The following is a 57,671-nucleotide window of genomic DNA, read 5'->3' as shown; positions in this document are numbered from 1 at the left end:
AAATTTTATATTTTGTGATATAATCATATTCGATATGAATTTAATAGAACAAACAATAAAAACTTATGGAAGAGATTCGGAAAATGTTTTTGTATTTCCTTCCAGAATTGCTTCAAGACTTTGGTTTCAAAAATCGCTGAATCTTACCGGATTGGGAACCGTTCCTTCGGAAAACTATATGTCATGGGACGGCTTTAAGGAGTCTTGCCTTGTTTCAAAAGCCGCATCTTTAACTCCGGTATCAAACACCGTACGCAGAATTTTTGCCCAATATATAAGCCGTCTTAATTCCGAAAAAGCAAAAGAAGGTAATCCTCTTTTTAAATCCCTTATACCGGAAGCCTATGCAGAAACCGGCTCAATATTTTCGGAATGGATTGCAGGGATTTTGCCGCAGCTTGATCATTTTGAAAAACGCTATGCGGATAAGAGTATGGATTTTTCAAATGATGATGAAATGCAGGATTATATTATTTTAAAGAATGAGTATGCCGATTTTTTAAAAAAGAATTCTTTGTTTGAACCGTCTTGGGTTTCTTCGGAATTTTATTCATATCAAAAAAAATATATTATTATTTATCCGGAGCTAATGGAAGATTTTAACGAACATGCAGAATTTTTAAATCAGCAAGATGGAATTATATATATTCCATGTCCTAAATTTAATCAAAAAGAAAATCTAATCGATATTTATAAAAATTCAAGAAGCGAGTTAAAAAATACTGTTTTGCAAATTGAAAAACTTCTCAATGATGGAGTAAGAACCGATGAAATTTCTGTTAGTGTTCCCGATATTGAAAATTATGCAGCTTATATAAAAAGAGAATTTTATCTTAGAGGTATACCTGTAGAATTCCGATCGGGTTTTAAGTTAGGGCTTGAACAAGCCGGTAAACTGTTTTCGCTTATTTATGATTGCGTGCAAAATAGCTTTGCTTTTGAATTTATAAAGCCTATAGTTTTAAATAAACATATTCCTTGGAAAGATATGGAGGGAGCAGCAGCCTTAATAGATTACGGTGTAAAGAATAATTGTGCTGTATCATGGAAAGAAAACAAGGATGATACCGTTTATAAAAATATTTGGATTGAATCTTTTAAAATAAATTATGAAAAAAACGAAATTGAACTGGAGCAAAAGAAAAAGGCAAAAGATTGGTTTTATAGTTTTTATTATGCCGTAAATAAAATCTGCGAATCTAAAACTTTTAATGATTTGCAAAAAAATTATTTTTTGTTTAGAAAAGATTTGATAGATGAAAACGGTTTTTCAGAAAAAGATAATGCAATCTTGGGCCGCTGTATTTCTTGCCTGCAAGAACTGTTATATTTGGAAGATAAGTTTGGATCCTATATGCCTGCCGACAGGTTTAAGTTCTTTATTTCGGAATTGGATAAGGCTATCTATGTTCCGCAAAATACGGGTCTTGCAGTAAGTATCTTTCCTTACAGGGTTGCGGCTGCAACTCCTTTTACATATCATTTTATTTTAAATTGCAGTCAGGAACATACAAACATTGTTTACAATAAACTTTCTTTTTTGCGTAAGGACAAAAGAGAAGCTCTAGGTGTTTTTGAAACCGATGCATCATCTTATTTTTTTGCAGCATATACCGAATCTCCCAATACCGTTTTTAGTTTTAGCCCTCATAATTTTAATTCGCATTTGATTATAAATAATCTTTTTGAAATTTCTGAAGAGGAAGAAATTAAAAATGCTGAAAGGATAAGTAAAAAAATAGAAAATTTAAAACAATATGATTCTTTTTTATTAGATTATCCTTTAGATACAAAAGCCGCCTTAGATGGATCTTTTGGAATATATAAAATTCAAAAAAGTGCATCAGTAAGTTTTTCTGAATTAAAAGAAAAAAAATATTTTTCTTATTTGGAAAATTCGTATGACGGCATCAGTGAAGAGTTAAATTTATATATAAGAGAAAATTTATTTAAAAACGATGCTCTTAAATTAAGCCAAACCGATTTAAAGACTTTTAGCGAATGTCCTGTTTTATGGTTTTTAGAAAAAGTGCTTTCCGTTTTTTCGGAAAACTATGATGCCGGTATTTTTGATGCGAGAAATATAGGTACGCTTTCCCATACGGTATTGGAAATACTATATCGGGAGATATGTTCGACAGATAATTATTTTAATTCGAAAAAATTTGGATAAGTATATCGAGAGAGCCTCTTTAATATTTGATGATGCCGCAGAAAAATACATGGATTTTAGAGGGGCTTTGGCAAAGCCCTTTATTCAATCCTTAAAAAGGAGAGTTTTGGATGCCGTCAACTTTGTTTTAAAAAGCGATGCATCTTTTTTGGACGGCTATTCACCCAAATGGGTAGAAGAGTGGATCGAAACAGAAAAAGAAGGGATTTTATATCGCGGAAAAATCGACAGGGCTTCTTTTCCTCAAGATGAAAGGAGCGGTGTAATTATAGATTATAAAACAAATAATCTGCCTTCCTATAGTGCTTACGGAAAAGAAGGTTTGAATGCGGAAGATATAGAGTTAACCGATTTTCAAATACCTATGTATATTTTTTTGGCGGAATCCAAATTACACCAAACTATAGAACATGCATGGTTTTTAAGTTTTGTGCAGCAAAAAATAAATAAGGTTGTAAACGATAATGAGGTTATACCGAATAAAGGCGGTAAATCTGAAAGAACACGGGAGGATTTTCAATCTTCAATCGATGCACTTATCAGAGAGGCTGAAAGGTTTGCATACTTGGTGAAGAATCAAGATTTTACAAAACCTTCCTCCGTTTCATTTGAAGAATGCAGTGGATGCCGTTTTAAACATATTTGTAGAACAGTTTATTCGGTTAAGTAAATTTTATTGGAGAAAATTAAGATGAATGATTATATAAAAAAAATGCTTGATAGTTTAAATGAGAATCAAAGAAATGCAGTAACTGTTGAAGAAAATTCCGTAATTGCTGCCGGAGCAGGATCGGGAAAAACAAAGGTTTTGGCTGCCCGATATGTTTATTTTGTTGTTGAAAAGGGTGTCAGTGTAGAAAAAATAATCGCCCTAACATTTACCGAAAAAGCTGCCGCCGAGATGCACAAAAGAATTTACAACGAACTAAAAAAAATAGATCATCCTAATGCAAAAAACGCAATCGAAAAATTTCATCTTGCTAAGATTTCGACAATAGATTCTTTTTGTAATTGGATAGCAAAAACAGCATGTAGAAACTTCGGTGTTTCCCCTGATTTTACGATTGATAAGGACGAGTCTGCAAAATTAGCTTACCGTATAGGATTGGATTTCTTTTTAAAAATGCGGGCAGATAGGACTATGCAGTTTTTTTTAGGAGATAACGGGATAGATGATTTTGTTGACGGACTTTTTGCAAAATTATTAAATAATTATGTTTTGATTTCAAAACCCATTGATTTTCAAAAGAGTTTAGAGGCTCAAATAAAATATCATACTGAAGAAGAAAGAAAAACTTTATCAGAGTGTTTTGATGTTTTTGAATTTATAAGAAAAGAAGATTTTTCTAAAAGTTTTACCGAAGAAGCGATGAGTGAGTATTCAACCCTTCCTTATTTTCCAGAGTCGGCAAAAGATGAGTCTTTTCTTAAACTGCTCCCTATTGTCGATAAAATTTCCAAATCAAGAAAAGGAAGTAAAAACGATACCGTAAAAGAAATAAAAGAAAAATTAAAAAAAATATATCAAAAACTTTTATCTATTTATAATTTTGAGTATGCTCGTGAGCGCTTGGTGCCTTTTTTTGCTATGCTTGACGAGCTTCAAGAAGAGTATATATATCAAAAAAAACAAAAAGGCCTTCTAACTTTTTCGGATGTGTCTCAGCTTGCTGTAGATGTTTTAACCAATGATGTAGATTTACGGAACTTTTATAAAAACAATACAGACATTATAATGATAGACGAGTTTCAGGATAACAATAGTCAGCAAAGAGACTTGCTCTTTTTAATTGCAGAAAAACTTGAGCGTTCCGAAAAATCCGTTCCTGCTCCAAGTGAGCTTTGTCCGAATAAATTGTTTTTTGTGGGCGATGAAAAGCAGTCTATTTATGCTTTTAGAGGGGCAGATGTTTCCGTATTCCGAAAACTTGCAGACGATATTTCGGATAAAGAAAGACTTGCCGCTACAAGGCTTTTAATAAATTACCGTACGGAACCTTCTCTTATCAATTTATTTAATACAATATTTTCCAAAGTTTTTTATTCCGAGATAAATAAACCCTTGGAAAAAAACTCATCCGTTCCCGCCTATGAAGCGGAATATGTTCCGACTGAAACGAGGGCTCCCGTAAAAGAAGTTGAATCTAAAATTGAAATAATGTTTTTTGATAAAAAAAGATTTTCTTCATTGGATGAACAAAGCCGGTTCTTGAGTCCTATAGAGACGGAAGCTTTTTATCTTGCAAAACGAATTTTAGAATTGCATAATCAAGGTTTTAAAGTTAGGGATGGAAAAAATGCAAGGCCGTGTTCATGGAGTGACTTTGCCGTTTTGCTTAAAGCCTCGACAAAGCAAAGTGTTTACGAAAGAGTTTTCCGCAACTTAGGCATTCCCTATAGAAGTGTTCAGCAAAGAGGTTTATTTAATGATGCCCCTATAAACGATATTTATGCTATGCTTAAAATTATAGCCTATCCTTCCGATAAAAAAACTTATGCACAAGTTTTACATTCGCCTTTTGTAAATATTGATGATGATGCCTTTGCAGTGTTGCTTTTAAATTTCACAAGGGCCTTTGATATTTCTTTAGCAGAAAAATTAAACGGAAAAAATAAAAACGCATATTTACGAGGCTGCGGTTTATTTGCAAGGTTAAATAAACAGGTTTTAACTATGCCGTGTAGTGAATTGGTTACATATCTTTGGTATGATGAAGCCTACAGATATTTCTTATTGAACAATGAAGAAAATCATCATTACATAGATTTGTATGATTATCTTTTTGAACTTGCATGTCAAGCAGATATAAACGGATTAACTTTTTCTCAGTTTGTAGATTCTCTAGCTTCTCATATTGAAGATAATGAAAGACTTGAAGATATGGAAATTCCTTTAGAGGGAGAAAAGGACTCTGTGAGTTTTTTGACTGTGCATAAGAGCAAGGGCTTGGAGTTTCCAATTGTTATAGTTCCGGATTGCGGAAATGAAGGTAAATCTATACAGCAAAAAGGTTTCTTTTCTTACAATAAAGATATGGGGCCTGTTTTATATACACCGCAAATACCGGGTTTGCCTAAGCAAATGAATTTAATCTTTGACGCTTTACGAGAAGAAGAAAAGTCAAAACAGTTAGCCGAAACAAAAAGACTTTTATATGTTGCAGCAACCAGAGCCGAATCTTATCTTATAATTAGCGGGGTAGCTAATAATGTGGATGAAGATGATGATTCTCAGAACCCCCAAAGCTCATCTAAAAATGAACAGGATATATCGGAATTCTCTAGAACCCTTTCAGATATGAAGCAATTAATAAAGATTTCTCAAGAAAATGGAAAGAAAAGCTTTTTTGAATTACTCTTACCGGCTCTTCCCGATGCGCATGAAGATATTATCTTTAATGAACTTTTACCGATTGAAAGACAGAATTTATTTAACAATTTAAAAAAAGAACGGAGAGAAAAAATAAATTTTGAAAAACTTTTTGCTTCTTCTAAAGTAAAAGAATTCAATCTTGCAGAAAAAAAGATAATAACTGCCACAGGTCTTGCTAATGTGGTAAACAAAAAGCAAGGAGAAGAATCTGTTTATTCTTTTACTTCCGAAAAAGACAAGCTTCCTGAGTCTTCTAAAAATATGAATGAGCAAAAAGAATTTACTGCTGCCGAGCTTGGAACTCTTACCCATGCCCTAATCGAAGCCCGTCTTTTAAATAAGGAATTTGTTTATCCTAAAGGGCACTCCGAAACTGAAAGAAAAAAGATTTATGCTTGGGCCGATAATTTTTTTAATTCGGATATGTATGCTCTTGCAAAAGATGCAGAATACTTAAAAAGCGAATACGGCTTTTTAACAGAGTATGATGGGCAAATTGTAAGCGGCCAGATAGACTTGCTTTTTAAAAAAGATAAAACAGCCTATGTTGTCGATTATAAAACCGATGAACTAGAAAATCCCGAAGCACACTTAACTCAGCTGAAAATTTATAAAAAAGCTGCATATGATCTTACAAAAGCCGAAGTGAAAACTTTTATCTTCTATCTAAAGACGGGGAATTGTGTTGAGCTTGAGACATAAATTCTTCCCTATTGAATTCTTTGCCTTTATCTTGTAAAATCCGAAATATTACCAGACTTAGGAGAATTGCATGGCTGTCATAAATGTTACAAGCGAAATAGGAAAACTAAAAAAGGTGCTCCTGCACCGTCCCGGAAAAGAGCTTTTAAATCTTACACCCGATAAACTTGATGAGCTCTTGTTTGACGATATTCCGTTTTTGAAAATGGCCCAAAAAGAACATGATGCATTTGCCGATATTTTGTCTAAAAACGGAGTTGAGGTAGTATATCTTGAGAACTTAGCCGCCGAGGCTGTTTCTCAAAGTGCAGAAATCCGAGAAAAATTTATACAACAGTATATTAAAGAAGCTGATGTGCATTCTGAATACTATCAAAAAATGATCTACGATTTTCTGAATGCAATCAAGGACCCAAAAGAACTTATCTTAAAAACAATGGAAGGAGTGAACGCAAACGAGATACCGTTTAAGAACACCCATTCGCTTGCCCACTATGTTTTGGATTCCGGTTCCATGCTTATAAACCCCATGCCTAACCTCTACTTTACACGAGACCCCTTTGCATGTATAGGAAACGGAGTGAGCTTAAATAAGATGTACTCCGTAACCCGATGCCGCGAAACTATTTACGGTGAATATATATTTGATCATCATCCGGAATATGCAGGAAAGGTAAAGAAATTTTATAACCGTTATGATGCCCCCAGTATTGAAGGAGGGGACATATTAAATATCGGTAAAGAAGTTTTGGCTATAGGCCTTTCGCAGCGGACATCGGCCAATGCTATAGATTCCATCGCAAACAATATTTTTGATGATGAGTCTTCTCCCATAAAAACTATCCTGGCCTTTCAGATTCCTGCAATTAGGGCCTTTATGCACTTGGATACCGTATTTACTCAGATAGACTTTGATAAGTTTACCATCCATCCCGGAATTTTAGGTCCTTTAAGAGTCTTTGAAATTACCAGAGGAGCAAAAAAGGGTGAACTCAATGTAAAGCAGATTGACTCTACCTTAGAAAATGTTCTTGAAAAATATACCGGTGCCGGGAAAATTGAGCTCATCCAATGTGCAGGCGGGGACAAGATTGCAGCCGAACGTGAACAGTGGAACGACGGATCCAACACTCTTTGCATAAACCCCGGAACAATAGTCGTTTACGAAAGAAACGATGTTACAAACGAAATCTTAAACAAGAAGGGCTTAAAAGTCCTCGAAATGCCCTGCGGCGAACTTTCCCGCGGCCGAGGCGGCCCCCGCTGTATGAGTATGCCCTTATTGAGAGAGGATATACGCTAGCTTTATATAAAGATTAAAACTTATGGTCTATACCGCTTTGCTTCATAATGGCATTAGCGGTATGCCGTGATTTTATTTTTGAGTCAACAGTAAAACGGCAATCGCTTATCGGACTATACCAAATGTCATGGTCACCCTTGCCGTGTCTTACAAAACTGCATCCGTTTTTACGCAAGATTTCTCTCACAATTTTTTCATACTGAGCCATTACGCGTACATCCGTTCGGATTTTTCGGCACAAAAGTGCAATGTGGTTTGATCATGGGGAAGCTGATTATTTTCTTGGAGGAGCTCAGGCACGGCATATCGTACCCTCTCCATGAGGGCATCGATCGAACCGCTTTCAAGCACAAGCCCTCTCACATCATCACTTGTTGCTATCCATACTCCGGCTTCGTTATCCCAGTTTATTTTAATGACATATTCCATAACTATAAGTTTATCATAGGCCGGATATTTTTACAAGTATAAACTATTTTACGGTAAATATTCGGGTAAGATATTTTTTAGGGAATTAAAAAGGTTTATTTTTAATTTGTAGGAGCCGCCGGTCAGCCTGTCAAGTCTTGAGCGGGCTGTTTTTCGGGCGGAGTTTTCTTGAAAATTACAGGTACAGGTGGAGCAGATATAGCCGGTCTGCTCTGCATGGCGGATAATCATGGGGAGGTCTGCAAGGCAGAGTGGCCTTATCATGGTAACCGGATATTTTTCGAATTTTAAGACAGGGGGCATTGTAGATAAAATTCCCTTTTCCAAGGAATTCATCAAAAGGGTTTCCAAAATGTCGTCCAGATGATGGCCCAAGGCTATCTTATTAAAGCCGGCTTCCATGGCAAATTTATTCAGCTCGGTTCGCCTTTGGGTTGAGCACCACCAGCAATTCATCTTTTCGTTGGGTTTTAATCTTCCCAAAACCGAAACGGTTTTTATGGTGAGCGGAATATTCCAGCTTTCAAACATTTTTATAAGCTCAGGAGAAAACGGAGGTGCAACATCGGTTGCAACGTGCATAGCGTGAACTTCAAAATGAGGAGACGGACGCTTTAAGCGCATCGAAAAATATTCGGCCAAGGCCGTAGAGTCCTTTCCTCCTGAAGCAGCAAGCAAAATACGGTCTCCTTCTTCTATCATATTATAATCAAAAACAGCTCTGTCTATTGTTCTAAAAAGTTTGGGATTTGCCATGAAATTGAGAATAATCTTTTTTTAAAAAAAAGACAATGGCTTTTGTTTTACTGTGCTGTCTGCCGATAATTAAAGGGAGGTTTTTTATGGATTTTAATGCGGATATAAAAAATTTGGAAAACATGGGAGAAGATGAATTAAAACTTGAGCTTAAAAAGCTTTTTGATGAGATCTATGGAGTTTCTCCGAAAGAAGGAATTTTAATTGCTTCTCCTGTCAGCTTGACCCTCATGGGCGAAGAGCTGGATTATAACGGCGGAAATGTTTTAAACTTATGTTTAGATAAGCCGATTTATTTTTTTATGAAAAAAAATAATACCGATAAAATTTCTTTAACTGATCTGGTTCTGAACAAAAAATTTGAAGGCCTTATAAGCGGACAAGCTGAAAAAAATCAAAAGCCTGACAGCAGGCAAGAAGAGGGTTCTACAAATTTAATATTCAATATCATTCTTTTGACTGTACAAAAAATTAATAAGCATTTTGAAAATCCTTTGACCGGCTTTGATATCTTAGGTTTAGATAAGGTCCGCTTTAAAACAGGGCAAACCTCATTACCGGCCTTTGAAGCAGGTTTTTGCACAGGACTTTTATCCTTATTTAAGCTTAAAGAAAATTTTAAAACTATAGCCTCTTTGTGTCTGGAAGCGGAACATGAAGTCTTAAACACAAAGAGGGGCCTATCAAATCAGATATCGTCCTTTTCGGCAAAACAAGATACCCTTAATTTGCTTGACTCTAGGGATCTTTCTTTTTTAAGTTTGCCATTAAATTTAGGAGAATATGGAATCGTACTAATCGGTACCCGCTCAAACAGGGATGCTTATAGGGCATCCTCCAATATCCGCTACATAGAGTGTGAAGAGGGTTTGCATATTTTGCAAAAAAAATTGGACTTGGATCACCTTTGCGAAATAACCGAGGCGGATTATACCTACTATCAGCCCAGTTTTTTTGATAAGAGAATATTGCGGAGGGTAAAGCATTGCATTACCGAAAACGCAAGAGTCTCTAAGGCTGTAAAAGCCTTAAAAAACGGCGACATGGATCTTTTAGGGAAACTCCTTTGTGAATCCCATATTTCGATGAGGGATGATTTTGAGCTTATGAGTGCCGAACAGAACATTCTTTTTGAAACCGCTATTATTCAAAGCGGCTGCCGCGGAGCAAAGTTAATCGGAAATACTGAAGGCTGCTTTATTCTTGCCTTGGTAAAAAAAAGACACGATGGACGAATTCTATCTTGAGGTACATAAAAGGTATTTTGAAAAAACCTGCGACAGCCCCGAATTCTTTGAATTTAAAAGTTCCGGCGGAGTCCGCATTTTATAAAATGAAAAGAGGTGTTTACTGAGTCTAAGAGCTCATTAAACACCTCTTTTTTTAAGATTGAGTAAAGCGGATTAAACGCCTCTTTCGCTCATTATAACTTTTATTTCTTCTTCGTTGATGCCGACCATAGCAGAGCCTAAGTTTTCTGAAACTTCTGCTAAGATTGCAGGATTATCGTAATTCTTTACGGCCTTTACAATGGCTGCGGCTCTTTTTGCAGGGTCGCCCGATTTAAAAATTCCGCTTCCGACAAAAACGCCGTCGGCTCCGAGGTGAACCATCAAAGCTGCGTCTGCGGGGGTTGCAACTCCGCCTGCCGAAAAGTTCGGAACGGGGAGCTTGCCGTGCTTATGCACATATTCTACCAAAGCGTATGGAACTTGAAAATTCTTTGCAGCAACATAGAGTTCGTCTTCTCTTAAAGTTGTCAGCTGCCTCATCTCGCTTTGGATTTGGCGCATGTGTTTTACAGCCTGAATAACATCTCCTGTTCCTGCCTCACCCTTTGTGCGGATCATCTTTGCGCCTTCTTGAATCCTTCTTAATGCTTCTCCCAAGTTGCGGGCACCGCAGACAAAGGGTACCTTAAATTTGTTTTTATCTACATGGTAAACTTCATCTGCCGGAGATAGAACTTCGGACTCATCAATAAAATCGATACCGATAGCTTCCAAAATGGATGCTTCTACAAAGTGACCGATTCTCACCTTTGCCATAACAGGAATTTTTACAGCCTTTATGATCTCTTTAATCATCTTAGGATCGCTCATTCTTGAGACCCCTCCTGCCGCCCTTATATCGGCCGGAATTCTTTCGAGGGCCATGACTGCAACGGCTCCTGCATCTTCTGCAATCTTTGCCTGTTCGGGGTTGGTTACGTCCATAATGACGCCTCCCCTTAGCTTATCTAAAATATCCACAAAAACCTCCATAAATGTTTTAGGACGGTGTCAATTATACTGCAAAGCACAGATAAGTTAAAGGGGGCCGTCACCTTCTTCTTAGGTTGACATTTTTCCCCATCTTTTGTATAGTTTTTAAGATAGGTTTATATAGGAGCCGGTTTATGAAAAAAAAATTATCGATGCTTTTTTTTGTACTTATACTAATTTCTTATCTGTCATCTCAAGATTATTATACGGATGAATTTAAGGATTTTACATTTGAAATGCCGGACGGTTGGGAGACTATGACTTATCCTGGCCTGAAATATAAGATAATATACGGAGAATCGGTAAACGGCCAAAATCAAAATATGATTTTTATTTCCGAAGAAGTTTCGGGTTCAATGGATGAAGTTGTGAATGAGTATTTATCCAGCCAAAAAAATCCTGATGATCCGGCTTCCGATTCTACAGTAATAACGCAAGAGAAATTTGAAAATAATTATAATTTGGAATGCCGAAAACTTATAATGGAATTACATGAAGAAAACGATCTTGTAAAACATTATTTTTATTTGTTTAAGCATAACAATATTCTTTATATATGTGCTGCTGCCTTATCTCATGATGTTGAGCCTGAAATTTTGGAAATGCTTGATGCATCTATGAAATCATTTCAAGTTCTCGATAAAAAAGAGGAAGAGTAATTTCGTTTTCTGTACATGGAAAAAAAAGCAAAAAAAGCAAAATACTTTTTTATTCTCTTTATAATTATACTGTGGATAGTTGCAATTGTTAAATTATATCCGATAATCAAAGAATTTAAAGAAGGAAAAACGGCTTTAAATAAAAATGATGTCAAAATAAAGTCAAAACCTAAAAAAGAAAATTCTAAAGAGGAATTATTTTTTAAAAGATATGTTGAAAGTTTGTATTCAACATATTACGATATTCTAAATGTTTCCGTTTACGATTATACACCTGATGATGAAAATTATGATCCGAATGCTCGATTCTATTTTGTTGTAATAGAAAAAAAGTTGAAGTTTAATTCTGTTTATCAGCTGCCCTTTGTTGCCGGAATGAAAACAGCTCTTGAAAATTTTAAAAAAAATAAAAATGCTTTACACCAATTTAATAAAAGAACTACAGAATTAAAAAAGTATATAGGCAAAAAACAAATTGAAAACAATATTTTTAAGATAACATTTACCGAAAAGGATAATTTTGAAAACATAAAAATCGAAATAGCAACCTATCATACAAAAATAGATGCTTTTTCTTTAAAACCTCCCGAGCCGGAGGTAATTATGCAAAACGGTTTTGATTTTATAAAATATCATACTAAAAATAATTCAAAAAAAACGGGTTACAATAATGCGGCTGCCGTGGCTTATGCAAACAGATACACATCTAATCCGTTAAATATGTCGAGCGATATTTCTGTTTGGAATCCCGAATACAAAACATATGACAATGACTGTGCAAATTTTGTTTCTCAATGCATCCATGCAGGAGGTATTCCTACAACAGCTTCTTGGTACCCGGAAAGTTTAATTTGGATCAGAACAGGCAGTCCCAGATATACGAGCAAAGGAATAACGGATTATATGCAGCAAAAAAATATTTTTTATGAAACAAATCACTCTGCTGCAAGTGAGGGCGGTTTTATCTGTCTTACAAAAGAATCCCATGTTGTGTTGATAACATCAAATGACAGTATCACAATATTGTTTAACGGTCATACAAATGACCGTAAACAAGTTTCTTTTCCACACCTGCATGAATCTGAAGCGATTTATTTAACACCAAACAATTAAATTTTGAATTTATTTACTTCCTCGGATAATGCATCAATACGGTATTTGTTTTGCTTTGTTATTTCATTTACTTCTTGTACTGCATTATTGATTTGAACCGAGCCTAGTACCATTTCGTTCATACTGTCTGTGATTATTCTGGTTAGGCTGTCAAGCCTGTTCATTTCTTCTGCAACCTGTTCGCCGCCCGTAAACATATCCTCGGAACTTCCTTTTACGGCTTCGGTTATGTCGTTAATATTTTTTATTGCTGCCAAAACTTCCCTGCTTCCTGCTTCTTGTTCCTGCATCGCAGCCAAAATCATATCTTCTTGCTGTGCAATTTCTTTTACAAGATCATAAACTTGTACAAAAGCTTTTTCCGCTCCGGCACCTGCAACGGTTAAGTTTTCAATAATGCGGGTTGATTCTTTTATAACCTCGCCGATTTGTTTTCCCTGCATATTGGATTCTTCAGCGAGTTTTCGAATCTCATCGGCAACGACGGCAAAACCTTTTCCGCTTTCTCCGGCGTGGGCTGCTTCAATGGCGGCATTCATAGCCAAAAGATTTGTCTGACTTGCTATGTTTTGAATGATTTGACTTGCTTCAAGAAGAGAAGCTGATTGTTCGGCCATCTGTGCTACTACAGCGTTTGCTCCGGCAGCACCTTCTTTGCCTTTTTTTGTTTGCTCGTATACGGTTTTTATCAGGGTATTGTTTTTGCCCAAGGTAGTTGCAACCGAAGCAATATTTGCCGTCATCTCTTCTACTGCTGAAGAAGATTGTGCAATATTTCTTGCCTGATTTTCAATATTTTCATTTAACCTCTGAATCGAGCTGATTATATTATCTATCGTTTCTGCCGTTTTGCTTACACTTGAAGCTTGATTGACGGTTTGCTGTTTTACGCTTTCAATATTGGCACTGATTTCGTTTATCGAGCTTGCAGTTTGGGCCATATTTGTTGCAAGCTCTTCACCGATAGATTGCATTTCTCTTGTGTTGGACGAAACCGATTTAAGCGACAAGGCCAGTTTTTCTATTGTCTGGTTAAAGTAACGGGCTATGTCGCTTATTTCATCCTTTCCGCTGACCGGCAATGAAACTCTTAGATCTCCGTCTCCTTCTGCAATATTGCGTAGGGCTGTAGATGTTTTTTCAAGAGGCTTGCTTATTCGGCTGACAAGAATTGCTGCCGTAACCAGTAGGGTTAAAAGACAAGCACTGAATACCCATAAAGATATGACAAAAACTTTTTGTGTTTCGGCTTCAAATTGTTCTGCAAAAACCTGCTTATCTCTATCTATTGTGTCTATGTAACAGCCTGTGCCTATCCACATATCGGTATTTTTAATTCTCATGGCTGTTCCGAGTTTAGGGAAAACCTGTCCTGCGGGAACATCGGGCTTTGACCAATAAAATTCTAAGAACATCGTATCATTTTTTGCAACCTCATCAAGTTCGCGGATAATGTACTGAGTTTTTTGAGGGTTTTGCAAATCCCACAAGCTGGTACCTTCAAGATTTTTATTTGAACCATGAATTGTACATATACCTGTTCCGTTCTTATAGGCATAGTAATATCCGTCTTCCCCAAACCGTAAATTTCTTACCAGCTCTGCAGAAAGAGCAAGTTTTTCTTCTTCTGTTATATCGGTTCTGGCATAAATTTCCTCTACCAACACGGCAGCGATTTCTGTGGCAGACTTCATTTCCTGTTTAAATTTATCATATAACAGACGGGTTTCGACTTTTTCAAAAAACATATTGTAGGATTTTTTTGAAAGATTCAATATGACTACTATGGTTATAAGCATAAAAAGGGCTATGCTAAACAAGGGTACAAATATCTTAAAAGCAACCTTATTCATGGTTGTCTTTTTTGCTGGAGTATCTTGATTTTTCATATTATGCTGACTGTACTACTTTTAGTAGTCTTTGTCAATTACCGCTAAAAACTCAACTCTTTTTTTCACTGATTGGGAGAATTTTAATATATCTTATCAGGTCATTATCCATTTCATGAATGATAAATTTATATTCTCCAATATCGGCTTCAAGACCAAGATGGGGTGAGCGGCCCTGTTGTTTGAGATAGTTAAAAAGATAGCCGGCAACGGTATTTCCGTATGTTTCATCAAAATCCGAATCCAGCCTGTGGTTTATTTCATGGATACTGGTTCCGCCGTTTACTATATAATCGCATTCATTTCCGGCTCCGTATTCTCCGCCTTCATTAAGGAATTTTTTTACGGCAAATAAGGCAGCAATAGCTACAACACCTAAAAGAGCATCAAGCATACTGCCGTGATCGGCAATAATTTTTCTTGCAATAGTATAAAGCACAACCTCAAGAGCACTGCCTGGTGTATGCTTTATAAGCATGTTTACAAATTCAAGGCCGATTACGAGAGAAAATATTAATGAAAGGAATTCGGAAAACGAAGGAACTTTTCTGCTGTAAATAAAGGCGTAAGCCATTTCTTTTAGGTCAAAAAAGATTTCGATTGAAAGAATAAGAATACCGATAAGCATTGCGAAAGAAAGTACAATCTCGACTCTTCCTGCCAATCGTGCAGCCCGCCGCCTTAGGTTTTGTTGGTGAAAAAAAGTTTTAAATTTTTGCATAATATTCTCCATTTATTAGTTTAAAATTTTTTTGGCAGTATACATAAAAGCATTTTTTTTGTCAATCTTTTGATTTTTTTCTTAATGTAGTTATAAAAAGAAAGCAGCCCGAAAAGGAGGAGAAAGGGCTGCTTGTGAATAGAATAATAGTGTGTATCTTCTGTGTACGAAAATAATATACTTAATTTTAAGATAAATGTCAATACTTATGAATAAAAAAGTGCGATTTTCTTGATATTCTTGCATATTGTACGGTTTTCTAACATATTCTGCTGTGCTTTTATATAATAATTTTTGCCTTGCACTTTAGTTTTAAATAGGTTATACTTATACACTGGAGGTAAGCATGAGTATTCATATAGCTGCAAAACAAGGCGAAATTGCCGATAAAATTCTTTTACCGGGAGATCCCCTAAGGGCCGAATTCGTTGCTAATAATTTTTTGGAAGATCCCCAATGTTATAACAAGGTGAGGGGAATGTTGGGCTTTACCGGCACCTATAAGGGAGTAAGGGTTTCTGTTCAAGGAACAGGAATGGGACAGCCTTCTTTTTCAATATACGCAAATGAACTTTTTAGCGAGTATGGTGTGCAAAAGGCTATCCGCATCGGAACTGCCGGAGCCTTGCAAAAGGATATAGGTTTGAGGGATGTAGTTTTGGCTATGTCTGCCTCTACAGATTCCGGAATTAACACTCACCGGTTTAGGGGCTGCCACTACGCACCCACTGCCGACTGGAAGCTCTTGAAAAATGCCTATGACCATGCCCAAAAGATGGGAGTAAATCCCTTGGTAGGTTCTATTGCAAGCTCAGATGTTTTTTATGATGATCTTGAAACATGGAAGATGTGGGCTGCGTATGGGGTTTTGGCTGTCGAAATGGAAGCTGCCGAGCTTTATACTCTTGCAGCTAAGTACAAAAGACAGGCTCTTGCCGTGCTTACTATTTCGGATAATGTTGTTACGCACGAGCAGACAAGTTCCGAAGAGCGGCAAACTACATTTAAAACCATGATGGAAATTGCCTTAGAGGCAATAATAGCTTAACCGCTCTAAAAGTTTAAACTGCGACTACCTCGGTAACTTCGGGAAACATGTCCTTAAGCTGCTCTTCAACGCCCATCTTGAGCGTGTAGATGGCCATAGGACATGAGCCGCAGGCTCCCTTTAACTTAACATAAACCTTTCCGTTTTCATCAACAGAATGAAGTTCTATATCTCCGCCGTCAGCCTGCAAATAAGGCCTTACCAAGGCTATGCCTTTTTCGACTTCTTCTTTAACCAGCATAATGACCTCCGTTATTTTAATGCTCCACAAAATATACAAAAAATATGAGGAGAAAGCAAGCATAGCTAAAACTCATACCCTATACTGACTTTTATAAAATGATTGTTTTGGTAACAGCCCAATTTACCGTTTTTTTTGCCGCCGAAAAAGCCGATTCCTAGGTCAAAGCCGATTGTGCCTATCAGCCAAGAAAGTTCGGGGTTTATCATAAAATCAGCATCTTCTATTCCTACAAGAGCGTTTAGCTTCCATTCGAGGGAGCCTCGTACCAAGGTTTGAGAAAGGCTTAAAAGAAGGCGTGTGTCTGTGATAGGCCTTCCTTTTTCCGTATCAAGGCTGAGTTTGTCTTGATTTATTCCCGAATTTAAAAGCCGTATAGTTTCGGCTGCTTGAAGTCTCAAATTTATATTTTTAGGAAGAGCGTATACTAGGCCTAAATTCCATGCAAGGTGAGGATTATATATATCGGGATTGTTTCCTTTTAAATCGCTGCTGATATTTGCGGCAAATTCGGCCTGTACCGTAAACTGCCCGAACATGGCCTCGTAGTCGGCCCCAATTTGGTGATAGCGGTTGTATATGAGCGTAGCCTTTTCAAAGACATTTTTAAATTCGGCTTCGGTATAATCTGAAGGCGTATGACTCGATTTAAAATTCGGCTTATGAAAAAAGCCTGTAAAATACTGAAAACCTAGGTCGTGCTTACCGTCAATGTTAAGAGTATAACGCAAACCGCCTTGAGCATAGTCAAGGGTATCAGCTTTTTTAGCATTTAAAAAACGTTCCTTTCTTGCCTGATTCAGACCGGCATTGTCTGAGGAAACAGGCAGCTCTCTTGTAAGGTTGATAAAGGGGGGCTGCTCCCATCGGCCGCCGAGAGCAAATTCATCGGCTTCAAAAACCGGAAGATATACAAATTCTATTTTCATGTCCTTAGGTAAGTAGGCCGAAAGAAAAAACACGGGCGCCGATTTTTTTATCTTTTCGGGATAAAATTCGCAGGGTTTGCTGTAGTCCTTTGGGTTTACCATATCCAAAACGCTTAAAAAATGCGCTCTTCCCCAGTTTACTTTTTTTATGCCTCCGCCGAAAACTACGGGCCCCGCAAGGGCTTGCACATATGCCTCATCAATCCACCTAGGGAAAAGAGGCTTGGGAAAGTATTCTGACTTTCCGCCCATCTCGGCGGCAATGGTCTTGGCGTTTAAGTTTACCGAGGCATAGGCTTCGGCAAGGGGCGACTTAGCTTCCAGATGAAGGCTGCCCCAAAGAGGGAAGGGGAACTGATAGCTTTCTGGCTTTTTAAAGGCATCAAAGAAGACTTCAGTTCCTGTATAAAAGGCTCCGCCGAAATCTATGCTGAATACGCTTGATTCACTGCTGCTTTCTTCATCATCAAAACCGAAATCTCCTAAGTCGGCTTCTTCGCTAAAAATCAATGAACTTATCAAAAGGATAAAAATTAAACTAAAAAAAAACTTTTTCATATTGCAAAGCCCCTTATGATTGAGGCCTTAAAAAATCGAATTTTTTAAGGCCTCGTAAATAATTTATTTTTTACCTGTTTCCAAGTACTTTTGTGTAAAAATGTAATCGGGTATCTTCATGCCGTATTCTATTCTTTTTATAGAAATAACTGTGGAAGTATTTGTTTTGACGGTTGAAAGCTTTGTCTTATGAGCTGTCATTATTCCGTTTACTTCCTTATAATCGTAAAGCTCAAGAATCTTTACAAGCTGTGAACCTTGATAAAATTCGGCCTTAAGTAAGAGATTTTTATCCTTTGTGATCCGCATTAAAGTTTTTGAATACGTGTAGTTCTTATCCTTGGGCGTAGATTCGATAATATAAACAAGTTTGCCTTCATATTCTTCTTCGCCTAAGATCTTAAAATTATCGAGTTTTGTATCCCTTTCCATAAATGAAATATCGTTATTTGAAAAGTCGGAACCCATGAACGGTTCATCGGCACTTCCTTGGGCCGATATTTTTTGCACCTTCTTTGTTTGGGCTAAATACATTCTCTGGTCTGTCGAGCCGTCTGCTTTTTCGATCATTAAAAACCTTGAACCCTTATAAGAGGGAGGGTTTCGTATTTCGACAAACATTCTTTGTAGGCCTTTTTTATCCAAAGAAGAGTATTGTCTAATCTCCAATGTGGAAAGGGTTTTTCCTCCTGCCTGCATATCCAAACTTGATTCCGAGCCAAGTGAAGATGCAGTATTTTTTGTCTTTGTTTTAGCTGCAATTTCTTCTGCACTTTGTGCAAAAATTAAACTGCAAAATCCGATAGCAAAAATTAAACTCAAAGTAAGTTTTTTCATACTCCCTCCGTATCTTTTTCTTCATTAAAAGAATATTCGTTTTTTAATTCCTTTATATCTACAGGTAAAAGTTTTTTTATAAACTTTGGTTTCACTAAATTTAATAAAACTGGAAGAATAGTCAAGCTGCCGAAGGAGCTTGTTATCATTATAAGGGCAATTAAAAAACCAAGCTCTGAAAGCATATTAAATTTTGAAAGCATTAGAACTGCAAAACCTGCACCTACCGAAACCGCATTGAACAATATAGCCTTTCCCGAGCCCAAAAAGGCTAGGTATAAAAATTTCGGATCTCCATTGGTTTTTATAAGGCATTTGTGGTAGGCGGCTAAAAAATGGATGGTGTAGTCAACTCCTATTCCGATTGCAAAACTTGCAACCATTGCTGTTCCTATGTTGAGCTTTATTCCCAAGGCTCCCATTATTCCGAAGTTAATTAAAATTGAGAGTGCTAAAGGAAGAATACCAAAAAGACCTGCAAAGGCTGATCTATAATAGATGGAAAGAATTACAAAAACTATAAATAAGGAAACTCCTACCGAAATAAGCTGGGATTCTACTACGAGTTTGTTTAAGGTTTTTTCGACCAATACGAAGCCGCCTGTTTCAGCGATTATATCTTCAGGAAATTTCAAGCGTACATAATCGTTAATTTCTTCCAGAACCCTGTCGGTATCCTGCTGCCCTACGGTGCGCAGCTGAATGTTTACTTTTAAAGTTTTAGGATCGGTATTGTTATCTAAAAAACCTTCCGTATTTTTTCCTAAAAGAATAAGATAGTTTTGCATTATGGCTGAAAGTTCCTCTTGAGAATTTTTTCCGTATTTTTTAGGATCTGTTGGAATTTCATAGTAGGCAAGTCCCTTATAGTTTAATTTTTTGCCTAATTCGTAAACCAGACTTTCTGCTGGAAGATTGTTTTTTATACGCTCTTTTGAAGCATCGTTAAGCATAGCCATAATTTCTTCTTGGCTGTACTGCTTTTTAGGTTTAGAGCTGCTTTCTGCAGCTCGGCTATCGCTGCCGGCTTCCTCTTCAAAATTTCCAAAATCGCCGAAACTTGCAAAGTCATCAAAGCTGCCGAAATCATCTGAAGATTCCGCCTCATTTATATCGGCTGCCTGTATTCCTTCAGGAGATTCATCGGCATTATAAACCTGATTTAACCGCTTAATCAGAGGTACGATTGAAGTAACCTTTCCTACATCTTCAACTTCTTCTTCCAAGAAAAAGGAAAGATCATCAATTGCTTTCAAAATATCCGGCCGCAAAACATTTGATCCGTCCTTAGCCTTAATTACCATTTCAAGGAGCTTTGATCCGCCGAATTTTTCACGCATAAATACATCGGACTGAATTACCGCAACATCCTTCTCAAAATATTCCATTAAAACATTATCTATAACGAGTTTTTTAAGTCCGAATACTGAAAGAACTACTATAAGACCGGCAAAAAGAATTACCGATCGGGAATGTTCCGAAATAAGAACAAATGTTGTCGCTATACCGCGGTCTAAGCCTCCTGTAGTATCTTTTTTATTGGCCCACCGCATTGAAGGTTTTTTCGGTCCTCGCAATATCAAGATACTAGGGATCAATGTTATGGATATTAAAAAAGCTGCTGCAACGCCGAAGCTCGAAAAAATTCCGAATTCAAAAATGGGAACAACTGAGGTAAAACAAAAGGAAACAAAACCCGCAAATGTTGTGAGGGCAGCCAAAAAAACCGGCCTTATAACCTCGCTTAAGGCCTTAACGACCTGACTTTTATGTTCTTCTTTTGAAATAGAATCATCTTGAACGACCTCATCATAGTAGTGGTTGATAACATGAATTCCATAAGCCGAACCTACGGCAATCAAAATAATCGGTAAAATTGTAGAAAGAATCGATAATGGAACATTAAAAAGAGCCATAGCTCCGAGCGACCAGATTACGGAACATATAACCGTCAATAACGGCAGAAAAACACCGGTAAACCTTCTAAAAGAAAGAAATAGGACACCCAAAACAACAATGATAACAAGAGGTACTAAAAAACTTAAGTCATGGGCCGTTGCCTCGTTGACTATCTCGTTAAAAATAGGAGCTCCGGTTAAATAAATTTTGGAATCGGGAAAATCCCAAGCCTCTGTCAGCTTCATAATTTTACGGCAGGCTGCAATAGTTGCAGGAGAGCCGCTTTCTTCGTTTGTTATATTAAGAAAAACAAGAATTTGGGTTGCCCGTAAATCTTCAGAAACAAGGCTTCTTTCATACATATCCCAACTGCGGAGCTTATTTTTGACAGCCTTAATTTCTTCTTCAGTACCGGAAAAATCAGCAGGAATAATAGGCTCGCTTACAATTCCGTCTTCCCCGTTGTCTATGTGGGTTGTGCTTGTTATCAGCACAGTGTTTTTTACCAAGTCGATTTCTTTCAGCTTTTCATCCAGCTTGCGTACTTCATCTAAAAATTCTTTATTTATAATGGTAGAAAAACGGCGTTCTATTCCTATTAAGATAGGGACATCCTCTCCGAAAATATCGGCAATTTTTTTTGCGCTGATGCGTGATGGATCGTTTTTTGGAATAAAACGGAAGTTGTTATTGTCAAAGTTGAGCCGTATTATTTGGAGTGCAAAAAACAAGGTTATTGCAAGAATAGTTATCAGCATTGTGACGGGATGTTTATAAAAATTGTTTGTTGAAAATATATGCTTTTTTTCTTTTTTCATTAAGATGCTCCTCCGCCGGACTTTTTAATTATATAATCGCACTATCTTTTTGTCAAGCAAGAGTAAATCCCAATATAAATTTGCTTTCCTATCGACTTTTTCTTATTTTTTATGTATTATAGTAAAATATAATGGAGAATGTATGAGTAAAAATAATGACGATAAAAACCAAAACGATCCTTTTAATTTTTTTAATTTCGGGCCGGATTCCGATGGAGACGATAAAAAGTCTCCCAAAAAGCCTTTTTTTTCTTTATGGCTTTTAGCTCCTCTTGTAGTTGTCATTTTTATCTTAATTAATCAGTTAATGGTTCTCAATAGTTCTGCCTTGATTCCGTTTTCGGAGTTTAAGGATAGAGTTACTTCGGGACAGATAAAAAAAGTTATTTTAGGCCCTGTATATTTTACGGGCTATACAAGTATACAGGATGCAGAGCCGTCAAATACTTCCCTTTTTTCGTTTTTATCGGTACAACAAAATACTAATGAATATACGACTGTCGGTATTTACACCTCTGAGTTTTTACAGCTTTTAGACGATCACCATGTCGTTTACCATATAAAGCCAAAGGAAAAAAGTTATCTCGTTGAGCTCCTTTTACAGTGGGTAATTCCCTTCCTTTTGATCTTCCTTGTTTGGCGTGCCATTATGAGGCGGATGACCAAGGGTATGGGCGGCTTGGGCGGAAGTATTTTTTCTCCCGGGCAGGCTCGAAGTGCAGCTATAGATGAAGGCAAGGTCGAAACCCGCTTTAAGGATGTTGCAGGTGTAGACGAGGCCAAAGAAGAATTAATGGAAGTTGTAGACTTCTTAAAGTATCCGCAAAAATATACGGAAATAGGCGGAAAGATTCCGCGGGGCGTTCTTTTGGTAGGTCCTCCCGGAACGGGAAAAACACTTCTTGCAAGGGCGGTCGCAGGGGAAGCCGGAGTTCCCTTCTTTAGGATAAGTGGTTCCGACTTTGTCGAGATGTTTGTCGGTGTAGGAGCTTCCCGTGTGCGCGACCTCTTTAGGCAGGCCCGCGAAAAGGCCCCCTGTATTATCTTTATAGACGAATTGGATGCCATCGGAAAGTCGCGCCATAATTCTTACAGTTCAAACGATGAGCGGGAGCAGACCCTCAATCAGCTCTTAGTCGAAATGGACGGCTTTGACAATAAAACGGGCTTGATTCTTTTAGCCGCTACCAACCGCCCCGATGTTTTGGATCCGGCTCTTTTGCGTCCCGGCCGCTTTGACAGACAGGTTGTAGTTGACCGCCCCGATGTTAAGGGTAGGGAGCAGATTCTTAAACTCCATGCAGAAAATGTAAAGCTGGATGCTTCAGCTGACTTGGCTTCGATAGCCCGCATTACGGCAGGCTGTTCGGGTGCCGACCTTGCAAATATCATCAACGAAGCGGCTCTTTTGGCTGTAAGAGGCAAGAGAAAGACCGTCATAATGACCGACTTGGATGAGGCTGTAGAAAAGGCTATGATAGGCTTACAGAAAAAATCCCGAGTAATCCGCGAAGAAGAGCGGAGGGTAATTGCCTATCATGAAACCGGCCACGCCATTGTGGGCAGCTTTACCGAGGGTGCAGACAAGGTTCATAAGGTTACGATTGTTCCGCGGGGAACTTCCACCTTGGGCTATACCTTCCATATTCCTGAAGACGATAAGCACATTGTTACCGAAAAGCAGCTTTTGGCCGAAATAGATGTTCTTTTAGGCGGACGGGCTGCAGAGCAGGTAAAATTCAATATGGTTTCTACCGGAGCGGCAAACGACCTTTCCCGTGCAACCGACATTGCCCGAAGCATTATAACCGACTACGGTATGAGCTCTAAGTTTAAAAACGTCGCTTTAAGCAAGAGGGGGGCAGGCTACCTTGGAGATAATGAACCTCAGTTAGTCCGAGAATATGCAGAAACAACCCAGCAGTATATTGATGAAGAAATTGCAAAGATAATCAATACCCGCTATGAGATTGTTGTAAAAATGCTGAACGACAAAAAGCATCTTTTAGAGAAGATAGCCACAACTCTTTTAGAAAAAGAAACTATAGAGTACGAAGAATTTGATGCAATAATTGCAGAAGAGAAGACTCCTCAGCTTTTTGACAAGGAAGATGAAGAGTGTGTGGAGGCCTCAAATGATAATTCTCAGCCTCTTGAATCTTCTCAAATATAGAAAGAAATTTTGTAAAACAAATAAAACATATTAGACTTGTAAATATCATAAAAAAATGATAGAATACGGCTATTAATTACGGAGGTTTATATGACTAGATGGGGAGCTTTTGCGATTGGTGTTGCTGCAGGAGGTGCCGCAGTTCTTTTGGCTCGAAATGCTAATTTTAAAAAGGCTTGTGCCAAGGTTGTAGGAGCAGGTTTAAAATTAAAAGAAGATGCAGCTGCCTTTGTTGAAACCGTAAAAGAAGACGCTCAAGATATAATGGCAGAAGCTGCATACAATAAAGAAGCTGCGGAAGCAAAATAATCTAATCTCTTATCTATCAAAATCTTTATGAATTTTTATATAGCTCACCGCCTTCCCGGGCGTTTGCGTTTAAGGTATAAACGAAAAGGTTTAAGCCGCAAACAAGCCGTCCTCGTGGAGACCCTTGTTTCCTTACAGGACGGCATAATTTCAATCAGTGTAAATCCGGTTTCAGGAAGTATTTTAATCGAGTATTCAGGCATAAGCGAAGAAGAAGCTCTTTCTTATATAAGAGCTCTAAATTCTTCCTATCTTGAAAATGAAGAATTATTGGCAAGTATAGATGAGCCTGTTGTAACGCCGAGTTTAGCCGTTTCTTTGGCCGGCCTGCTTGCAGAATTTTTTATCCGTAAGCTTTTACCCTTTCCTGTCAGAAAAATCCTAGCTCTTTCTTCAATTATGCCGCGTGTAAGAATCGGAATAAAAGCCTTTGCTGACGGTAAGCCTTTTTGTGCCGAGACCCTTGATGCAACAGCCCTTTCACTGGCTTATGCAAGCGGAGATTTAAATACGGCCGGCACCATTGCCATGATGCTGGAGATGGGCGAAATCTTGGAAGATTATACAAGGCGCAAGTCCTATGAGAATTTAGCTCAAAGTTTTTTGAACACAAAGGAAATAGTACATGTCTTACGGGACGGAAATGAAACGGAAATATCGGCCAATCTTCTTCAAGCCGGGGACACGGTTGTTCTTAGGATAGGCTCCGTTATTCCTGCCGACGGAACGGTCGTAGCCGGGGAAGCTTCGGTTAATCAGGCTTCGATGACGGGCGAGGGCTTGCCTGTGCACAAGATTCCGGGAGATACGGTTTTTGCTTCTACCGTTGTTGAGGAGGGAGAGATTCATGTCTGTGTAAGGGCTTGCGGCAGGGAAACCAGGGTGAGCAAGATTGCAGATATGATTGACCGCTCTCAATCCCTAAAGGCGGCTTCACAAATAAGGGCTGAAAGAACAGCTGACAGGCTTGTTTTTTATAACTTCCTTCTTGCAGGGCTGACTTACGCCTTTACCCGCAACTTCGCAAAAGCGGCTTCAACCCTTCTTGTAGACTATTCTTGTGCGATGAAGCTATCAGCCCCTGTTTGTGTGCTTTCGGCCATGAAAAACTGTGCCGAGCACGGCATTACCGTAAAGGGCGGAAAGTTTTTAGAGGACTTCGCCCGTGCCGATACGATTGTCTTTGATAAGACCGGCACTCTCACCGAATCCCAGCCCTCCGTTAAACAAATAGTTACCTTCGGAGGCAGGGCGGAACATGAGGTGCTTAAAATAGCCGCCTGTCTTGAAGAGCATTTTCCTCACTCCCTTGCAAGGGCTGTTGTACGCGAGGCTGAAAACAGGGGAATCGAACACAGGGAAGATCATACAAAGGTTTCTTATATTTTAGCCCATGGTCTTGCCTCAACCTTGAACGGGGAGGAGCTTCGTATAGGAAGTGCTCATTTTATATTCGATGATGAGGGTATTCCTAAAACCGAAGAGGCCGAAAGAGCTATAGAGGATTTGGCACAGACAGGATGCTCTCAGCTTTATTTATCTGTAGGAAAGGAGCTTGCGGGGATTATAGCCATAGAAGACCCTTTGCGCCCTGAAGCCAAGGAAGTTGTTTCAGAGCTTCATAGGCTGGGGATAAAAAATATAATTATGCTTACAGGGGACGGACCTCAGACTGCCCGCAGCATAGCCAAAAAAACGGCTATTGACCGCTACCATGCTCAGGCCCTGCCCGATACAAAGGCCGATTTTATTAAAAGATTAAAAGAAGAGGGCAAGCTTGTTGTAATGGTCGGCGACGGTATAAACGATTCGCCTGCCCTTTCGGAAGCCGATGTAGGAATTGCAATGGGGCAGGCTTCTTCCATAGCCGGAGAAACGGCAGACATCCTCCTTCCCGATGACGGCCTGAGAGCTCTACCCCTTTTAAGAAAAAATTGCGATGGGTTTGATTAATAGGATTAATATCAATAACAAGCTTATTATAGGAATTAACTCAGGGCTTATTGCAGGAGAACTGGCCGGTTCTATTGCTCCGGCTGCAGCGGCCCTAATACATAACGGTTCTACAGTGGCCATAGGTATGTCGGCTATGAGAAGCTATGAAGAGCCGCTTGATAAAAGTGTTTAACAGAGGAAAATATTATAATGACTGTTTCAAGTTTTTTTCCCGGGCATATAAGGCTCAGGGGCGAGATGATAAAGGATAAGGATATTTTTGAAGCCTTTGAAAAGGCTGCATCTTCACATAAGGCTGTGCGCAAAATTGAAAGGAATGAGAGGACAGGAAGCCTTTGTATTGAGTACGATGCAAAGGCTCTGCCCCTATCGAAGTTTGAAATTTTTAGAGAAGACTTGCCTGAGTTAAAAAAACTTTCCGATGCCTATATTTCGGGCAAGGTAGAAAAAGAAATAATAATCGAAAAAATTTCAGAGCTTTGGGAAAAATTAAAAAATGCGTAAAAAGTAATTTTAGGAAAATTAGTTGATTTTTTATATATTTTGGAGTATAATAATAGGTATGAGAGTAAAATCTTACTTAGGCTTAAAATTCGGTTTTTCTCATTGTAATTTTTTGTGTGCCGATTATGTGCATAAAAATGTTAGCCTAGGTTTACCCCTCCCCCCCCCCCCATTTTCTCTATTAAGTAAAATATCTCTAATTAAAGCTGCTAATACTTATTTTTCTCAATTTATAAACCGCAGGGCTGAATTTATTCGGTTCTGCGGTTTTTTGTATAAATTTGTCCTATTTAAAAGGAGGGAAACAGCTATGATTTGGAAATAAAGAATTAACATACAAGATAAATTGAAAAGACGGGAGCTCTTATCCTTTGGGATAAGTGTGGATTTATAGTTGAGTTTAAAACTCAAAAATTATAACCCTCTAAGTGAGGGAAAGGAATGGTTTAGAATGAAAGAAAAATTTTTATTAGATATAATGACGGATAAGTCATTATCATTAGTAAAATTTTTAAAAAATACAGATCCCAAAGAACCTAATAAAGTGAATGAAGATATGAGCAGATTAATAGCTAAATTCAATAAAATATTAAAAGGTGATGGTGAAAATTTCCAAATAAGTTCAGCAGATATAGAGAAAGAATGGTTTCCAGAAATTAGAGCTGATATTTTTATATCACACTCTCACAATGATTTAGAGATTGCTCGTGCATTAAAAAATTTGATAGAAACAACATTTGATCTAGAATGTTTTATTGACGCTGATGTTTGGGAACACTATCGCATATTAGCAGATATAATTACAAAATATGATGATTGTGGCTGTTTTAATGATAATATTATTAAAAGTTCTGCTATTTTAAATGTTGCTTTATTTAAAATGATTAACAGGTGTAAAGCCTTGTTTTTTATAAAAAGTAAAAATTCTACTATAAACAATAACCATCAAACTTTGTCTCCATGGATATACAGTGAAATATCCATTAGTAATATTATGCACAGTAAAATTATGGAAAGTGCAGAAAGGTATGATGAAAGCGTTAAAGTGCTTTTTGATACTGATTTTTCTAATTTTCGAAATCTCACTTTTAGTGATTTAGAGACATGGCTTGATACTTGCAAAGGAAAAAATATTAAAGGTACAAAAGCTTTAGATAAATTACTGGATATAGTTAAAAATAAAAGAGGAGGTTTTATTAAAAACCCATGAGCACTGCTAAAGAAAAACATTTGGAGTTTATACAGGGAGTTATAACTCGTATGGCAAAGTGTTCATTTATGATAAAAGGATGGGCTATTGCCATTGCTACAGCAGGTATAACCTTGTTGTCGAAACAAGAAATAAGGTTTTTATATTGTTTTCCTGTATTTATTCTAATTATCGGACTTTGGGCCTTGGACGGATTTTTCCTCAGTCAAGAAAGAATGTATAGGGCTTTATACAATAAAGTAAGAAAAGAGGATAATACAGATTTTGATATGAATGCTTCTGTATTTAACACCGGTAAAAATAGTTGGGTATGTTCGACTTTTTCAAAAACTCTTTTATTATTTTACGGCATTATTTTTGCAGCTGTTATAATATTTTTTATTATAGCAACTATAAAATGCAAAATAGAATTTATTATTTAATAAGGAGAAAATTAGTTATGAAGAACACTAATTTCAAACTTAAGACTAAGGTCTTAAATCGGGCAGTATCTATTACTGCATTGTTGTTGGCTGCGGGACTCTTATTAACCGGTTGTCCTACAGGTCAGGGAAAATCCGGAGGAGGTACTCCTACTGATAAGACATATACTGTAGATTCAGTCAAATTTACCATGAAAGGTATAGCCGCCGTGGATGCTTCCTTGGGACATAATGATTACGATGACAATAAGCCTCATACCGTAAGTTTAAGTGCCTATCTTATAGGGGAGACAGAAGTAACGCAGGAGCTGTGGCAGGAGGTGATGGGCAATAATCCGAGCTATTTTGATGGAAACCCCGGCCAAGAACCTGCCGCAGACGAAACAAAGGGAAAGCGTCCTGTAGAAAGTGTAAACTGGTATCAAGCAATAGCTTTTTGTAATAAACTCAGTATAAAACTGGGGCTTGAAGCCTGCTATACGGTAAATGTTGGAGGAAATCCCGTCAATTTTGAAAATCTTAACTTTGATCAAATTCCTACTACTCGTAATACAGATTGGGATAAGGCCGAACTTAATATTAATAAAAACGGCTTTAGGCTTCCGACGGAGGCGGAATGGGAATGGGCAGCGAAGGGAGGAACTGATGATAAATGGGCAGGAACAAATACCGAGGCTGAACTTAAAAACTATGCTTGGTACAGTTCAAACAGCGGAAATAAAACTCATGAGGTAAAGAAAAAGACTCCTAACGGCTACGGTTTATATGACATGTCAGGAAATGTCTGGGAATGGTTGTGGGATTGGTATGACGCTTTGCCGGCTTCGCCGGGAGCGGACTATGCAGGTGCCGCTTCAGGCTCTAACCGTGTTGAGCGCGGCGGCAGCTGGAGCTACAGCGCGATCAACTTCACTGTAGGCCTACGGAGCCACTACAGTCCTGACTACAGGTTCAACTTTCTTGGCTTCCGCTTGGCTTGCCGGCCCTAAGTTCACACATTTTGCCGGAGAGGTTGAGCAGCTGAGGGCGCAGCGTAAGCCGCCCGAAGCGGTTCTAAATTTTTTTGGCTAAAAAACGGTATGGACCTTATAAGGTGTCGCATCAGGCTCTAACCGTGTTAAACGCGGCGGCAGCTGGAACAACAACGCGAACAACTGCACTGTAGGCAAACGGAACAACAACAGTCCTGACAACAGGAACAACAATCTTGGCATCCGCTTGGCTTGCCGGCCATAGAGGATATAACAGACAGCCGCAGGCTGTCTGTTTCAAGAATTTAACTTTTCTAAACCGCCCACAGGGCGGTTTAGAAGAAAATGATTTAAGGAGAAATATTAAAATGACTTATGTTAAAAATTGGCATCGTAAAGCACAGAAAGAATCTATGATTGAAAAATGGGAACAATATACAGGAAAAAACTGTCCTGCATATTGTTCAAATGCTAATTGCGATAATAAGCTTGATGATGATAATAAATGCGGATCACATGTGTACAAATGTGATAAAGATGGTAAATTGAAAAGTAAAACCATATACATAGTTCCACTTTGTAAAGAATGTAATAATACTCATAATGAAGATGTGATGATAATAAGAAATGATTATTTACAGGCTCGAAACTGCCGATTTTACATTTGCCCCTTGCGGTTAAATTATCCTCGCCTTTGTAAAGACGAGGGGTTCTTAGGGGCGGAGCCCCTAAGCGGTTCTTTTGAAGATAGGAGGGGTCATAGGGGAGGAAAGAAACTTTTATCCGAAAAAGTTTCTTTCCTCCCCTAATCTACAGTTCCTCAATCTCAGCTTCGGGAAGACCGGTCATTAATAAAATTTCAGAAATCGGATAACCTCTGTTTTTCATAAGTTTAGCCGTTTCTATTGATTTTTGCTTTAGGCCTTCAGAAAAACCCTTATATCTAGCGTCCATCTCAAAAGTAGACATTAATCTATATTCTTGCCTTGCCTGTTCATTTTGTTTTACTGTTTGTATCATTTCTTCTATCCTCCTTGTAAATTCGCTCTTCGCCTTACCTGTTTTAAGGTATTCTAAAAATTCTTTTAATTCTTTGTCTTTAGTGTTTTTAAAGGCCTCTGCATTTATTATAACCTTTTTTGTTCCATCGTGTAAAGATATGTTTTTATCTTCAAGACAGATGTTTTCAAAAGTATAAACAGGTCTATTTTTACCAATAGCATCAAAAGTGCAAATAAAAATTATAAAGCTGTCATTTAACTCGTTATAGAAATTCCCTTTATCCAAGAACGAAATATCAATAGCTGCTTGGTAGAACCTCATTCTTTTAGGTATGTTTTTCTCGTTGCTTACCTGCATTTCAACATCGTAAAATTTACCGTTTTCTGTTTGCACTAAAACATCAAACCTTACGGATTTTGCCTGTTCATAGGTGTTAATATTATGCTGTATCGAAATATATGTAATTTTACCTATTTTATCGGACAATATCATTTCAATAAGCCTTTTACACAAATCCGTATTTTGCATGACCTTACAAAACATAAAGTCATCTTGCAATGTTAAATCTTCAAACCTTTTTACCATTTTTTTCTCCTAATTTTTTCACATTTTCCCTATAAAAACTTTTTGCAGCAAATATCAATTTACGAAAAAAGTTTTTTCCGTGCTTTTGCAACGAAGTGAAAAAGCACATATAATAATGCGATGTTTGCCGAAAGGCAAACTCGGCGGATAAACAGTGAGGCTGAATTCCTGCCGAAGTGTTTATCATACCTCCCCATTATATTTATAGAAAATATTTGAAAAAAATAGTAAATTATAAAAAGATTTTTATCATTCTCCTCTAGCTTGTAAGCCCAAGTTCTTCTCCTGCCCTTAACTTTGTTCTCATATTTTGAATTTTTGCATCCATAATTTCAAGCTCGGCAAGGATTTCTTTTTCTTTTTTTGAAGTTTCTATAACGGATGATATTCCTCCGTTTTTGATAACTATCCGCTTATCCGCATAGAGGGCAAGAGCCGGGTCATGGGTAGCCATCAAAACAATCTTTTCCTTTGAAACCAAAAGCTCCAAGGCTTTTTTGCGGTCTATACCGGCATTTTCTATTTCGTCTATTAGGACGATTGGAGAGGCGCTTAAAATGGCAGTATCGGCAATCATAAGAGCCCTAGATTGTCCTCCGCTCAAGGCCGTTATTGGAGTATCCAAATTAAATTTTTCGCCTGCAAGATTGTTTGCCGCCTCTATAATGTTTTTTACCGCCTCTTCCTTGTTTTTTATTAAACGGCTTTCGGCATGAAGTTCTATAAATTCTTTTACAGACAAATCCATTACAAAGTTCATGTTTTGCGAAAGCTGGGCTACAAGTTTATTGTTTACCGAAAAGCGGATTGTTTTATCCGGCGTTTTTCCGTTAATCAAGATGCTGCGGCTTGTGGGTGTGTCCCCTTGAGCTGTCCATTCGATATCGGCTAGGAGCCTTGACTTTCCTGAACCTGTAGGGCCCACAATCGAAATAATTTGAGAAGTATAAAGGGTAAGCTCATCAAAGGTTTCCGCCTCTCCCGACTTATTTGTTCCCGGGAGAATTGTAAGGCTTTTAACCTCGTTTGCATCTTCCAAATTTAAAAAGGCCCTCATTTGAATTATATATTCAAAAAAGGCATCGTACAGTTCTTCCCTGTTTACGGCCTCCTCTTCGCAAAGCTCGTCTGAAAGAGATTGTAAAAATTCTTTTAAAGTCTGCTCTTTGTTTTTTAAAATACCTATTTCAATCAAGCGGTTTTCATTTATAAAATCTTCAATAAAAGGGTATTCGCTTAAAATATCTTGAATCGATTTTTCAGAAAGTTTTTTAACCTCTGTATTTTCATCACTTAAACTAAAATTATTTTCCATAGTTTCTTCCATAATTAATTGTTTTCTCCCAGTCCCTGCTCTTCAGCAATCTTCATCTTGCGGATATTTCCCATCTGGAAATTTTCTCCTATTCTTGTTTCACCCAAACAATAGGAACAAAGGGCCGCCGGCATGGGAAAGCGGAGTTCCATGCCTTGTACTGTAGAAATATCTTCGGCCTTATCCGTTAAAAGGGTGCTGAGCTCAAAGGCACCTTGTCCCGTAAGTCCGTTTACATGCATGATGACTGCCCTAGGATTTACGGCATTTACCCTTGCCGCAAAAACTTCGCGTTCAGCCTGAGAAACGATGTCTCCCTTTGTGATAACTACAATGTCGGCTGACTTTAAAAGCGGGCCTATTTTTTTAGGCGTGTTTATTCCCGACAGGTTGTCGATTACGCAGATGCCTAAGATGCTCTTTATATAGGGAGAGCAGCGGTTGCAAAGTCCCGCCGATTCGCTTATCAAAAGGTCTAGCCCCTCCTTGATACCCCATTGCACAACCTCTTCAATGTTTGACACAAAGAAGTGATCTGGGCAGAGGGAGCCGGATATTCCTTTTTGCACCGGAATGCCTGCTTTTTGATATAGGAGATCATCATCAGTATAAAGGCAGTCGAATTTTACTGCCCCCGTTTTTATATTTTGTTTTTTTAGAGCTTCGATTGTTTTTAAGATTACGCTCGTTTTGCCCGACGAGGGCGGGCCTGAAAATATTATTAAGTTCATTAAATTTTTCCTGCTGCTATTTCAAAATCTTTTTTGATTTTTTCTAAAAGAGAACCTATGTCGTTTTGGTAAATAAAATCCCAGCCTACCCAAGAGAATTTTTTATCTTCACTTAAACGGTTATCCACATCGGGATTTGTCGACGGGAAAAAACCGCTTTCCGAAAATACTCTTCCTGTTTTTTCTGAAAGAAAAAAATCGGCAAAGGCCTTTGTTAAAGCTTCGTTTTCTTTTTTGACAAGCATAAATATAGGAGCTGTTATAGCTCCGTCTTTGGGCCAGACGGTTTTTAATGCCGAGTCTTCTTTTATCATCTTAGAAAAAAAGTAGGGGCTTATATTTACGGCCGGCGGTTCATTTGCTGCCGGCTTAGGGCCTTTTAAAATAAGAGAAGCCTTGCCCTTTACCATTTGTGCCGGATGAAGGGAAGTGCTGCAAGCCCTGCCCAATTTTTTTATGCCTTCATCTCCAAAACGGCTGTAGATATTTAGGATGACCGAATTAAAGAGGTCTAAATCGCTGAAAGGTATTGCTGCCGAGTTTTCAAATTCGGGCGCAAGGAGATCTTCCCAAGTTTCAGGTATTTTTCTTCCCTTTAACATTTCGGTATTTACAATCATTACGGCCGGAACGACTCCTATAATTGCATAATTTTTTTTGCTGTCTCTAAGATCAATATAATCGTTACAAAAGTCCTTATTCATTTTTTCGATTGAACAGTGAAAGTCTTTGTTTTCGATAAAGGAGCCCATTAGTTTTTTGTCGAAAAAAAGCTCAAACCCTGCAGAAAGGAGAATATCGGGGAGGTTTTCCTTTTTTCCTGTTTGAGCTTCTTTAATTATCCAGTCGATTCCGAGGTTTGCTGAACGAAGATCATAGCTGATTTTATAGTTTTGTTTTTCAAGTTCTTCCTTATGTTCTTCAATATATGAGGAGTGAAATTCTTTAAAGGCTTCAAGCAAGGGGATCCTTATAGGACACGGCAGAACACCTTCAATTCTTATATTTTTTTTGCCGTCATCATAATTTCCGTTTTGTGCTTCTTCTTTTTTTAAGCTTAAGTCCGTCTCGGCAAAATCAAAATTTTTGCTTTTTTCGATAAGCTCAACCAGCTCTTTTTCGCACAAGACAATATCAAGATTCTTGGTTAAAAGGGCTTTTTCAAGACTAATCTTTTTCCCCATTATTTTGCGCATAAGGGGATTGGTAAGAGGTGTAAAACCTTTTTCTGCCAAGTATCTTATCGTTTCAGGAAAGCGTTCGGTAATATCAAAAACACTTTCATCCATATTAAAATATTTATTCATTATAATCCTCCGATCTATAATCAAGTTAAAATCAAAATAACCCGAAATTAAAAGTATGAATCCTATTTTTAAAAATATACCCGCTCAAGAAGCGGAAAAATATTTAAAAAATACCAAGGCTAAAACCCTCAACTATAAAAAAGATGCCTTTATCTTTTTTGAGGGCGATACTCCCGCTTTTATTTTTGTGCTAAAATCGGGAGCCGTTCAAATCGAAAAAAATACGGCCGACGGAAAGAGGCTCATCATGAACCGCTTTGAAAAACCCGGTACGGTTTTTGCCGAAGTATATGCTCTTTTAGATTCGGCCGTCTACGATTATTCATGCCGTGTTATAAGTGATGCCGAGATTCTTTGTCTTCCCATAAACGGCATCTTTACTTCCGGGGTTTATTCCGAAACTCATTTTAAGGTTTTAAAAAACCTTTTAAACATTTTGGCTCATAAGGCTTATTTTTTAAACCAAAAGCTTCTTATTTTTTCTTCATTCAGTCTCCGCCAAAAAATCGCCTTGTATTTATTGCAGCAATCTGCAGGAAGTTCAAAGGTTGAGCTAAGCCTAAACAGGGAAGCTATGGCCGAATACTTAGCAGTTCCTCGGCCATCTTTATCCCGCGAGCTTATGAGTATGCAAAAAGATGGGCTTTTAAAAATCGAAAAAGATACCATCATTGTCAACCTTGATAAACTCGAAGACTTTAGCTAAGGGCTTATCAATAAAAGCCCTTAGCCTGTCCTCCCGATTATGTTTCTAACCGAAAAAATGTTTTATATCGTCTTCTACCGAAGCGATTCCCGATAATCCGAATTTATTTATTAAAACGTCCTTTACATTTGGTGAAAGAAAACCCGGAATAGTAGGGCCAAGGTGTATATTTTTTACACCCAAGAACAATAGGGCTAAGAGAACTATAACGGCTTTTTGTTCATACCATGCTATATTAAAAATTATCGGTAAATCATTAATATCGCTTAGCTGAAAGATTTCCTTTAATTTTAGAGCAATAAGGGCAAGCGAGTAGGAGTCGTTACACTGGCCTGCATCCAAGACCCTTGGAATTCCGTTTATATCTCCAAGATTTAGTTTATTATACCTGTATTTTGCACAGCCTGCCGTCAGGATGACGGTATTTTTCGGAAGAGCTTCTGCAAAGTCCGTATAATAAGATCGCGTTGTGTGTCTGCCGTCGCAGCCTCCCATAACTATAAACTTCCTAATATCTCCGTTTTTTACTGCCTCGACAATTTTATCGGCAAGGGCAAAAACTTGGGCGTGAGCAAAACCTCCGACAATTTTTCCGGTTTCAATTTCTTTTGGAGGTTGGCAGGATTTTGCCTTTTTTATAATTTCGGAAAAATCCTTATACCCGTTTTCATCGGCTTCAATATGAACACAGCCTGGATGACCTGCTGCATTTGTCGTATACATTCTTGATAAGTATGAAGCCTTTGTAGGAATTATACAGTTGGTAGTCATCAGAATGGGGCCGTTAAAACTTTCAAATTCCGAAACCTGCTTTGCCCAAGAGTTGCCGTAATTACCTGCAAGATGCGTGTATTTTTTTAATTTTGGATAATAATTTGCGGGAAGCATTTCGGAATGAGTATAAACATCAATACCTGTACCCTCGGTTTGCTCAAGAAGCATTTCGATATCTTTTAGATCATGTCCCGATACAAGTATCCCCGGATTATTTCTTACCCCGATTGAAACTTCGGTTATTTCGGGATTGCCGTAGCTGCCTGTGTTGGCGCTATCCAACAGAGCCATTCCCTTAACTCCGGCTTCTCCTGTCTTTAAGGTAAGAGAAATAAGTTCATCAACACTCAAATTTTCATCTATGAGCATTGAAAGCGTTTTTTGAATAAAGGCATCAACTTCTTCATCTTCATAGCCTAAGGCGTTAGCATGTTTTACATAGGCACATAGCCCCTTTAGACCATAGATAATAAGTTCTTTTAAGGAACGCTTATCGGGATCTTTTGTCTGCAAAACGCCTATTGTAATGGCCTTGCCCAGTCTTTTCGGTATATCCGAGTCAATATACACTTCAATCTCCGGATCAAAGGGGCGGTTTAAAGAACTATGCAAATCATGGATTGCTTTAAGAGTAATATTTATTCTGTTGTTAATTGCTTTTTCATCAAAATTTGCATTGGTTATTGTAACAAAAAGGTTTGTGCTTACGATGTGGTTAATTTCTTTTTCAACCTTAATCCCGTTTTCCCTCATATAAGACGTTATCTTGGAAAGTTTTTTTGTTACCCAGATGAGAAAATCCTGTAATCCTGCAACTAAGGGATTTTTTCCGCATACGCCGACCCTTATGCAGCCTGAATTTTTAAATGTCTCTTGACATTGAAAACAAAACATAGCGTTCATGGCATCCTCCTATAAAACTTTTTTAAATGGATTGCCAAATCCATTTAAAGGTTTAAGTAAATTATATATATTTTACGAATAGGAGGCGGTAACGGATGTTACGCAGATGTTAAATTTTTGTTGTTTTAAGTCTATTTTTGCTCACTTGAAATCTCTTATTCTATCCTATATACTCAATATTATGAAACCGGATAAAATTACACAATGGCAAAAATTAGGTTTTGGGATGTTTATTCATTACGGGCTTTACTCTTTGTGCGGAGGCGTTTGGAAGGGGGAGCCGGTAAAGCGCGGTTACAGTGAGCAGATTTTAAGTCACGGTAAAATACCCAAAGAAGAATATAAGTCCTTGCAAAATAAATTTACCTGCAAGAATTTTGATGCGGAAAAAATATGCATTCTCGCAAAGACTGCGGGGATGAAATACATTATTATCACGGCAAAGCACCATGACGGTTTTTGTCTTTTTAACACAAAGACTACAAATTATAATTCGGTAAAGACACCTGCAAAGCGGGATTTGATTTTAGAGCTTTCGCAAGCTTGCAAAAAAAACGGTTTAAAGTTCGGGCTTTATTTTTCTTGGATAGATTGGGATTGTGAATTCGCTCTTCCGATAAGCGATCATAATAGCGATAAAATTCCGCCCAAACATCAAAGATTTAATTTGGAGCAGCTGACTGAGTTGTTTACAAATTACGGCCCGCTTTGTGAGCTTTGGATGGATATGGGTTTCCCGACAAAAAAACAAAGCGAAGAGGTTAGAGCCCTTGCCCAAAAACTTCAACCCGATATGATGATCAACGGAAGAATATGGAATGACTGCGGTGATTTTTGTACCATGGGCGATAATAGACTTCCCGATAAAAGTTTAAATGTTCCTTGGCAAACTCCGGCTTCGATTTACCATGAGACATGGGGATACCGCTCATGGCAAAGGCGGGGCGATAAAAACAAAAAAGCTCAAGAGCTCATTGAAAGTCTTATAAAAGTAAGAGCTATGGGCGGTAATTATCTTTTAAACATCGGCCCTAAGGGAGACGGTTCGGTAGTTGCTTTTGAAGCTGAGGTCTTAAAAAAAATCGGGAGCTTTTTTAAATCAAAAGCTCCTTCTCAAAAGTGCGCACAAAAACTTTGTAAAGAATTAAATTTAGGTATCCCTCAGGATTCTATTACTGAATTAAAAGAGAAAGTAAACGAAATTCCATTTACAAAAAAAATATACCGCTTTACGGGAAAGGATTATTATTCTTCGCATTTTATTTGTACGGAAATTGAACTAAGCTTAAAAATTTCAAAAGGCTTAAACAAAACAAACTTGTGGACGATCAGCCTTATCAGAAAAAAGCCCATGTCCCAAGATGAGGTTTTGGAAATAAACGGAAAAGAATTTTGCTTCCCCGCAAACAAAAAAGAATTGGAAATTTTTAAAAACATAAAAATAGAAAAACCTCTTAAAATTTCAGTATCCACAATAGGCTGCGCTGCCTCGCGGAAGGCGCTAAGGCAAGACAACCTAATTTTGAGGGTAGAACAAAAATGATGTCATTGGATTATTTAATTTTATATTTTGGTCTTTACAGTTTTATCGGGTGGCTTTGCGAAGTAGCCTATTGCTCTCTTTTACAAAAGAAACTTGTGTTAAACCGCGGAATGCTTTACGGACCTGTATGCCCAATATACGGGTTTGGAGCGTTGATTTTAATTTTTTCGTTGAAAAATTTAATCCCGTATCCTATAGCTTTGTTTTTTGCTGCCGTTATTTTAACAAGCTCTCTTGAATATGCTGCAAGTTTTATTTTAGAATATTTATTTGATACACTTTGGTGGGATTATTCAAAGTATAAACTTAATATTAACGGACGAGTTTGTGCTCTTAATTCGACTCTCTTTGGAATATTGGGGCTTGCTTTAATGTATATTATAAATCCTTTTATTTCAAAGTATGTAAATCAAATACCCGATTTGTTTATTCTGATTATTTCAAAAGTTTTGCTTTTTATTTTTATTGCCGATTTTATTTTTACGCTTAAAGCTCTAATCGGACTTCATGATGCTCTCTTACATATTAAGAGTCTGACGGAGAATTTTTATGCACATCTTGAAACTCTTGATATACATGAAAGGATAAGCGAAAGCAATATTGCAGAAAGTTTTAATCTGCTCCGCGAAAAATTAAAACAGGATCGATATTCCGCTTATGAAAAAATACAGGAACAGTTTAAACTTATTGCCGAAAAAAACAAGGGCCGTATTTTATCGGCCTTCCCGAATATGAGGCAAAGAAGAAATAATTTACATCTAAAACTTTTAAAATATTTTAAGGAAAAGAGGTAATAATAAAAAAGAGGAATAAAATTAAAATTTTATTCCTCTCGATTTTTAGATTTTAAATTTTTCAACCTCTGTGACAAGGCTGCTTATATTTTCTTTATTTTTTTGAGAGATGCTATTGACTTCTTGGGTCGCTTCATTTATTTGAAATGCACCTGCGGCCATTTCGTTCATACTTGCTGTAATAACTCTGGTAAGATCGTCAAGTTTTTGCATTTCAACAGCGATATTTTTTCCTCCCTCCAACATTTCAGCTGAACCGTCATTTACACGTGAAGTGATTAAGTTGATATCATGAATTGCCGTTAAAATTTCACGGCCTCCGTTTTCTTGTTCTTTCATTGCAAGCATAAGAGTTTCACTCATCTTTTTCACCTGCTCTGATAGGGCAAAGATGCTGTCAAATTTTTCTTCAGCCAATTTTGAAGAAGAGGAAAGGTTTTCAATTTCTTTACTTAAAATTTTTAAGGTAGAAGTTATTGTTTTTCCCTGTGAACTTGATTCTTCTGCGAGCTTTCTAATTTCGTCTGCAACAACAGCAAACCCTTTTCCCGCTTCTCCTGCATGAGCTGCTTCAATCGCTGCATTCATGGCAAGCAGGTTTGTCTGACTTGCAATATGCTGAATAACGCTTGAGGCTTCTAAAAGACCGCCCGATTCCTCCGAAATTTTTTGAGTTACGGTATTTGATACTGAAAGAGTTTCTTTTCCTTCGGCTGTAGCGCCTGCAAGGTTTTTGATGGCTTCATCCGTTTTTATAAGCGTCTGAGTTATTGAGCTTATGTTACCGACCATTTGTTCTATTGCCGATGAAGACTCGGCTACACTTACAGCCTGAGATTCTATCATTCCATTTAACTGTGTGATGGTTTTAATAATCTGTTCGATAGTCGCAGATGTCTCGGTGACGCTTGCCGCCTGCGTAAGGGCTTGTTGTTTCACCCCTTCTATGTTTGTACTTATTTGATGTATTGCACTTGCCGTTTCAGTCATGTTACTCGCAAGTTCATTTCCTATCTGCTCCATTTCCTGAGTTCCTGAACCGACTGTCTTTATTGAGTTTCCTATTTTTTCAATCGTTCTGTTAAAGTATTTTGATAGATCAGTTATTTCATCATTTCGTTTGATGGGCAAGCGTACCGTTAGATCGCCGTCTCCATCTGCAATATTTTTAAGAGCTTTAACTGCTGATATAATTGGTTTTACTATTGTAAGGGCTATAACAGCTGTAAGAATAATGGATACGATTAATATGGTTATACCGATAAGTCTCACTGTGATTTTTAAAAGCTTAAGACTGCGTGTAAGTTCGCCGACCGGAGCACTGACTATTATCTTCCATTTTGTTGTTTTCATAGGAGAATAAGCTGCGATTTCTTTTTCGCCTTCATATGTAAATTTGCCTAAACCGGCTCCGGAGGATGATAAGACCTTTTGTTCAAAATCGGCGATGCTTTTAAGTTCCGGTTCGGACTCAGCGCTTTTAATACTGTTCTCTTGATCTTCAACTATTTGCCTGTCTTTGTCGGCAATTGTTGTTCCCGAAGCGCCTATAATATAACAACCGCCGGTTTCTCCTATTACAATATCATCGATTAGATCACTAAGCGCTAATCCGTTAACACCGGCGCTAAATACGCCTAAAATATTTTGTTCATCATCATAAATAGGTACGGAGAGTATAATTTCTAAATGGCCTGTTTTACGGTTTCCGATAGGTTCAGAAATGAAATTTCTGCCTGCTATAGCTTCCTTATACCATTCCCGATCGCCGACAAAAAATGAACTTCCATCGATAGAGTATCTTATACCATTCTTATCTGAAATCCCAAAGTATTCTATCGTTTTGTTCCGCTCTGCATCTTTTTGTAATGCCTTTACTTTCTCATAAAAAGTAAGTTTAGAATCGCGAAGAGCCGGGATACGTGCAAGACCTTCTAAAAGCTGTAAAAAATTATTGATCCTTCCGTCGATAATTTCAGCCGTATCCGTTGCCTTCATTATGAGAGCTTTTTCAATTTTTTCCATTAAAGCCTTTTTTGCTATAAATAAAGCAGAGGCTCCCATTGTAAATCCTCCAATCAGGATTAACAAACCAAAAAAGAAAATCAACTTTCCTAAAATAGAAAACCGTCTTTTTTCCTTTTGATGAATATTTTCACCTAACATATGCGGCTCCTTTCATGTGCTATTTTAAGAACTATTTATAATTGATGTTTATTGAATATACATTTAAGAGTTGATAAAGCCGATTATACATTATTTTTTTTATTTTTACTAGATGTTTGTGCAAGAGATACATGGAAAAAATTATAATGGAGAAAATTTATAAAATAGGAATAAACAAGTTTTATGTTTTTACGAGCCGGTAGACTTATATTTTGATACGCCGAACCGCCAAAAAAGATAAGCATGAATTAAAAACAAAAATGAAAGAAGCGGTAAAAAGGCGATGGCCGGGTTTTCATATTTATCGAATAAAAACAAAAGAGGATAGTATTGAAAAAGAGCATAAGGAATTATAAATGTGCAAAAGCGTAAAATTTTGTTTCCGTATATTGAAACGGGATATGAGGCAAAGGTTCTAGCGCCGTCTGTAAAGATATTCATAAACTCAAGGCTCTGTATGGTAAAAAAAGAAATAGCTGCATAGATTAAAAAGAGGCCTGAAAATACTGCCATGCCTCCTAAGAGCATAAAGAAAACTGTCAACACCTTTAAAAAAGACCAATCTATATTTCCGAATCTTAAACCGTAAAAAAATAAAATGACGGCTATGATAAGTCTTCCTATTCTTGAAAATTCGAATTTGCTTCCCAGAACTTGAAGGGTGAGTCTTCGAGGGCGTAAAAGAAGTCTGTCAAAATCTCCGTTTATAATTAGTGAAGAAAATGAATCAAAGCCCCTTGCATAGCTTTCGGTAAGGGCAAAGCTCAACTGCATTATTGAATAACAAAAAATAACTTCGGCAAAGGAAAATCCTTTTATGGACTGAAAGCGTGCAAACAAAAAGTAAAGAGCAAAGACGCTGTTGCAGGTTAAAAGAAACTGACCCAAGCACGATAAAAAAAACGAAAGCTTATATTGCATTGTACTTTTTAAAAGAATACCTATATATCTAAAATAAAGTTTTAAACCGTTCATACCTATCTTAAAAATTTTAATTTAGCCTCCTTGCACCACCAATTTTTTTTCTGCCGCCTTTGCAATAAGTTTCCCCGATATAAATAAAACGATGAGCCAGAATATCTGCAAGATTATTTTTTTACCTGCATCTTTAGATGAAATATCGTAAGAAAAAATTCTTAAAGGAATATTTTGAATCCCTGTGAAGGGAGACAACTCCAAAATCTTTCTTATTGTTTCGGGGAAAAAAGGAATGGGAATTACCTGTCCCATAAGCATTTCCGAAGCCGATAAAAATACTATTTGAAGCCCTCTGGGAGAAACCGTAAAAAAGCAAAGCACGTATATGAGGCAGGTAAAGGCAGCTGCCGTACAAAGGCCTAAAATCATGGAGGCTATAAACATTAAAAACGTAATAGGGTCAGGCATTATCAGACGGTAGGGCATGGGTAAAATTGCGGCAATTATTAAAACAGGGAAGCATCTTAAAAGTCCTCTTGCAAGTCTAAATGCAACCGAGCGGGTAAACCAGAGAGTGTATATTTCGATCGGTTTGGACATTTGGTAAACAATGGAGCCTGAAACAATAGAGTCCGTTATGTCGCCCTCGAATGTCCACATTGCAAAAAAATGCTAAGAAGGCTTGCTGTATCCAGATATAGGAAACAAAGGCTGAAAAGCCCATAGGAAAATTTTGAGGTGAGGTTTCATAAAAGGCTTTGAATAAAATAATAGTTAAGCAGCCCCATGCAAATTGAGTCGAAATGCCTGCAAGGGCGGCAGCCCTGTACTGTAAGTTTGCGATAAATCTTATTTTAAAAAAAGAAAGATATTTTTTCATAAACCGTAAAAGCCTTTTTAGCAATTTTCTTTATAAAACTCGGCGAGGCTTTCATCCAAAGAGAGGTTTTCTTTTTTGATGTCTTTTAAAGTTCCGTCCAAAAGAATTTTTCCCTTGTCTATTAAAATTATGCGCTCGGTAATTGCTTCAATATCCTGCATATCGTGGGTGGTTAAAATAATTGTTGTTTTATTTTTTTTATTCAGTTCCGAAATAAATTTTCTTACCGTTAATTTTGAAAGAGCGTCAAGCCCGATTGTCGGCTCATCCAAAAAAAAGAATTTTTGGGCTGTGCAAAAGAGAGGCCGCAATTTCACACTTCATCCTTTGACCTAAGGAGAGTTGGCGGGCCGGAGTTTTTATAATTTCTTTTAAATCTAAAAGGCTTATCAATTCTTCCAAATTATTTTGAAAAAGATTTTGAGGCACGGAATAAATATCCTTTAAAAGCTCAAAGGAATCTATAACGGGAATGTCCCACCACAGTTGAGTTCTTTGGCCGAAAACTACGCCGATGTTTTTTACATATTCAACTCGTTTTTTCCATGGAACAAGACCTGCAATTTCGCAAGTGCCGGAGTCCGGTGTAAGAATACCGCAAAGAACTTTTATGGTAGAGCTCTTTCCTGCACCATTGGGGCCTATGTAACCTACGGTTTCTCCTTCATTAATCGTAAACGAAATATCGTTTAGGGCTTTTATATAATCATAGTCTCTTTTGAAGAGGGCCTTCGCTGCTTCTTTTAAGCCCTTATTTCTTTTTGAGACCTTGTATGTTTTGCAAATATTTTTGACCCTAATCATTCTTTTTTCCATAAAAATTTTTATTGGGGCGGTATTATATCATTTTGAAAAAACTTGTTCAATAGAAAATTCAAGTCTGATTTATTTTTTCCGAAACTCTAGTTATGAAAAAGCGGATTTTTTATATTTTAATTTTTGGTTTATCTTTTTTGTTTTTTTCATGTTTGAGTTTGTTTATAAGTCCTCCTCATTTAATCGAAAGCCGGGGCAGATGTTCGGCTGAGGATTTAACCGCCTTTTTTATGAGCCAAAATCCCAAGGCCGATAGGGCGAAGGTAAGGCGCCTTGCTAAATTTTATATAGAAGAGTCTGAGGCTGAAGGAATAAATTCGGATATTGCTTTTTCGCAAATGTGCTTGGAAACAGGTTTTTTACGCTTCGGAGGTTTGGTAAGCGAGGAGATGAATAATTTTTGCGGCCTTGGTTCAATCGGAGAAGGGAAAAAAGGAGAAAGTTTTCCAACCGAGAAAACGGGAGTTTTAGCCCATGTTCAGCACCTAAAGGCCTATGCTACATCCAAGCCTCTTGTCCGCCCTCTAGCCGATCCTCGGTATAAATATGTTAATCCTAAGGGAAAGGCTCCTACAATTTACGGGCTTGCCGGAACTTGGGCGGCAGACCCAAACTACGGCAAAAAACTTGAAAACATATTGAAAAGATTGTACAAATCGGTTTATTAACCGGAACTATTCAATGTATATACTCTTGTCAAGTTATATTATATAAAAACCTGCCTACAAACCTGAGTTTACAAAAAGCATAAAAGCTTGTATACTTAAAAACAAGAGTGTGAAAAATTTTATCTATGGAGGAACCATGATAGAAAACATAAGTACAAAAGAACAGTTTGAATCAAAATTTCTTAATGAAGAAAAAGAAATCTTAGTGCTTATCGAAACTAAAACCGGCGGGGCATTTAAATTTGGCGATATGTGGGCGCCGTCAAATCGTCCTTTAGCATTCATCGATCTTGCGGATAATTCACTTCATTCCGAATCTATACGCTTAGAGTGGCTTGTAGAAGATCGGGATTGGAAATATTATTTTAAACCTCAAACGGCCTTCCGGGTGAAAGTGCGCCCGCAAAAACCCGGTTCTTCTTCGAAATATAAACATCTTTTTATGCTCGTAGAAGTCTTAGAAGAGGGCGTGAAAGATAAAAGATTTGACAAAATTCTAAAAGAATATAATACCGAATTTATCTATGAAGATGAGGATTTTTATTTTGTTCTGAATAAAGAATATGACTGGTTCGAAGGTGCAATAAAGTATAAGGATGAAGATATTGACCTGAATGTAGAAACGGAAGATTTGGAAGAATTAAAAAATATTTTGAGTGCTTATAAAGCCGCAACAAAAAAATTTCGATGAGTGGCTAAACAGAATAAAAAAATTTGCAGCAGAACAGCTTACCGGCTTGGCAAATGATTGGCAGGAGAAGGAGACTCCCGAAATTACTAAAAAAGACTTCTTCGACCGGGTTGAACTTTCGAGTATTGTTCTCGAGCCAAAAAATAATTTTATTGTTTACCTGCATGATGATGATATGTTTTTCGGGCACATTATCTGTGTGTACGGAAATCTTGACGGAAAACTCGATAGTGCGAATATAGAAGGATAAAAAATGAAAACGATAACTGAAAATCTAACGGTAGAAGTCATTAAAAGTATGGGAGAAGAAATTGACCTTTATCGGCTTGCCGACCCGATGTGGTACACCGTAAATATTTACGGAACGCATGAAGCGTATTTAAAATCGGCTAAAGATTTTACTTTGGAGCAGCGTTACTTATTAGCCCTGCAGTGGTACGGGGCTGAAGTAGATAACGGCGGTCATCATCAATTTTTTTTCAACTCCACAGGTATTGTGTGGAAAGATGCCTTGGAAGGTTTTAAGCTTTTCGGTATCGATACCTTATACAAAAATTTTTTGGAAGTGATAGAATTTTTCGGCGGCTCAATTTCTTTTGATAGGAAAGACCGCTGGGATATGCTTTCAGAAGCGGAAGAGAAAGATGAAAAAGCTCTTAATGATTTTTTGGATGAGCATGATAGGTTCTATTATAATCACGATGAATTTGACGATAAACTGATAACCTACATTAAAAACAACCCCGAAAAATTTGTCTTCGTCGGCAGTTACGAGACAGATGAAGAGTAGAGAAGATCAGTAAATGATGAATTTATCTGCAGATAAAAAATTATTCTATCAACTAAGCGACCACACACAAAATGTTCCCGAAGGAGATGACGGTTGGATAGAGCAATTAAAACAAGAAAAAACAATTTGCGATTGTTGGAATATTATTAAGCATAAATCAATTGATGTATTTCTAAATGAAACAATAAAAAAAAGTTTTGCTCCGATAAGCTATGTAAGAGGTACATTTATTGGAATATTACGGGAAGACATTGTTTTATTACTCGGTTTGCAAAATATTGAGAATGTATATTATGCAGGAAAGGTTTATGATATAAATAAAGACTTATCCAAAGAATACATATCGGTAGTCCCAAAGGTCTCAACTTTTGTAAGAGGCGGTAAAGACTCAAACTGTAGAATATGTGATAAATGCGGAGCAGTTTTATATTTCCCTTTGCCTTTAAATAGTTGGTATCTTGTTGATAAGTCTATCCCAAATTCTATTTTATTTCCCAGTGCTTTAACAGGTATCATTGTAAATGATGAAATTTATCAGAAAGTTAAAAAATCCGGAATCAAAAGAATTGGATATGAAAAATTACCTGTATTACAAGAAGCTGTTGATGATTATGATAATTATTTTGAATAAATAAGAGAGACATGAATATTACTTAAATTAAGTTTTTTTATATCTTTAAATTATTTAATGGTTTTTTAGCAAAAGAATCAATAATAGACCGTTGGTAACAATGCTGCCGATAGTGTATCTGTTATATACCTCTGTCAAGTTACAAAACATAGTTTTTTAAAAAGGCTGCAAATACCCATAAGATACCTGCAATCAAAACAAGATAATTTTTTGGGATAGTGAAAGTTTCTTTTTTCATTTTAACCTCTTTTGAAAAAAGCCTATCTAATCAAGGGTTGCTTTTATATTAAAGATAATAAAATTTATTGAAGAATTCAATTGTAATCTTGTTTTCATCGGTAGATGTTTGATTTCAATCCATTTATTGAGTAAATTCTGTTTTATTTTTTATATTTGACAACTCCCATAATTTGCAATCTTCATTTTTTTTATCATTATAATTATCAATAATATTAATTGTCAATGATGCGATAGTGCTGCCCAATTCTGAATAAAGGGTTTTATCGCCTATTATGTAAAATTCTTCTTTTGCTCTAGTCGCTGCAACATTTACAATATTCGGGTCAGAAAAAGCCCATCTTGCCGCTCCTTTGCTGTTTGTATCGGCACCCAGTACAAAATAGACAATCTTTGCTTCTTTCCCTTGAAAAGTATGTACTGTTCCCACGTTAGCAGGTTTTTTGTTTTCGTCTGTAATAACGAAGTCTATTTCGCTTAATTTGCTAATTAGTCTATTCACGATATTTTTAAATGGAGTAATCACATAGATTTGATTTTTTAAATCTTGATTTTCTAATAACTTGTTTTTTATTAAGTCCACTAATTTATTGCCTTGCTCCTCGACATATTTATCTATTGCTATGCCTTTTACATCATACCAGACTGCCCTTCCTTTGGCTTTCTCATGATTCTTACCCTGAACCATTAAGCCATTGTATGCGATCGTATTTGAAATTGAAAACATTGGATAATTAGAACGTCTATGCACCCATAGCGGGATACCGATCCATTCTTCTTTATTTTTTTGAAATCCATATTTGCTTGCTCTATCCATCAAGGTCTGTGTAGAAGCTTTGTTTGAAACAAAAGTTTCATTAAGATTATTTTCAATATCATATAAATTTTTCGGGATATCTTTTTTTTCCCTGATATATCCGCTCATCGTTAAAAATAGTTTATCGGATATAAAATTTAAATTGCGATCAAATGAAAGGGATAAAGTAAATTTTGCTCCGTTTTTTAATTCTTCATTTGTATCTTTGATTTTATATATGTTTTTAAAAATAGTAATAACTTCCGAAAAATCAAAAATACCAAAATACATGATTAGACTTACTTCCCCTTGCTTTTCTTGACAAATGTTTTCTTTTTTAATAAAGGCATTCATTTCATCCAAAAAATAGGATTTCCAATCAAAGTCTGAATTTGAATATATTTTTTTTTCATCTATATTCTTATAATTTTTATCTATAGGTCTGATATCCCCTTCTGAAAATTGCTCTACTGCTATCCATGCATCGAGAATATTTGCTTTTTCATTCATAATGATTCCTTATAGTGTCAATAATTGCTGTCACTTTCAAATTATTCGTAGAGAAATTATCTTGTCTTTTACATTTTTGCTAATCCATATAAAACAGCTAAGCAAACCTATTTGGAGATCTCATAAAATGAATTTTTAGTAATAGTTTTTACAATTTATGAAGCCTTTTATTCACAAGTTCGGCAGCTTGTTTCGGGTTAGCCTTGCCGCCGGATTTTTTCATAACCTGTCCCATAAGCCAGCCTGCAACATTGGTTTTTCCGTTTTTCCAATCTTGAACGGCTTCGGTATTTTCAGCAAAAACTTCTTCTACGATTTTTTCGATAAAGGAAGAGTCGCTCACCTGTTCCATACCCTTTTCTGCTATTATGGCAGAAGGCTTTTTACCGGAGGCTATCATCTCGGCAAAAACATCCTTTGCCTGCTTGCTTGTTATTTTTCCTTCTTCAATAACATTTACAAGTTCTGCTATAGCACAGGGACCGAATTTTAAATCGGAGAGAGAAGAGTTTGTTTCGTTTAAAACAGCCAAAACTTCAGCCAAAATCCAGTTGGCGCATTTTTTGGGAGAAGAAGATTTTTTTGCCGCCTCTTCAAACCATTCCGCCAAATCTCTTTCCGAGGTAAGGGTTTGAACATCGAATTCCGACAAGTGATATTCTTTTTTAAACCTAAGCCGTTTTGCTTCCGGTAATTCTCCGACCGAATCGCTCACCCTTTTGATAAACTCATCACTCAATTCCAAGGCTCTTAAATCCGGTTCGGGCATAAAGCGGTAGTCTTCGGCTATTGTTTTTGTACGCTGAATTACAGTCTGCCCTGAAGGTTCGTCCCAGCCCATGGTTCGTTTAAAGCCCGGCTTAAAAGCAATTCGGTTCTCGCTCGTGTATTCATCCAATTGGCGGGAAACCTCATAGGTGCAGGCATCCTTTACAGCCTTAAAGGAGTTCATATTTTTTATTTCCGAAATAGGAGTTCTAAACTCTACGCCGTTGTCGATGATTTTTAAGTTTATGTTTGCATCGCAGCGCAGGGCTCCTTCTTCCATGTTTCCGTCAGTAACGCCGACGAATTTTAAAATCTCTCTTATTGTCTGCATGTAGCGGGCAGCTTCATCGGGAGTTGACATATCGGGCTTTGAAACAATTTCGATTAGAGGAACTCCTGATCGGTTAAAATCGATGTAGCTGTGAGAACCTTCTATATGAAGACTCTTACCGACATCTTCCTCCAAGTGAATGCGCTCAATTCTCACTTTCTTAAATTTAGGCTCCTCATTTTGAGCGGCGAGGTTAATTTCGACTTCGCCTTCTTCGCATAGAGGTGTGTAAAATTGAGTTATCTGATAGCCCTTTACAAGGTCGGGATAAAAATAATGTTTCCTGTCGAACTTGGAAAAATTATTTATCCTGCAGCCGAGGGCGTGTCCTGCCTTAATTCCGAACTCTACATATTCCTTGCTTACTCTGGGAAGAGCTCCGGGTAAACCGAGACAGCAGGGACAGACCCTCGTGTTTGGAATTCCGCCGTAACGGTTTTCGCAAGAACAAAAAGCCTTTGTTTTGGTTAAAAGCTGGCAGTGTATTTCGCAGCCGATAATTATTTCGTATTCTAAATTGCCGTGTTTAAGCATGATCTTCCTCCCAGGCCTTTGCAAGTTTTAAGATGTTCTCTTCCGAAAATTTCTTTCCGCAAAACTGAATGCCTACCGGAAGTCCCGCTTTTGTTTTTCCTGCCGGAACCGAAAGGGACGGAATGCGGGCAAGGTTTACAAATGTTGTAAAAAGGTCCGAAAGGTACATAGCGATAGGATCATCTACTTTTTCGTTAAGTTTAAAGGCCGGAGCCGGAGCTGTCGGACAGATTATAAAGTCGTATTTTTGTAAAACTTCATTTACGCCTTGAGCTATTTTTGCCCTTACATTTAAGCTTTTTTCGTAACAGTCGCCTGAAAATTCTTTTGAAAGAACATAGTTGCCGGTTATAATGCGTCTTTTAACCTCAGGGCCGAAGCCTTCGCTTCTTGTTTGAATATAAAGCTCGTCATTTCCCTTACCTGCATCTTTGCGGAGGCCGAACCTTATGCCGTCTATGCGCGAGAGATTGCTTGCTCCCTCCGAGATTGCAAGGGTATAATAGGTAGGAATTGAGGCTTCCAAAACAGGAATGGAAACTTCTTCAAGCTTTGCCCCATTCTTGGTAAGCCATGCACATACTTCATCAAAGACTTGTTTGACTTCCTTATCCAAGCCTTCCGTATTTAAAAATTCTTTGGGAATTGCAAATTTTAATGAGGCGATTTCTTTTTTTGAATAGGCAGAAAGATTTAATAATGAAGAAAAATCGGCTTCTTCCGAAGTTTCGTCATTTTCGTCCTTGCCTGCCATGACGGCTATGCCGAGGGCTATGTCGGCGGCTTCTTTTCCGAAAAGGCCTACTTGGTCTAAGGAAGAACTGAAGGCTACTACCCCGTACCTGCTGAAAAGTCCGTAGGTCGGTTTAAGGCCGTAAATTCCGCAATATGAAGCCGGAAGCCGAACCGAGCCTCCCGTTTCCGTTCCGAGAGAAAAAGGTGCCTGATTTCCTGCAACTACGGCAGCCGAGCCGCCTGAGCTTCCGCCCGGAGTTCTTTCCCTGTCAACGGGATTTCTTGACGGGCCGTAACATGAAAATTCAGTTGAAGAACCCATTGCGAGTTCATCCATATTTATTCTTCCCATTAAAACGGCTCCTGCCTCTACCAATCGGTCAATTACCGTTGCATTATATGGAGCATAATAGCCTTGCAATGAGCGGCTGCAGCAGGTGCAAAGTTTTCCGGCCATTGAGATATTATCTTTTACCGCAATCGGGAGACCTAAAAGCGGTTTTTTATCAAAGGAAACACCTTGAGCAATGAGTTCATCAGCCTTCTTTGCGTGTTCTTCTGCATCTTCAAAAAATTCGACAAACCCATTTAAAGGAAGGCTGTTTTTTAGGTCGCTCTCGTATTCTTCTTTAAAAGCTCTAAGGATTTCGAGCGAGGATAGTTCTTTATTCTTTAATTTTTCTCTTAATTGCGTAAATGTTAAATTCGTGATCATAAACAACTCCTAAGCCCCTGAACCCAAAACCTTTGGAACTCTAAAATAATTGTCCATATATTCCGAAGTCATTTTTTTTAAGTCTTGTTGAGTAAGACCTTCTTTTACCTCATTGGAGCGTAATGTTGATTCATCGTGTTTTGCATACATTGACGAATCCAAGTTACTGTCGGCAAATTTATCCAAGATTTCAAAATAACCTACCAAGTTGTTTACCTGTCCCGCTAAGCGGGCTTCTTCCTGTTCACCTAAAGAAAGGCGTGAAAGATATAAAAGGGTCGAAAATACCTCTTTTGATATTTTATTACTGTTCTTTTCCATAAGTAGGGGCATAATATCACAAATACAAAAGGATGTTAAGTAGTCAAAATATGAGCTTAAAAAACTGCAAATTTATCTGCAAAAATATATAAAAAATCGTAAAAAAGCACTTGACAAAAGTTTTAGAATGGGATATATTCCCTCTCACCGTCGGTTACGGCGGTGAGCTTTGAAAATGGTAGAAAATACCAGAAAAGTTTTGAAGAGTTTACCTTTTAACGAAGAATAAAACTCTTTAGTCTTTCAAGTTTTAACACTTACAAAAAGATTAAAAAAAATAAAAAAACTTTTAAAAAGCTCTTGACAAAAAGTGAGAAAATAATGTATACTCCTTTTTGCTCGCTGCATAGCTTTTTAAAGCCCTGCAAGCGAATGATGTTTGAAACTAAGAGGGAAGGGAAAGAACAAAAATAGCCAAAGCGTAAAGCTTTTGGTAAGGAAAGTATCAAAAACCGATAGAGGTTAGCTGATTAACTTCTATCAAATTCCTTAACAATAATATGTAAGGGACAAACTTAATATTAAAATCAACCGCTCTTTAAGGGCGGATTGAAATAATAATGATGGAGAGTTTGATCCTGGCTCAGAACGAACGCTGGCGGCGCGTCTTAAGCATGCAAGTCGAACGGTAAGGGAGAGCTTGCTCTCCCCTAGAGTGGCGGACTGGTGAGTAACGCGTGGGTGACCTGCCCTGAAGATGGGGATAGCTAGTAGAAATATTAGATAATACCGAATGTGCTCATTTACATAAAGGTAAATGAGGAAAGGAGCTACGGCTCCGCTTCAGGATGGGCCCGCGTCCCATTAGCTAGTTGGTGAGGTAAAGGCCCACCAAGGCAACGATGGGTATCCGGCCTGAGAGGGTGAACGGACACATTGGGACTGAGATACGGCCCAAACTCCTACGGGAGGCAGCAGCTAAGAATCTTCCGCAATGGACGAAAGTCTGACGGAGCGACGCCGTGTGAATGAAGAAGGCCGAAAGGTTGTAAAATTCTTTTGCAGATGAAGAATAACCACAGGAGGGAATGCCTGTGAGATGACGGTAGTCATGCGAATAAGCCCCGGCTAATTACGTGCCAGCAGCCGCGGTAACACGTAAGGGGCGAGCGTTGTTCGGAATTATTGGGCGTAAAGGGTATGTAGGCGGTTAGGTAAGCCTGGTGTGAAATCTACGAGCTCAACTCGTAAACTGCATTGGGTACTGCTTGACTTGAATCACGGAGGGGAAACCGGAATTCCAAGTGTAGGGGTGGAATCTGTAGATATTTGGAAGAACACCGGTGGCGAAGGCGGGTTTCTGGCCGATGATTGACGCTGATATACGAAGGTGCGGGGAGCAAACAGGATTAGATACCCTGGTAGTCCGCACAGTAAACGATGTACACTAGGTGTCGGGGCAAGAGCTTCGGTGCCGACGCAAACGCATTAAGTGTACCGCCTGGGAAGTATGCCCGCAAGGGTGAAACTCAAAGGAATTGACGGGGGCCCACACAAGCGGTGGAGCATGTGGTTTAATTCGATGATACGCGAGAAACCTTACCTGGGTTTGACATCAAGAGCAATGACATAGAGATATGGCAGCGTAGCAATACGGCTCTTGACAGGTGCTGCATGGCTGTCGTCAGCTCGTGCCGTGAGGTGTTGGGTTAAGTCCCGCAACGAGCGCAACCCCTACTGCCAGTTACTAACAGGTAATGCTGAGGACTCTGGCGGAACTGCCGATGACAAATCGGAGGAAGGTGGGGATGACGTCAAGTCATCATGGCCCTTACGTCCAGGGCTACACACGTGCTACAATGGTTGCTACAAATCGAAGCGACACCGCGAGGTCAAGCAAAACGCAAAAAAGCAATCGTAGTCCGGATTGAAGTCTGAAACTCGACTTCATGAAGTTGGAATCGCTAGTAATCGCACATCAGCACGGTGCGGTGAATACGTTCCTGGGCCTTGTACACACCGCCCGTCACACCATCCGAGTCGAGGGTACCCGAAGTCGCTAGTCTAACCCGTAAGGGAGGACGGTGCCGAAGGTACGTTTGGTAAGGAGGGTGAAGTCGTAACAAGGTAGCCGTACCGGAAGGTGCGGCTGGATCACCTCCTTTCTATGAGAAAGGGCTTTTGAAGGTTACTTTTAACCTTCTATTCAAGTCTTGAAGTACACAAGACAACCGATACTTCCTTTTCGTTCTTTCCTGAAACTCTTTTTTATAAAATAAAAAACTGAGGGGATATAGCTCAGCTGGCTAGAGCGGCGGCTTTGCAAGCCGTAGGTCAGGGGTTCGAATCCCCTTATCTCCATAAAGCACCTTGTTTAACGACAAGGTTTTTATTCGCCCAATCGCTAAGAAAAGGCGAACAGATATTTGACATAACTAGGGAAGGGAACGAAGGCGTTTAAAAGTTTTAAGACTTTTAGGCGTAAAAGAAAAATAAAAAAATACAAAACTTCTTTTTGAAAAGAGTAAGAAAGAAGGGACAATAATATGGTCAAGCGAATATAGGTTTATGGCGAATGCCTATGGAGCTAAGAGGCGAAGAAGGCCGTGGTAAGCTGCGAAAAGTTCCGTGTAGGAGCACACATCCTGTGATACGGAAATAGCCGAATGGGGTAACCCGTCAGTAGTGATACTGACATTACACTCTTGAATAAAATAGAGAGGTAAAGCGATACTGAGTGAACTGAACCATCTAAGTAACTCAAGGAAAAGAAATCAAGTAAGAGATTCCGAAAGTAGCGGCGAGCGAAATTGGAGGAGCCTAAACCCTTTAAGGGTGTTGTAGGGCTGCATCGGCGTAGGACCGACAAGTTACAAATTCGATTTATAGCAGAAAGGTTTTGGGAAAGCCTGGCGAAGAGGGTGAAACCCCCGTAAGTGAAATAAATCGGACTTGTTGATGCAGTACCTGAGTACGGCGGGGCACGAGAAACCCTGTCGGAAACCGGGTCGACCACGATCCAAGGCTAAATACTACTTAGCTACCGATAGTGAACAAGTACCGTGAGGGAAAGGTGAAAAGAACCCCAGTAAGGGGAGTGAAATAGAACCTGAAACCGTAAACCAACAAGATGTTACAGCCCGAAAGGGTGGTAGCGTGCCTTTTGTAGAATGAGCCTGCGAGTTACGATATGCAGCGAGGTTAAGGAATAGAGTTCCGGAGCCTAAGGGAAACCGAGTCTTAATAGGGCGAATAGTTGCATGTCGTAGACCCGAAGCCGGAGTGATCTAGTCATGAGCAGGTTGAAGCAGCGGTAAAACGCTGTGGAGGACCGAACTATAATCTGTTAAAAAAGGTATGGATGACTTGTGACTAGGAGTGAAAGGCTAATCAAACCCGGAAATAGCTGGTTCTCCCCGAAATGCCTTTAGGGACAGCCTCATACAAAATTATCGGAGGTAAAGCACTAGTTGGACTAGGGGGCGTCAAAGCCTACCAAACCCAGTTAAACTCTGAATGCCGATAATCAACGTATGGGAGTGAGACTGCGTGCGCTAAGGTTCGTAGTCAAAAGGGAAACAGCCCAGACCGTCAGCTAAGGTCCCCAAATACTGCTTGAGTGTGAAATGAAGTGTGGATACAAAGACAGCCAGGAGGTTGGCTTAGAAGCAGCAATTCCTTTAAAGAGTGCGTAACAGCTCACTGGTCGAGTGTCCATGCGCAGATAATGTAACGGGGCTAAGCAGTATACCGAAGCTACGGGTCTTACGCGATTTAATGTGTAAGGCGGTAGGGGAGCATTCCATTAACTGATGAAGGAATACCCGCGAGGGATTCTGGAGGAGATGGAAGAGAGAATGCAGGTATAAGTAACGAAAAGGGAGGTGAGATCCCTCCCCGCCGAAAATCTAAGGTTTCCTGGGTAAAGGTAATCTCCCCAGGGTAAGTCGGCCCCTAAGGCGAGGACGAAGGTCGTAGTCGATGGGAAATCGGTTCATATTCCGATACCTTTTATAATTTCGATGGCAGGACGCATGAGGTGAAACCCGGTAAGCTAACGGATGCCGGTCAAAGTAAGCGAGCCGTTAAAAAGGATGATAGGCAAATCCGTCGTCCAAGGTAAGCTGCGACAGCGAGGGACACTACGGTGGAACGAAGCGGGCGTAATCAAGGTGCCGGGAAATACTGTCTAAGGCTAGGTTATAAAAGACCGTACCGTAAACCGACACAGGTAGATGGGATGAGAAATCTAAGGCGCTCGAGAGAACTCGCGTTAAGGAATTCGGCAAAATGCACACGTAACTTCGGAAAAAGTGTGACCTCCTTTTTTTAAAATGTGGAGGTGGCAGAAAGCAGGCCCAGGCGACTGTTTATCAAAAACACAGCCATCTGCGAACCAGCAATGGGACGTATAGGTGGTGACACCTGCCCGGTGCCGGAAGGTTAAGAGGAGAGGTTAACAGCAATGTGAAGCTTTGAATTGAAGCCCCGGTAAACGGCGGCCGTAACTATAACGGTCCTAAGGTAGCGAAATTCCTTGTCGGGTAGTTCCGACCCGCACGAATGGTGTAACGATTCTGGGCACTGTCTCAACGCGAGACTCGGTGAAATTTATATACCGGTAAAGAAGCCGGTTACCCATAGTTAGACGGAAAGACCCCGTGAACCTTCACCGCAACTTATTATTGGGACTTGGTTTATCATGTGTAGAATAGGTGGGAGGCTATGAAGCTTGACCGTTAGGTTGGGTGGAGCCGAAATGTGAAATACCACCCTTGATAAATCAGGTTTCTAACCGCTGTCCGTGAAACCGGAAGCGGGACAGTGATAGGCAGGCGGTTTGACTGGGGCGGTCGCCTCCTAAAGAGTAACGGAGGTGCGCGAAGGTCTCCTCACGCCGGTTGGAAATCGGCGCAGCGAGTGTAAAGGCACAAGGAGGCTTAACTGCGAGAGTGACAGCTCGAGCAGATACGAAAGTAGGTCTTAATGATCTGGCGGTAGCGAGTGGAAGCGCCGTCACTTAACGGATAAAAGGTACTCCGGGGATAACAGGCTGATATTCCCCAAGAGTTCACATCGACGGGAATGTTTGGCACCTCGATGTCGGCTCATCGCATCCTGGGGCTGAAGCAGGTCCCAAGGGTTTGGCTGTTCGCCAATTAAAGCGGTACGTGAGCTGGGTTCAGAACGTCGCGAGACAGTTCGGTCCCTATCTGCTATGGGCGTTGGATACGTGAGAGGAGCTGTTTTTAGTACGAGAGGACCGAAATGGACGAACCTCTGGTGTACCGGTTATCCTGCCAAGGGTAATTGCCGGGTAGCTAAGTTCGGAAGGGATAACCGCTGAAGGCATCTAAGTGGGAAGCCCGCCTCAAGACTACGTATCCCTGAGGGTTTAACCCTCCTAAAGACTCCTTGCACACTACAAGGTTGATAGGTTGGAGGTCTAAGCACAGTAATGTGTTCAGCCGACCAATACTAATAAGTCGTGAGGCTTGACCATATTATTGTTTCTTTTTTCAAACTTTATAATGTTCTTTCTTCGTTCTCATTCTTAGTACACTTAAAACTATCAAAGTTTTAAGTCCTTATTTTGTTTATTATTGCCAGGTGGCCATAGTGGAGAGGTAATACCCGTTCCCATCCCGAACACGGAAGTCAAGCTCTCTTACGCCGATGATACTGCTGATCAAGTGGGAAAGTAGGATGCTGCCTGGCTTTTTTTTATCCTCAATATTTAACTTCTCCTTGCTTTATTTACTAAAAAATGTTAGTATGTCTCGAATGAGGGTGTTTAAATTGACGGTTTCCGGAACTATTTATATTTTATTTTCGATTCTTTTGTTGACGGCAGCCGGTATCAGAGGCGAACTGTTTGCTATTGTTTGCGGTGTTTGCCTATGCCTTTATTTTACTCTCTCTTTAATTTTTATTGAGCTTTCCGTTCTATTATGGAAAAAAGCGGACTCATCAATAGAATTAAAAAACGATAGTATTTATATTCTTCCATTAGAAAACCGAAAGCACAAGAAACTTTTCCCGATTGTTTTGCCGGGCGTTCATGTATTTTATCGCTTTGAATTTTTTTCTGATATAAATAACAGAAAAAGTAGAAGATTGCAGTTTAGTATTAAGCTTAAAAGGAATTCTGTTCATTTTCCTCTTCCAAAAAAAGATCGAGGACGATTTTTTTTGGAGAAAGAATATATTGAAATTTCAGATCTTGCAGGGTTCTTGTCATTCAAGTTATTAAAAAAGGAAAAGTCGATACCGCAAATTTTTATTTATCCTGAAATTACCGAAATAA

46 protein-coding genes, 1 tRNA gene, 3 rRNA genes and 3 pseudogenes (1 of these 53 running past the window's edge) are annotated in these 57,671 nt (G+C 38.4%); 30 read left to right on the top strand and 23 right to left on the bottom strand.

Going from position 1 to position 57,671, the window contains the following annotated elements; genetic code table 11:
* The first annotated feature begins 34 nt into the window (after window positions 1-34).
* From E4O00_RS11745 to arcA, 4 genes are all read left to right on the top strand, one after another.
* On the top strand, window positions 35-2,173 hold the full coding sequence (locus E4O00_RS11745; protein WP_253677543.1) for a PD-(D/E)XK nuclease family protein: 2,139 nt from the start codon (window positions 35-37) through the stop codon (window positions 2,171-2,173).
* Entirely contained in the window at window positions 2,166-2,843 is a 678-nt protein-coding gene (locus E4O00_RS11740) for a PD-(D/E)XK nuclease family protein (RefSeq protein WP_253677542.1), read from the top strand. Before E4O00_RS11745 ends, E4O00_RS11740 begins: the two co-directional genes overlap by 8 nt.
* 21 nt (window positions 2,844-2,864) lie before the next feature.
* Window positions 2,865-6,248 (top strand): UvrD-helicase domain-containing protein, encoded by a 3,384-nt coding sequence (locus E4O00_RS11735; protein WP_253677541.1) that lies wholly within the window; start codon window positions 2,865-2,867, stop codon window positions 6,246-6,248.
* Window positions 6,249-6,318: 70 nt separating this feature from the next.
* Entirely contained in the window at window positions 6,319-7,551 is a 1,233-nt protein-coding gene (gene arcA / locus E4O00_RS11730; protein WP_253677540.1) for an arginine deiminase, read from the top strand.
* Between the two features lie 13 nt (window positions 7,552-7,564).
* Here arcA and E4O00_RS11725 read toward each other — a convergent pair whose 3' ends face one another.
* From E4O00_RS11725 to E4O00_RS11715, 3 genes are read right to left on the bottom strand one after another with little or no spacing between them, the layout of a single operon-like run.
* Window positions 7,565-7,759 (bottom strand): type II toxin-antitoxin system HicA family toxin, encoded by a 195-nt coding sequence (locus E4O00_RS11725; protein ID WP_253677539.1) that lies wholly within the window; start codon window positions 7,757-7,759, stop codon window positions 7,565-7,567.
* Entirely contained in the window at window positions 7,759-7,980 is a 222-nt protein-coding gene (locus tag E4O00_RS11720; protein ID WP_253677538.1) for a DUF1902 domain-containing protein, read from the bottom strand. Before E4O00_RS11720 ends, E4O00_RS11725 begins: the two co-directional genes overlap by 1 nt.
* Window positions 7,981-8,028: 48 nt before the next feature.
* A complete protein-coding gene (locus E4O00_RS11715; RefSeq protein ID WP_253677537.1) occupies window positions 8,029-8,736 on the bottom strand; it encodes a tRNA 2-thiocytidine biosynthesis TtcA family protein in 708 nt (235 codons plus the stop codon).
* 86 nt (window positions 8,737-8,822) lie between these two features.
* On the opposite strand from E4O00_RS11715, the gene E4O00_RS11710 reads away from it, so the two are divergent.
* Complete coding sequence (locus E4O00_RS11710; RefSeq protein WP_253677536.1) at window positions 8,823-9,983, top strand: galactokinase; 1,161 nt, start codon at window positions 8,823-8,825, stop codon at window positions 9,981-9,983.
* A 156-nt stretch (window positions 9,984-10,139) separates the two neighbouring features.
* On the opposite strand, the gene pdxS is transcribed toward E4O00_RS11710, so the two are convergent.
* Window positions 10,140-11,000: a pyridoxal 5'-phosphate synthase lyase subunit PdxS gene (gene pdxS, locus E4O00_RS11705; RefSeq protein WP_253677535.1), complete on the bottom strand. Its 861-nt coding sequence runs from the start codon at window positions 10,998-11,000 to the stop codon at window positions 10,140-10,142.
* A gap of 134 nt (window positions 11,001-11,134) precedes the next feature.
* On the opposite strand from pdxS, the gene E4O00_RS11700 reads away from it, so the two are divergent.
* Both E4O00_RS11700 and E4O00_RS11695 read left to right on the top strand, forming a co-directional pair.
* The gene (locus tag E4O00_RS11700) at window positions 11,135-11,659 is read left to right on the top strand and encodes a PsbP-related protein (RefSeq protein WP_253677534.1); all 525 of its coding nucleotides are present in this window, start codon (window positions 11,135-11,137) and stop codon (window positions 11,657-11,659) included.
* Between the two features lie 15 nt (window positions 11,660-11,674).
* Window positions 11,675-12,772 carry an amidase domain-containing protein gene (locus E4O00_RS11695; RefSeq protein WP_253677533.1) on the top strand — a complete coding sequence of 366 codons (1,098 nt, stop codon included), beginning with the start codon at window positions 11,675-11,677 and terminating at the stop codon, window positions 12,770-12,772.
* On the opposite strand, the gene E4O00_RS11690 is transcribed toward E4O00_RS11695, so the two are convergent.
* Window positions 12,769-14,661, bottom strand: a complete 1,893-nt coding sequence (locus tag E4O00_RS11690) for a methyl-accepting chemotaxis protein (protein ID WP_253677532.1) — start codon at window positions 14,659-14,661, stop codon at window positions 12,769-12,771. The genes E4O00_RS11695 and E4O00_RS11690 overlap by 4 nt on opposite strands.
* 52 nt (window positions 14,662-14,713) lie before the next feature.
* Window positions 14,714-15,382, bottom strand: coding sequence for an HlyC/CorC family transporter associated domain-containing protein (locus E4O00_RS11685; RefSeq protein WP_253677531.1), 669 nt, complete (start codon window positions 15,380-15,382; stop codon window positions 14,714-14,716).
* A 346-nt stretch (window positions 15,383-15,728) separates the two neighbouring features.
* Here E4O00_RS11685 and deoD point away from each other — a divergent pair, with 346 nt between their 5' ends.
* Window positions 15,729-16,430 carry a purine-nucleoside phosphorylase gene (gene deoD / locus E4O00_RS11680; RefSeq protein WP_253677530.1) on the top strand — a complete coding sequence of 234 codons (702 nt, stop codon included), beginning with the start codon at window positions 15,729-15,731 and terminating at the stop codon, window positions 16,428-16,430.
* Window positions 16,431-16,443: 13 nt separating this feature from the next.
* Here the strand turns inward: deoD and E4O00_RS11675 are convergent, their stop codons facing one another.
* The 4 genes from E4O00_RS11675 to E4O00_RS11660 form a co-directional block, all read right to left on the bottom strand.
* Window positions 16,444-16,671 (bottom strand): NifU family protein, encoded by a 228-nt coding sequence (locus tag E4O00_RS11675; RefSeq protein WP_253677529.1) that lies wholly within the window; start codon window positions 16,669-16,671, stop codon window positions 16,444-16,446.
* A gap of 65 nt (window positions 16,672-16,736) precedes the next feature.
* A complete protein-coding gene (locus E4O00_RS11670) occupies window positions 16,737-18,158 on the bottom strand; it encodes a hypothetical protein (protein WP_253677528.1) in 1,422 nt (473 codons plus the stop codon).
* A gap of 63 nt (window positions 18,159-18,221) precedes the next feature.
* Window positions 18,222-18,995, bottom strand: coding sequence for an outer membrane lipoprotein-sorting protein (locus E4O00_RS11665; protein WP_253677527.1), 774 nt, complete (start codon window positions 18,993-18,995; stop codon window positions 18,222-18,224).
* Complete coding sequence (locus E4O00_RS11660; protein ID WP_253677526.1) at window positions 18,992-21,712, bottom strand: efflux RND transporter permease subunit; 2,721 nt, start codon at window positions 21,710-21,712, stop codon at window positions 18,992-18,994. Before E4O00_RS11660 ends, E4O00_RS11665 begins: the two co-directional genes overlap by 4 nt.
* Window positions 21,713-21,854: 142 nt before the next feature.
* Here E4O00_RS11660 and ftsH point away from each other — a divergent pair, with 142 nt between their 5' ends.
* The 9 genes and pseudogenes from ftsH to E4O00_RS11615 all read left to right on the top strand — a co-directional run bounded on the left by ftsH (window position 21,855) and on the right by E4O00_RS11615 (window position 30,066).
* Window positions 21,855-23,885 carry an ATP-dependent zinc metalloprotease FtsH gene (gene ftsH, locus E4O00_RS11655; RefSeq protein ID WP_253677525.1) on the top strand — a complete coding sequence of 677 codons (2,031 nt, stop codon included), beginning with the start codon at window positions 21,855-21,857 and terminating at the stop codon, window positions 23,883-23,885.
* A gap of 90 nt (window positions 23,886-23,975) precedes the next feature.
* Complete coding sequence (locus E4O00_RS11650) at window positions 23,976-24,194, top strand: DUF6110 family protein (protein WP_253677524.1); 219 nt, start codon at window positions 23,976-23,978, stop codon at window positions 24,192-24,194.
* Window positions 24,195-24,221: 27 nt separating this feature from the next.
* A pseudogene (locus E4O00_RS11645) lies at window positions 24,222-26,322 on the top strand (heavy metal translocating P-type ATPase).
* A 17-nt stretch (window positions 26,323-26,339) separates the two neighbouring features.
* Window positions 26,340-26,654 carry a hypothetical protein gene (locus tag E4O00_RS11640; RefSeq protein ID WP_253677523.1) on the top strand — a complete coding sequence of 105 codons (315 nt, stop codon included), beginning with the start codon at window positions 26,340-26,342 and terminating at the stop codon, window positions 26,652-26,654.
* A gap of 451 nt (window positions 26,655-27,105) precedes the next feature.
* A complete protein-coding gene (locus E4O00_RS11635; protein ID WP_253677522.1) occupies window positions 27,106-27,864 on the top strand; it encodes a hypothetical protein in 759 nt (252 codons plus the stop codon).
* 68 nt (window positions 27,865-27,932) lie between these two features.
* The gene (locus E4O00_RS11630; protein WP_253677521.1) at window positions 27,933-28,286 is read left to right on the top strand and encodes a hypothetical protein; all 354 of its coding nucleotides are present in this window, start codon (window positions 27,933-27,935) and stop codon (window positions 28,284-28,286) included.
* Window positions 28,287-28,303: 17 nt separating this feature from the next.
* A complete protein-coding gene (locus tag E4O00_RS11625) occupies window positions 28,304-29,275 on the top strand; it encodes a formylglycine-generating enzyme family protein (RefSeq protein ID WP_253677520.1) in 972 nt (323 codons plus the stop codon).
* 169 nt (window positions 29,276-29,444) lie between these two features.
* Window positions 29,445-29,522 (top strand): annotated as a pseudogene (locus E4O00_RS14345) (hypothetical protein); the annotation flags it as partial.
* 103 nt (window positions 29,523-29,625) lie between these two features.
* The gene (locus E4O00_RS11615; RefSeq protein WP_253677519.1) at window positions 29,626-30,066 is read left to right on the top strand and encodes a hypothetical protein; all 441 of its coding nucleotides are present in this window, start codon (window positions 29,626-29,628) and stop codon (window positions 30,064-30,066) included.
* 1 nt (window position 30,067) lies between these two features.
* Here E4O00_RS11615 and E4O00_RS11610 read toward each other — a convergent pair whose 3' ends face one another.
* The 4 genes from E4O00_RS11610 to E4O00_RS11595 form a co-directional block, all read right to left on the bottom strand.
* Window positions 30,068-30,844 (bottom strand): Rpn family recombination-promoting nuclease/putative transposase, encoded by a 777-nt coding sequence (locus E4O00_RS11610; protein ID WP_253677518.1) that lies wholly within the window; start codon window positions 30,842-30,844, stop codon window positions 30,068-30,070.
* Window positions 30,845-31,103: 259 nt separating this feature from the next.
* Entirely contained in the window at window positions 31,104-32,159 is a 1,056-nt protein-coding gene (locus E4O00_RS11605; protein ID WP_253679723.1) for an ATP-binding cassette domain-containing protein, read from the bottom strand.
* Between the two features lie 14 nt (window positions 32,160-32,173).
* Entirely contained in the window at window positions 32,174-32,890 is a 717-nt protein-coding gene (locus E4O00_RS11600; RefSeq protein WP_253677517.1) for a GTP-binding protein, read from the bottom strand.
* Entirely contained in the window at window positions 32,890-34,197 is a 1,308-nt protein-coding gene (locus E4O00_RS11595) for an ABC transporter substrate-binding protein (RefSeq protein ID WP_253677516.1), read from the bottom strand. The genes E4O00_RS11600 and E4O00_RS11595 overlap by 1 nt, the downstream gene beginning before the upstream one ends.
* A 55-nt stretch (window positions 34,198-34,252) precedes the next feature.
* On the opposite strand from E4O00_RS11595, the gene E4O00_RS11590 reads away from it, so the two are divergent.
* Window positions 34,253-34,903, top strand: a complete 651-nt coding sequence (locus E4O00_RS11590) for a Crp/Fnr family transcriptional regulator (RefSeq protein WP_253677515.1) — start codon at window positions 34,253-34,255, stop codon at window positions 34,901-34,903.
* Between the two features lie 45 nt (window positions 34,904-34,948).
* Here the strand turns inward: E4O00_RS11590 and hcp are convergent, their stop codons facing one another.
* A complete protein-coding gene (hcp, locus tag E4O00_RS11585; protein ID WP_253677514.1) occupies window positions 34,949-36,580 on the bottom strand; it encodes a hydroxylamine reductase in 1,632 nt (543 codons plus the stop codon).
* Between the two features lie 106 nt (window positions 36,581-36,686).
* On the opposite strand from hcp, the gene E4O00_RS11580 reads away from it, so the two are divergent.
* Window positions 36,687-38,123 (top strand): alpha-L-fucosidase, encoded by a 1,437-nt coding sequence (locus E4O00_RS11580; protein WP_253677513.1) that lies wholly within the window; start codon window positions 36,687-36,689, stop codon window positions 38,121-38,123.
* Window positions 38,123-38,917: a putative ABC transporter permease gene (locus E4O00_RS11575; RefSeq protein ID WP_371922732.1), complete on the top strand. Its 795-nt coding sequence runs from the start codon at window positions 38,123-38,125 to the stop codon at window positions 38,915-38,917. The genes E4O00_RS11580 and E4O00_RS11575 overlap by 1 nt, the downstream gene beginning before the upstream one ends.
* A gap of 45 nt (window positions 38,918-38,962) precedes the next feature.
* Here E4O00_RS11575 and E4O00_RS11570 read toward each other — a convergent pair whose 3' ends face one another.
* From E4O00_RS11570 to E4O00_RS11550, 4 genes and pseudogenes are all read right to left on the bottom strand, one after another.
* Window positions 38,963-41,083: a methyl-accepting chemotaxis protein gene (locus tag E4O00_RS11570; protein ID WP_253677511.1), complete on the bottom strand. Its 2,121-nt coding sequence runs from the start codon at window positions 41,081-41,083 to the stop codon at window positions 38,963-38,965.
* A gap of 189 nt (window positions 41,084-41,272) precedes the next feature.
* Window positions 41,273-42,058, bottom strand: coding sequence for an ABC transporter permease (locus E4O00_RS11565; RefSeq protein WP_253677510.1), 786 nt, complete (start codon window positions 42,056-42,058; stop codon window positions 41,273-41,275).
* A 21-nt stretch (window positions 42,059-42,079) separates the two neighbouring features.
* Window positions 42,080-42,661: an ABC transporter permease gene (locus E4O00_RS11560; protein ID WP_253677509.1), complete on the bottom strand. Its 582-nt coding sequence runs from the start codon at window positions 42,659-42,661 to the stop codon at window positions 42,080-42,082.
* A gap of 237 nt (window positions 42,662-42,898) precedes the next feature.
* Window positions 42,899-43,685: pseudogene (locus E4O00_RS11550) on the bottom strand (ATP-binding cassette domain-containing protein).
* 104 nt (window positions 43,686-43,789) lie between these two features.
* Here E4O00_RS11550 and E4O00_RS11545 point away from each other — a divergent pair.
* The 5 genes from E4O00_RS11545 (at window position 43,790) to E4O00_RS11525 (ending at window position 46,477) form a co-directional block, all read left to right on the top strand.
* Window positions 43,790-44,365 carry a glucosaminidase domain-containing protein gene (locus E4O00_RS11545; RefSeq protein ID WP_253677506.1) on the top strand — a complete coding sequence of 192 codons (576 nt, stop codon included), beginning with the start codon at window positions 43,790-43,792 and terminating at the stop codon, window positions 44,363-44,365.
* A gap of 136 nt (window positions 44,366-44,501) precedes the next feature.
* On the top strand, window positions 44,502-45,056 hold the full coding sequence (locus tag E4O00_RS11540) for a DUF2262 domain-containing protein (protein WP_253677505.1): 555 nt from the start codon (window positions 44,502-44,504) through the stop codon (window positions 45,054-45,056).
* Window positions 45,022-45,306 (top strand): DUF2262 domain-containing protein, encoded by a 285-nt coding sequence (locus tag E4O00_RS11535; RefSeq protein ID WP_253677504.1) that lies wholly within the window; start codon window positions 45,022-45,024, stop codon window positions 45,304-45,306. Before E4O00_RS11540 ends, E4O00_RS11535 begins: the two co-directional genes overlap by 35 nt.
* Window positions 45,307-45,309: 3 nt before the next feature.
* Entirely contained in the window at window positions 45,310-45,846 is a 537-nt protein-coding gene (locus tag E4O00_RS11530; protein WP_253677503.1) for a DMP19 family protein, read from the top strand.
* A gap of 13 nt (window positions 45,847-45,859) precedes the next feature.
* Window positions 45,860-46,477 (top strand): hypothetical protein, encoded by a 618-nt coding sequence (locus E4O00_RS11525; protein ID WP_253677502.1) that lies wholly within the window; start codon window positions 45,860-45,862, stop codon window positions 46,475-46,477.
* A 361-nt stretch (window positions 46,478-46,838) separates the two neighbouring features.
* Here E4O00_RS11525 and E4O00_RS11520 read toward each other — a convergent pair whose 3' ends face one another.
* The 4 genes from E4O00_RS11520 to gatC form a co-directional block, all read right to left on the bottom strand.
* Window positions 46,839-48,020, bottom strand: a complete 1,182-nt coding sequence (locus E4O00_RS11520) for a DEAD/DEAH box helicase (RefSeq protein WP_253677501.1) — start codon at window positions 48,018-48,020, stop codon at window positions 46,839-46,841.
* Between the two features lie 148 nt (window positions 48,021-48,168).
* Window positions 48,169-49,653, bottom strand: a complete 1,485-nt coding sequence (gene gatB, locus E4O00_RS11515; protein WP_253677500.1) for an Asp-tRNA(Asn)/Glu-tRNA(Gln) amidotransferase subunit GatB — start codon at window positions 49,651-49,653, stop codon at window positions 48,169-48,171.
* Entirely contained in the window at window positions 49,646-51,103 is a 1,458-nt protein-coding gene (gene gatA / locus E4O00_RS11510) for an Asp-tRNA(Asn)/Glu-tRNA(Gln) amidotransferase subunit GatA (RefSeq protein ID WP_253677499.1), read from the bottom strand. The genes gatB and gatA overlap by 8 nt, the downstream gene beginning before the upstream one ends.
* Before the next feature lie 9 nt (window positions 51,104-51,112).
* The gene (gene gatC, locus E4O00_RS11505; RefSeq protein ID WP_253677498.1) at window positions 51,113-51,424 is read right to left on the bottom strand and encodes an Asp-tRNA(Asn)/Glu-tRNA(Gln) amidotransferase subunit GatC; all 312 of its coding nucleotides are present in this window, start codon (window positions 51,422-51,424) and stop codon (window positions 51,113-51,115) included.
* 560 nt (window positions 51,425-51,984) lie between these two features.
* On the opposite strand from gatC, the gene E4O00_RS11500 reads away from it, so the two are divergent.
* The 5 genes from E4O00_RS11500 to E4O00_RS11480 form a co-directional block, all read left to right on the top strand.
* A 16S ribosomal RNA gene (locus E4O00_RS11500) occupies window positions 51,985-53,529 on the top strand.
* A 122-nt stretch (window positions 53,530-53,651) separates the two neighbouring features.
* Window positions 53,652-53,725, top strand: a tRNA-Ala gene (locus E4O00_RS11495).
* A 187-nt stretch (window positions 53,726-53,912) separates the two neighbouring features.
* A 23S ribosomal RNA gene (locus E4O00_RS11490) occupies window positions 53,913-56,867 on the top strand.
* Between the two features lie 103 nt (window positions 56,868-56,970).
* Window positions 56,971-57,082, top strand: a 5S ribosomal RNA gene (rrf, locus tag E4O00_RS11485).
* The 16S, 23S and 5S rRNA genes sit together here with 1 tRNA gene alongside, the layout of an rRNA operon.
* A 66-nt stretch (window positions 57,083-57,148) precedes the next feature.
* Window positions 57,149-57,671, top strand: partial view of a DUF58 domain-containing protein gene (locus E4O00_RS11480; protein ID WP_253677497.1) — the beginning only. Its footprint extends 776 nt past the window's final position; only the first 523 of its 1,299 coding nucleotides appear in the window; its start codon is at window positions 57,149-57,151; the stop codon falls past the right edge of the window.

It is taken from the genome of Treponema sp. OMZ 788 (assembly GCF_024181245.1).
Classification (GTDB): Bacteria; Spirochaetota; Spirochaetia; order Treponematales; family Treponemataceae; genus Treponema_B.
This window is presented reverse-complemented; position numbering and strand designations above follow the sequence as displayed.

What these genes read in the sequence shown, in the direction of transcription:
- E4O00_RS11745 (WP_253677543.1), top strand. Translation starts at nt 35, where the DNA reads ATGAATTTAATAGAACAAACAATAAAAACTTATGGAAGAGATTCGGAA.
- E4O00_RS11735 (WP_253677541.1), top strand. Translation starts at nt 2,865, where the DNA reads ATGAATGATTATATAAAAAAAATGCTTGATAGTTTAAATGAGAATCAA.
- arcA (WP_253677540.1), top strand. Translation starts at nt 6,319, where the DNA reads ATGGCTGTCATAAATGTTACAAGCGAAATAGGAAAACTAAAAAAGGTG.
- E4O00_RS11725 (WP_253677539.1), bottom strand. Translation starts at nt 7,759, where the DNA reads ATGGCTCAGTATGAAAAAATTGTGAGAGAAATCTTGCGTAAAAACGGA.
- E4O00_RS11720 (WP_253677538.1), bottom strand. Translation starts at nt 7,980, where the DNA reads ATGGAATATGTCATTAAAATAAACTGGGATAACGAAGCCGGAGTATGG.
- E4O00_RS11715 (WP_253677537.1), bottom strand. Translation starts at nt 8,736, where the DNA reads ATGGCAAATCCCAAACTTTTTAGAACAATAGACAGAGCTGTTTTTGAT.
- E4O00_RS11710 (WP_253677536.1), top strand. Translation starts at nt 8,823, where the DNA reads ATGGATTTTAATGCGGATATAAAAAATTTGGAAAACATGGGAGAAGAT.
- pdxS (WP_253677535.1), bottom strand. Translation starts at nt 11,000, where the DNA reads ATGGAGGTTTTTGTGGATATTTTAGATAAGCTAAGGGGAGGCGTCATT.
- E4O00_RS11700 (WP_253677534.1), top strand. Translation starts at nt 11,135, where the DNA reads ATGAAAAAAAAATTATCGATGCTTTTTTTTGTACTTATACTAATTTCT.
- E4O00_RS11695 (WP_253677533.1), top strand. Translation starts at nt 11,675, where the DNA reads ATGGAAAAAAAAGCAAAAAAAGCAAAATACTTTTTTATTCTCTTTATA.
- E4O00_RS11690 (WP_253677532.1), bottom strand. Translation starts at nt 14,661, where the DNA reads ATGAAAAATCAAGATACTCCAGCAAAAAAGACAACCATGAATAAGGTT.
- E4O00_RS11685 (WP_253677531.1), bottom strand. Translation starts at nt 15,382, where the DNA reads ATGCAAAAATTTAAAACTTTTTTTCACCAACAAAACCTAAGGCGGCGG.
- deoD (WP_253677530.1), top strand. Translation starts at nt 15,729, where the DNA reads ATGAGTATTCATATAGCTGCAAAACAAGGCGAAATTGCCGATAAAATT.
- E4O00_RS11675 (WP_253677529.1), bottom strand. Translation starts at nt 16,671, where the DNA reads ATGCTGGTTAAAGAAGAAGTCGAAAAAGGCATAGCCTTGGTAAGGCCT.
- E4O00_RS11670 (WP_253677528.1), bottom strand. Translation starts at nt 18,158, where the DNA reads ATGAAAAAGTTTTTTTTTAGTTTAATTTTTATCCTTTTGATAAGTTCA.
- E4O00_RS11665 (WP_253677527.1), bottom strand. Translation starts at nt 18,995, where the DNA reads ATGAAAAAACTTACTTTGAGTTTAATTTTTGCTATCGGATTTTGCAGT.
- E4O00_RS11660 (WP_253677526.1), bottom strand. Translation starts at nt 21,712, where the DNA reads ATGAAAAAAGAAAAAAAGCATATATTTTCAACAAACAATTTTTATAAA.
- ftsH (WP_253677525.1), top strand. Translation starts at nt 21,855, where the DNA reads ATGAGTAAAAATAATGACGATAAAAACCAAAACGATCCTTTTAATTTT.
- E4O00_RS11650 (WP_253677524.1), top strand. Translation starts at nt 23,976, where the DNA reads ATGACTAGATGGGGAGCTTTTGCGATTGGTGTTGCTGCAGGAGGTGCC.
- E4O00_RS11640 (WP_253677523.1), top strand. Translation starts at nt 26,340, where the DNA reads ATGACTGTTTCAAGTTTTTTTCCCGGGCATATAAGGCTCAGGGGCGAG.
- E4O00_RS11635 (WP_253677522.1), top strand. Translation starts at nt 27,106, where the DNA reads ATGAAAGAAAAATTTTTATTAGATATAATGACGGATAAGTCATTATCA.
- E4O00_RS11630 (WP_253677521.1), top strand. Translation starts at nt 27,933, where the DNA reads ATGATAAAAGGATGGGCTATTGCCATTGCTACAGCAGGTATAACCTTG.
- E4O00_RS11625 (WP_253677520.1), top strand. Translation starts at nt 28,304, where the DNA reads ATGAAGAACACTAATTTCAAACTTAAGACTAAGGTCTTAAATCGGGCA.
- E4O00_RS11615 (WP_253677519.1), top strand. Translation starts at nt 29,626, where the DNA reads ATGACTTATGTTAAAAATTGGCATCGTAAAGCACAGAAAGAATCTATG.
- E4O00_RS11610 (WP_253677518.1), bottom strand. Translation starts at nt 30,844, where the DNA reads ATGGTAAAAAGGTTTGAAGATTTAACATTGCAAGATGACTTTATGTTT.
- E4O00_RS11605 (WP_253679723.1), bottom strand. Translation starts at nt 32,159, where the DNA reads ATGGAAAATAATTTTAGTTTAAGTGATGAAAATACAGAGGTTAAAAAA.
- E4O00_RS11600 (WP_253677517.1), bottom strand. Translation starts at nt 32,890, where the DNA reads ATGAACTTAATAATATTTTCAGGCCCGCCCTCGTCGGGCAAAACGAGC.
- E4O00_RS11595 (WP_253677516.1), bottom strand. Translation starts at nt 34,197, where the DNA reads ATGAATAAATATTTTAATATGGATGAAAGTGTTTTTGATATTACCGAA.
- E4O00_RS11590 (WP_253677515.1), top strand. Translation starts at nt 34,253, where the DNA reads ATGAATCCTATTTTTAAAAATATACCCGCTCAAGAAGCGGAAAAATAT.
- hcp (WP_253677514.1), bottom strand. Translation starts at nt 36,580, where the DNA reads ATGAACGCTATGTTTTGTTTTCAATGTCAAGAGACATTTAAAAATTCA.
- E4O00_RS11580 (WP_253677513.1), top strand. Translation starts at nt 36,687, where the DNA reads ATGTTAAATTTTTGTTGTTTTAAGTCTATTTTTGCTCACTTGAAATCT.
- E4O00_RS11575 (WP_371922732.1), top strand. Translation starts at nt 38,123, where the DNA reads ATGTCATTGGATTATTTAATTTTATATTTTGGTCTTTACAGTTTTATC.
- E4O00_RS11570 (WP_253677511.1), bottom strand. Translation starts at nt 41,083, where the DNA reads ATGTTAGGTGAAAATATTCATCAAAAGGAAAAAAGACGGTTTTCTATT.
- E4O00_RS11565 (WP_253677510.1), bottom strand. Translation starts at nt 42,058, where the DNA reads ATGAACGGTTTAAAACTTTATTTTAGATATATAGGTATTCTTTTAAAA.
- E4O00_RS11560 (WP_253677509.1), bottom strand. Translation starts at nt 42,661, where the DNA reads ATGTGGACATTCGAGGGCGACATAACGGACTCTATTGTTTCAGGCTCC.
- E4O00_RS11545 (WP_253677506.1), top strand. Translation starts at nt 43,790, where the DNA reads ATGAAAAAGCGGATTTTTTATATTTTAATTTTTGGTTTATCTTTTTTG.
- E4O00_RS11540 (WP_253677505.1), top strand. Translation starts at nt 44,502, where the DNA reads ATGATAGAAAACATAAGTACAAAAGAACAGTTTGAATCAAAATTTCTT.
- E4O00_RS11530 (WP_253677503.1), top strand. Translation starts at nt 45,310, where the DNA reads ATGAAAACGATAACTGAAAATCTAACGGTAGAAGTCATTAAAAGTATG.
- E4O00_RS11525 (WP_253677502.1), top strand. Translation starts at nt 45,860, where the DNA reads ATGATGAATTTATCTGCAGATAAAAAATTATTCTATCAACTAAGCGAC.
- E4O00_RS11520 (WP_253677501.1), bottom strand. Translation starts at nt 48,020, where the DNA reads ATGAATGAAAAAGCAAATATTCTCGATGCATGGATAGCAGTAGAGCAA.
- gatB (WP_253677500.1), bottom strand. Translation starts at nt 49,653, where the DNA reads ATGCTTAAACACGGCAATTTAGAATACGAAATAATTATCGGCTGCGAA.
- gatA (WP_253677499.1), bottom strand. Translation starts at nt 51,103, where the DNA reads ATGATCACGAATTTAACATTTACGCAATTAAGAGAAAAATTAAAGAAT.
- gatC (WP_253677498.1), bottom strand. Translation starts at nt 51,424, where the DNA reads ATGGAAAAGAACAGTAATAAAATATCAAAAGAGGTATTTTCGACCCTT.